This window comes from Kitasatospora sp. MAP12-44 (assembly GCF_029892095.1).
Classification (GTDB): Bacteria; Actinomycetota; Actinomycetes; order Streptomycetales; family Streptomycetaceae; genus Kitasatospora.
Genome location: NZ_JARZAE010000004.1, coordinates 1,895,465 through 1,953,135, shown reverse-complemented (window position 1 = coordinate 1,953,135; position 57,671 = coordinate 1,895,465). Strand labels below are relative to the sequence as shown.

General features: G+C 70.8%; 33 protein-coding genes and 1 pseudogene (2 of these 34 running past the window's edge). 12 read left to right on the top strand and 22 right to left on the bottom strand.

Features of this window, described 5'->3' with window-relative positions; genetic code table 11:
* Positions 1 to 2,336: the 5' portion of a putative Ig domain-containing protein gene (locus P3T34_RS09240; protein ID WP_280665519.1), read on the bottom strand. It extends 730 nt beyond the left edge of the window; the window shows 2,336 of its 3,066 coding nt (coding positions 1-2,336); its start codon is at positions 2,334 to 2,336; its stop codon lies beyond the left edge, outside the window.
* Between the two features lie 246 nt (positions 2,337 to 2,582).
* On the opposite strand from P3T34_RS09240, the gene P3T34_RS09235 reads away from it, so the two are divergent.
* The 3 genes from P3T34_RS09235 to P3T34_RS09225 all read left to right on the top strand — a co-directional run bounded on the left by P3T34_RS09235 (position 2,583) and on the right by P3T34_RS09225 (position 6,409).
* The gene (locus tag P3T34_RS09235; protein ID WP_280665518.1) at positions 2,583 to 3,722 is read left to right on the top strand and encodes a low temperature requirement protein A; all 1,140 of its coding nucleotides are present in this window, start codon (positions 2,583 to 2,585) and stop codon (positions 3,720 to 3,722) included.
* A gap of 14 nt (positions 3,723 to 3,736) precedes the next feature.
* On the top strand, positions 3,737 to 4,918 hold the full coding sequence (locus P3T34_RS09230; RefSeq protein WP_280665517.1) for a hypothetical protein: 1,182 nt from the start codon (positions 3,737 to 3,739) through the stop codon (positions 4,916 to 4,918).
* 129 nt (positions 4,919 to 5,047) lie between these two features.
* Positions 5,048 to 6,409 carry a glycosyl hydrolase family 28-related protein gene (locus P3T34_RS09225; protein ID WP_280665516.1) on the top strand — a complete coding sequence of 454 codons (1,362 nt, stop codon included), beginning with the start codon at positions 5,048 to 5,050 and terminating at the stop codon, positions 6,407 to 6,409.
* Between the two features lie 6 nt (positions 6,410 to 6,415).
* On the opposite strand, the gene P3T34_RS09220 is transcribed toward P3T34_RS09225, so the two are convergent.
* From P3T34_RS09220 to P3T34_RS09205, 4 genes are all read right to left on the bottom strand, one after another.
* Positions 6,416 to 7,219, bottom strand: a complete 804-nt coding sequence (locus P3T34_RS09220; RefSeq protein WP_280665515.1) for an amino acid ABC transporter permease — start codon at positions 7,217 to 7,219, stop codon at positions 6,416 to 6,418.
* On the bottom strand, positions 7,216 to 7,878 hold the full coding sequence (locus tag P3T34_RS09215) for an ABC transporter permease subunit (RefSeq protein ID WP_280671919.1): 663 nt from the start codon (positions 7,876 to 7,878) through the stop codon (positions 7,216 to 7,218). The genes P3T34_RS09220 and P3T34_RS09215 overlap by 4 nt, the downstream gene beginning before the upstream one ends.
* 2 nt (positions 7,879 to 7,880) lie before the next feature.
* A complete protein-coding gene (locus tag P3T34_RS09210) occupies positions 7,881 to 8,813 on the bottom strand; it encodes a glutamate ABC transporter substrate-binding protein (protein WP_280665514.1) in 933 nt (310 codons plus the stop codon).
* 146 nt (positions 8,814 to 8,959) lie between these two features.
* Positions 8,960 to 9,799: a neprosin family prolyl endopeptidase gene (locus P3T34_RS09205; protein ID WP_280665513.1), complete on the bottom strand. Its 840-nt coding sequence runs from the start codon at positions 9,797 to 9,799 to the stop codon at positions 8,960 to 8,962.
* A gap of 129 nt (positions 9,800 to 9,928) precedes the next feature.
* Between P3T34_RS09205 and P3T34_RS09200 the strand changes: the two genes are divergently transcribed.
* Positions 9,929 to 11,287, top strand: a complete 1,359-nt coding sequence (locus tag P3T34_RS09200; RefSeq protein ID WP_280665512.1) for a helix-turn-helix transcriptional regulator — start codon at positions 9,929 to 9,931, stop codon at positions 11,285 to 11,287.
* A 17-nt stretch (positions 11,288 to 11,304) separates the two neighbouring features.
* Here the strand turns inward: P3T34_RS09200 and pip are convergent, their stop codons facing one another.
* From pip to P3T34_RS09175, 5 genes are all read right to left on the bottom strand, one after another.
* Entirely contained in the window at positions 11,305 to 12,285 is a 981-nt protein-coding gene (gene pip, locus P3T34_RS09195) for a prolyl aminopeptidase (protein ID WP_280671917.1), read from the bottom strand.
* A 143-nt stretch (positions 12,286 to 12,428) separates the two neighbouring features.
* Positions 12,429 to 13,130 (bottom strand): hypothetical protein, encoded by a 702-nt coding sequence (locus P3T34_RS09190; RefSeq protein WP_280665511.1) that lies wholly within the window; start codon positions 13,128 to 13,130, stop codon positions 12,429 to 12,431.
* Positions 13,131 to 13,211: 81 nt separating this feature from the next.
* On the bottom strand, positions 13,212 to 13,868 hold the full coding sequence (locus P3T34_RS09185) for a hypothetical protein (RefSeq protein WP_280665510.1): 657 nt from the start codon (positions 13,866 to 13,868) through the stop codon (positions 13,212 to 13,214).
* A 539-nt stretch (positions 13,869 to 14,407) separates the two neighbouring features.
* Positions 14,408 to 16,120, bottom strand: coding sequence for a hypothetical protein (locus P3T34_RS09180; protein ID WP_280665509.1), 1,713 nt, complete (start codon positions 16,118 to 16,120; stop codon positions 14,408 to 14,410).
* Positions 16,117 to 16,857 (bottom strand): ABC transporter ATP-binding protein, encoded by a 741-nt coding sequence (locus tag P3T34_RS09175; RefSeq protein WP_280665508.1) that lies wholly within the window; start codon positions 16,855 to 16,857, stop codon positions 16,117 to 16,119. The genes P3T34_RS09180 and P3T34_RS09175 overlap by 4 nt, the downstream gene beginning before the upstream one ends.
* A 202-nt stretch (positions 16,858 to 17,059) precedes the next feature.
* Here P3T34_RS09175 and P3T34_RS09170 point away from each other — a divergent pair, with 202 nt between their 5' ends.
* The 4 genes from P3T34_RS09170 to P3T34_RS09155 all read left to right on the top strand — a co-directional run bounded on the left by P3T34_RS09170 (position 17,060) and on the right by P3T34_RS09155 (position 24,564).
* Positions 17,060 to 20,077, top strand: a complete 3,018-nt coding sequence (locus P3T34_RS09170; protein ID WP_280665507.1) for a type 2 lanthipeptide synthetase LanM family protein — start codon at positions 17,060 to 17,062, stop codon at positions 20,075 to 20,077.
* A gap of 25 nt (positions 20,078 to 20,102) precedes the next feature.
* On the top strand, positions 20,103 to 20,306 hold the full coding sequence (locus P3T34_RS09165) for a hypothetical protein (protein WP_280665506.1): 204 nt from the start codon (positions 20,103 to 20,105) through the stop codon (positions 20,304 to 20,306).
* Between the two features lie 167 nt (positions 20,307 to 20,473).
* Entirely contained in the window at positions 20,474 to 23,404 is a 2,931-nt protein-coding gene (locus tag P3T34_RS09160) for a LuxR family transcriptional regulator (RefSeq protein ID WP_280665505.1), read from the top strand.
* 155 nt (positions 23,405 to 23,559) lie between these two features.
* On the top strand, positions 23,560 to 24,564 hold the full coding sequence (locus tag P3T34_RS09155) for a LuxR C-terminal-related transcriptional regulator (protein WP_280665504.1): 1,005 nt from the start codon (positions 23,560 to 23,562) through the stop codon (positions 24,562 to 24,564).
* Between the two features lie 15 nt (positions 24,565 to 24,579).
* Here the strand turns inward: P3T34_RS09155 and P3T34_RS39885 are convergent, their stop codons facing one another.
* The 5 genes from P3T34_RS39885 to P3T34_RS09125 all read right to left on the bottom strand — a co-directional run bounded on the left by P3T34_RS39885 (position 24,580) and on the right by P3T34_RS09125 (position 33,211).
* Complete coding sequence (locus P3T34_RS39885; RefSeq protein ID WP_348534644.1) at positions 24,580 to 27,009, bottom strand: aminotransferase class I/II-fold pyridoxal phosphate-dependent enzyme; 2,430 nt, start codon at positions 27,007 to 27,009, stop codon at positions 24,580 to 24,582.
* On the bottom strand, positions 27,006 to 27,923 hold the full coding sequence (locus P3T34_RS09140) for a phytanoyl-CoA dioxygenase family protein (RefSeq protein ID WP_280665503.1): 918 nt from the start codon (positions 27,921 to 27,923) through the stop codon (positions 27,006 to 27,008). The genes P3T34_RS39885 and P3T34_RS09140 overlap by 4 nt, the downstream gene beginning before the upstream one ends.
* Positions 27,924 to 27,974: 51 nt before the next feature.
* Positions 27,975 to 29,048 (bottom strand): 4-hydroxyphenylpyruvate dioxygenase, encoded by a 1,074-nt coding sequence (gene hppD, locus P3T34_RS09135; RefSeq protein WP_280665502.1) that lies wholly within the window; start codon positions 29,046 to 29,048, stop codon positions 27,975 to 27,977.
* A gap of 174 nt (positions 29,049 to 29,222) precedes the next feature.
* Positions 29,223 to 29,927, bottom strand: coding sequence for an aspartyl/asparaginyl beta-hydroxylase domain-containing protein (locus tag P3T34_RS09130; protein ID WP_280665501.1), 705 nt, complete (start codon positions 29,925 to 29,927; stop codon positions 29,223 to 29,225).
* Positions 29,924 to 33,211 carry an amino acid adenylation domain-containing protein gene (locus P3T34_RS09125; RefSeq protein WP_280665500.1) on the bottom strand — a complete coding sequence of 1,096 codons (3,288 nt, stop codon included), beginning with the start codon at positions 33,209 to 33,211 and terminating at the stop codon, positions 29,924 to 29,926. The genes P3T34_RS09130 and P3T34_RS09125 overlap by 4 nt, the downstream gene beginning before the upstream one ends.
* A 281-nt stretch (positions 33,212 to 33,492) precedes the next feature.
* Here P3T34_RS09125 and P3T34_RS09120 point away from each other — a divergent pair, with 281 nt between their 5' ends.
* The 3 genes from P3T34_RS09120 (at position 33,493) to P3T34_RS09110 (ending at position 43,020) form a co-directional block, all read left to right on the top strand.
* Complete coding sequence (locus P3T34_RS09120) at positions 33,493 to 40,551, top strand: non-ribosomal peptide synthetase (RefSeq protein WP_280665499.1); 7,059 nt, start codon at positions 33,493 to 33,495, stop codon at positions 40,549 to 40,551.
* 70 nt (positions 40,552 to 40,621) lie between these two features.
* Positions 40,622 to 40,852, top strand: a complete 231-nt coding sequence (locus tag P3T34_RS09115; protein WP_280665498.1) for an MbtH family protein — start codon at positions 40,622 to 40,624, stop codon at positions 40,850 to 40,852.
* Positions 40,853 to 41,028: 176 nt separating this feature from the next.
* Positions 41,029 to 43,020, top strand: coding sequence for a hypothetical protein (locus tag P3T34_RS09110; protein WP_280665497.1), 1,992 nt, complete (start codon positions 41,029 to 41,031; stop codon positions 43,018 to 43,020).
* 96 nt (positions 43,021 to 43,116) lie between these two features.
* Here P3T34_RS09110 and P3T34_RS09105 read toward each other — a convergent pair whose 3' ends face one another.
* The 4 genes from P3T34_RS09105 to P3T34_RS09090 all read right to left on the bottom strand — a co-directional run bounded on the left by P3T34_RS09105 (position 43,117) and on the right by P3T34_RS09090 (position 48,054).
* The gene (locus P3T34_RS09105) at positions 43,117 to 43,557 is read right to left on the bottom strand and encodes a hypothetical protein (protein ID WP_280665496.1); all 441 of its coding nucleotides are present in this window, start codon (positions 43,555 to 43,557) and stop codon (positions 43,117 to 43,119) included.
* 45 nt (positions 43,558 to 43,602) lie between these two features.
* Positions 43,603 to 44,997 carry a glycosyltransferase family 2 protein gene (locus P3T34_RS09100; RefSeq protein ID WP_280665495.1) on the bottom strand — a complete coding sequence of 465 codons (1,395 nt, stop codon included), beginning with the start codon at positions 44,995 to 44,997 and terminating at the stop codon, positions 43,603 to 43,605.
* A 223-nt stretch (positions 44,998 to 45,220) separates the two neighbouring features.
* Positions 45,221 to 45,994 carry a glycosyl hydrolase gene (locus P3T34_RS09095; RefSeq protein ID WP_280665494.1) on the bottom strand — a complete coding sequence of 258 codons (774 nt, stop codon included), beginning with the start codon at positions 45,992 to 45,994 and terminating at the stop codon, positions 45,221 to 45,223.
* A gap of 377 nt (positions 45,995 to 46,371) precedes the next feature.
* Complete coding sequence (locus P3T34_RS09090) at positions 46,372 to 48,054, bottom strand: alpha-amylase family glycosyl hydrolase (protein ID WP_280671913.1); 1,683 nt, start codon at positions 48,052 to 48,054, stop codon at positions 46,372 to 46,374.
* Positions 48,055 to 48,546: 492 nt separating this feature from the next.
* On the opposite strand from P3T34_RS09090, the gene P3T34_RS09085 reads away from it, so the two are divergent.
* Positions 48,547 to 49,965, top strand: coding sequence for a glycosyl hydrolase family 28-related protein (locus P3T34_RS09085; protein ID WP_280665493.1), 1,419 nt, complete (start codon positions 48,547 to 48,549; stop codon positions 49,963 to 49,965).
* A 653-nt stretch (positions 49,966 to 50,618) separates the two neighbouring features.
* Here the strand turns inward: P3T34_RS09085 and P3T34_RS09080 are convergent.
* The 3 genes and pseudogenes from P3T34_RS09080 to P3T34_RS09070 all read right to left on the bottom strand — a co-directional run.
* Entirely contained in the window at positions 50,619 to 52,145 is a 1,527-nt protein-coding gene (locus tag P3T34_RS09080; protein WP_280672672.1) for a hypothetical protein, read from the bottom strand.
* Between the two features lie 187 nt (positions 52,146 to 52,332).
* Positions 52,333 to 52,877 (bottom strand): annotated as a pseudogene (locus tag P3T34_RS09075) (IS6 family transposase); the annotation flags it as partial.
* Between the two features lie 211 nt (positions 52,878 to 53,088).
* Positions 53,089 to 57,671, bottom strand: the 3' portion of a protein-coding gene (locus tag P3T34_RS09070) for a LamG-like jellyroll fold domain-containing protein (RefSeq protein WP_280665492.1). It continues 937 nt past the right edge of the window; only the last 4,583 of its 5,520 coding nucleotides appear in the window; its start codon lies beyond the right edge, outside the window — the gene reads right to left on this strand; its stop codon occupies positions 53,089 to 53,091.

Below are 57,671 nucleotides of genomic sequence, written 5' to 3'. Positions count from 1 at the left end.
TTCTTCGCCGCGGTCCAGGCGGCCGACTCGGCCAGCACCTGCGACTGGCTGGCGTCGGTCATCTGGGTCAGCGGCGCGGTGTACCAACTGGCGTACTGTGCCTGCATGTTGTTGAGCAGGGTGAGCAGTGTGTAGCCGTAGTCGGAGGTCACCCCATTGGTCGTGGTGGTGGCCGGGCCGATCAGGTTGGTCTGGTGCGCGTAGTTCATCCGCGGGTCGTTGTCCAGCACGTGGCCGAGCATGATCCGCGACTCGTTGGCCAGCACGGTGGCCTCGGTGGCCGGCGTGCTGGTGCAGGTGGTGGACGGCGAGCCGACGCACTTGCCGGTCTCGGCCGGGTACTGGGCGTCGCCGACCGATGAGCCGGTGGCGACGTACGCCGTGTTGTACTCGCTCAGCTCGTCGGGCCAGTCGGCCGCGTTGTAGTAGATGTTGCTGGGGTAGCGCGGCGCGGAGGCCGCGACATTGGTCGCGCCCGAGGCGTTGGTGTACGGGATGGTGTACGACTGCGGCTGGCGTGAGGCGTCGGCGCCGAAGACGTTGATCCCCAGGTCCGAGAAGGCCTGCGGGGTGTTGGGGTTCTCCAGGCCGGAGTGCTCACCGGTCACCACGGAGTGCGAACTGAAGTCGGTCAGCCCGTTGTTGGCGGCGAAGGCGTCGTCCAGGCCGATCTCCTGCTCGATGCTGGAGTCCGGGGTGGCGCTGGTGGCCGGCAGCCAGCCGGCCGCGTTGGCGCAGCCGATCCCGGGGTCGGTCGCGGTCGGGTAGCCGGCGGTGCTGCCGGGGCCGCCGCCCGGGGTGGTCGCCCCGGTGTCGGTGAAGGAGTACGAGGTGGCGGCGCCGGTGGCGTCCTCGGCCACCTGGCCGACCAGGCCGTAGCTGGTGGAGCCGGCGGCCGCGCGGTAGACGTTGTAGCCCCAGAAGCCGGTGCCGCCGGAGTACTGCGACTCCAGCTTGGCGAGGGTGGGGCCGCCGCCGTTGGGCGCGTCCGGCCAGTTGAGCGCGACCGAGCCGCTCGCGCCGACGGTGACCTGCTGCGGGGTCGAGGGCTCGGATTCGCCGTACGCGGTGGCCGCGGTGACCTCGTAGCTGTAGGCGCCGGCGGCCAGCGAACCGGCGGAGCCGGCCGTCGCCGGGTTCACCGGCAGCGGCTGGGCGACCGTGCAGCCCAGGAACATGTGCGACCAGGTGTGGGTGATCCAGTTGAAGGAGGCCTGGTTCTTCAGCAGCTCGTTGACGAACGCCGAGTCGTTCGGGTAGCCGCTGTCCACGGTCTGGCCCGGGTCGGTGAAGGTCTGGCCGTTCACCGTGGTGCTGCCGGTGCAGTTGGCACCGGAGGTGGTGGTGGCGCTCGGCGCGGTGCAGGCCCCGATCGCGTTGAAGGCCAACTCCAGCTTGATGCCGGTCTTCTGCTCCCAGGCGGCGACGTAGTCGACGTCCGCCGCGCTCATCTGCACGTCCGGCGGGCCGTCCGCGGCGTTGCCGCCGACCCCGGCCGGGCAGAGCACGTCATTGGGGTTGGTGGCCCCCGGCGTGCACTGGTACTTGCTGCTCCACTCGTTGTCCGAGATGAAGAGGTCGTCGATGTCCTGGCCGAAGTAGTTGCGGTAGAGCCCGAGATGGGTGCTCTGGGTGACCCAGTTGATCAAGCCTGGCGAGAGCAGCAGCCACGGCAGCATGGTGGAGCTGTAGTCGAAGGTCAGCGACAGCTCGGCGACGCCGGCCTGCGGGTCGGTGGCCGGGTGCTGGTAGACGGCGGCCAGCACGTGGCCCGCCGTGTCCGTCAGCCACGGGGTGACCGGGGCACCGGCGATGACCGTGGCCGGGTAGCCGTAGGAGCCCGTCTCGAACGGCACCGGGCCCTTGAGCTCGGGCAGTTGGGCCAGCGCGTCCGGCGTCAGCTGGGCCGTTCCGGTGACCGCACCGGAGGTCGCGGCGGTGAGCCCCTGCGGGGTCGACGGGTAGACGTACCCGTCCAGCTGGCGGACGTGGAAGCTCGACTCGTAGCCGTCCAGCGCGGTGAGCTGACCGGCCGCCAGCCAGTTCGGCGAGTCGGCGAACACCACGCCGTTGAAGTAGCCGTGCGTGCCGCTGGAGAGGGCGGGCAGCGACACGTTCTCGCTGCCCAGCGCGCCGGTGGTGTTCACCAGCGTGTACGCGACGCCCTCGCTGTCCAGCGCCGCCTGCCAGGCCTCGGTGGTCGGGTCCCCCGAACCGCCACCGATCAGCAGGACCTTCAGATCGAGTTGCTGCGGTGTCGCCGCGACGGCCGGCACCACGGCCTGCGCCGTCGCCAGCAGTGTGGCCGCGGCGACCCCCGCCGCGAACCACTTCATCCTTCGCCTCAACACATGACCCTCCCAGGCAAGTTCTTGACAGTCCGGTGGACTGCGGGGTCAGCATGCAGCATCACGCAGAGTCGGGATGCAAAATGGCAGACACATGGGCAGATCTTCATATAGCGGTCTAATGTGCTCTCGAGGTGCTCTCGGTGCTCTCGCGGTGCTCTCGCGCAGCTCGGGGCAGGTGAACGCGCCTCTGCCTGCCCGCGCGCGGCACCGAACGTCTGCAACACTCTGCCGGTGACCCGATCGAAGAACGTGCCCCAGCCGGCCGAGAATGTACGACCGATGGAGCTCTTCTTCGACCTGGTCTTCGTCTTCGCCATCACCCAGATCGCCTCCGTCCTGGCCGCCCGGCCGACCGCGGAGGGCCTGGCCCGGGCCATGGTGCTGCTGGTCATCACCTGGTGGATGTACGGCGGTTACGCCTGGCTGACCAACGCGCTGGACCTGGAGCGCACCGGGCCCCGGCTGCTCCTGCTGGCCGGGATGGCGGCGTTCTTCGTGATGTCGCTGGCTGTGCCGAGGTCGTTCGAGACCGGCCCGTGGGGGCTGGTGCTCGGGATCGCCTACCTGGCCGTGGTGCTGGTCCACACGGTCGGCTTCCTCAACACCTCCGGCCGCGCCGGCATCGCCCGGATCGGCCCGCTCAACCTGGGCAGCGCGCTGATCGTGGTGGCAGCCGGCGCCGCGCCGGAGCGGTGGAAGCTGGGGGTGCTGGCGCTGGCGTGCGTGCTGCAGGTGCTGACGCCGTTCCTCGGCGGCACCGGGGGCTTCACGGTCGGGGTCGGGCACTTCGTGGAGCGGCACGGTCTTGCCGTGATCATCCTGCTCGGCGAGTCGATCGTGGAGGTCGGCGCGGCCGCCACCCGGCAGCGCGAACTCCCGGTGGTGGTGCTGGGATCGCTGCTGGCGCTGGCCCTCACGGCGGCGATGTGGTGGCTGTACTTCGATCGGGAGGAGCGCGAGAGCGAGCGGCTGCTGGAGCGCGTCGGCCCGGAGCAGCGCCCGCGGGTGGCGCTGTACGCCTTTGGCTACGCCTACTACGTGATGATCCTCGGGATCGCCGTCTCCGCGGTCGGGATGCAGGAGGCGATCAACTCCTTCGACGCCCCGCTGCGCGGGCTGCCGGCCGGGCTGCTGTCGCTGGGCTCGGCGCTCTTCCTGCTGGGCCTGGCCTACTTCCACCGCGTGCTGGCCGGCCGCTGGCCGTGGCCCCGACTGGTGGGTGCGCTCGCGGTCGCCGCCGGGGTGCCGGCCGCGCGCTGGGGTGGCGGGTGGCAGGCGCTGGTCGTCACGACGGGCGTCCTGGTGTGCCTGGTGCTGGTCGAGCAGCGGGACGGGGTGGGTGCGTCACCGCCTATCGTTGATCTTGAGTAGACCGAAGGAGTCCCATGTCTGACGCCGTCTCACCCAGTTCGTCTGCTGCCGCGAGCCGGGAGCGTTGGCGGCTGGTCCGCGCGCACCTCAACCGCAACCGCTTCACGCTCACCCGCCAGGTGCTGGACGCCCTGGCCCCCGAGCGCCTGGCACCCGGGACGCCGATGCTGGCGCGTCCGCACTGGGTCCCCGAGGCGCCCGTGCCGCTGGAGCGGGTGCGGCTGCGCTGGCGCCCGGACGCAGCGCCGGCGGTCATCGACGGCGGCGAGCGCGAGCTGGACGGGACGCGGGCGCTGCGCGAGGACGGCACGCCGTACGTCTACTACGCCGACGCCGTGCGCGAGCTCGCCCCGCCGCGACTGTTCGAGGGCCGCAGCTGCTACCGCCTGCTGGAGGTCGGCACGGACCGCGCCGAGCCGGTGCTGACCTTCGGTCCCGGCCAGTACTTCGACATGATCAACGTGGGCGAGGCCGCCGCCCACGAGTACGCGGCGGCCGCGCTGGCCGGCGGCGGGACGGTCGACGAGCGGGCCACCCCGTTCCGCGCCGCCGTCGCCGACCCGACCGACCTGGCCCGGCGACCGGTGATGGCCGCGACCATCACCCTGACCATCCGCCACGACCGCGCCGCCGGCACCGCCGAGTTCCTGCTGCACTGGCGCGACCCGGCGAAGGTGGCCAGCGGCGGCGGGCTCTGCCAGGTGATCCCGGCGGGGATGTTCCAGTCCTCCTACGACGCGCCGTGGAACGAGGCGCACGACTTCGACCTCTGGCGCGCCATCCTGCGCGAGCTCAGCGAGGAACTGCTGGGCGGCAGCGAGGACTACGGCAGCGACCTCGCGCCGATCGACTACCAGGCCTGGCCGCTGCACCAGGCCCTCGGCGCGGCGCGCGAGCAGGGCACGCTGCGGCTGTACTGGCTGGGCGTGGGCATGGACCCGCTCACCTACGCCGCCGACCTGCTGACCGTCGCGGTCTTCGACGCCGAGCTGTTCGACGAGACCTTCCGGGACCTCACCGCGGCCAACGAGGAGGGCCACCGGATCGGCGCCGGCGCGGACTCGCTCGGCATCCCCTTCACCGCCGAGCAGATCGACCGGCTCACCGACGCGTCGTCGGCGACGGACCGGATGCAGCCGGTCGGCGCCGCCCTGCTCCGACTCGCCTGGCGCCACCGCGAGGCGCTGCTCGCCTGAGCTCACCCCTCCTCTAACTCGCTTGACGATCTTGTGGCGAGGCTGCGACGTTGAGCGCCCGGACGTACGAGAGGAACTCAGAGCATGCAGCTTTCAGGGGCAACGGGAGACAGCACACGACGTCGGGCCTTGTTCGCCGGGGCCATCGCCGGTATGGCGGGCGTCGCGCTCGGCGCGGGCAGCGAGCCCGCCGAGGCGGCCACCGTGACTCCGCCGGACTGGCAGAACGTGAAGGACTTCGGCGCCGTCGGTGACGGCGTGGCAGACGACACCGCGGCGATCCAGGCCGCCATCAAGGCCATACCCGGCGGCGGTGTCGTCTACCTCCCGTCCGGCACCTACCGGATCTCCGCCGCCCTCACCGTCACCAGCGGCCTGACCTTCCGGGGAACGGGCGCGCAGTCCACGTTCGTCGTCCAGTCGTCGACGACGGCGGACGGCTTCGCCGGCACGGACCTGCTGTTCGTGACCTTCGAGAGCCTGAGCATCGACGGACCCGGCTCCACCTCGGGCACCGGCATGGGCGTTCACTTCACCCTGGCAGCCCACGCTGCGACCCAGTACGTCACCATGCGGAACTGCATGGTGAAGAACTGGGGATCGGACGGCATCAACATCGCCATCCCGATGGTGTCCTCCTTCAACGGGGTCATCGCGCAGACCAACGGGGGATACGGCTTCAACATCCACACGAACGCGGACACCGGCCCCGCCGGCACCTCGTGCCAGTTCACCAGCTGCTACGCGAACGCCAACACCGTCGGCGGATTCCGGCTGCACAAACTGACCTACTCCCAGCTGAGCGGCTGCGCCGCCGACAGCAACCCGGTCGGCTACGAGCTCGACTTCCCGTGCGGGATCTCGCTCAACGGCTGCGGCGCCGAGGTCAACGCGACCGGAATCCTGGTCAACGGCGGCTCGGTCGTCTCGCTCAACGCCGTGTACTTCTACGGAAGCACCGGTCCCTGTGTCCAGCTCGTCAACGGGGCTCAGTCAGTCTCGATCACGGGGCTGTCGGACATCGAGCCCACGGCCGGTGCGAACTGCGTCACCACCGACGCGACCTCCTCCGCCTTCCTCAGCGCAGTCGCGAGCACCCGGCCGAACAGCCTTCTGGGCCCCCACCCGATGCTCAGCACCGACGGCCTGTACGCGAAGGGCTACACCTATCTGGGCGGGACGGTGGAGGCGCAGAACCACCTCATCGCCACCAGTGGCAACGTGGCGATCAACACCGCCGGCTTCGGCCTGACCATCAAGGAGGGAGCCGGTGCCAAGATGGGAGTCTCCACCCTCGGCGGCGGCACCGTCACCGTCATCACCGCCGGTGTGACGGCGAACTCCCGGATCATGCTGTCAGGACAGAACGCCAGCGGGACGCCCGGCAATCTGTACGTCAGTTCCCGTACGCCCGGCAGCTCCTTCACCATCACCAGCACGAGTACGACGGACACCCGCGACATCGCGTGGATCCTGGTCGAACCGTCCTGAACATCCCTAGGGGCGCCGTTGGCGCTGCTCCAGCCAGTTCGCGGTGCGCGACAGTGCGCCGTTGATCAGGATGAAGCAGGCCGCGGCGACCAGGTAGCTGGGCAGCACGTTGTGGTAGTACTCGCCCAGCACCTGGGCCTTGTGCAGCAGTTCGAGATAGCTGACGACATAGCCGAGGGTCGAGTCCTTGAGCAGCCGGACGAGTTGGCTGACCAGCGCGGGCAGCAGCTTGCGGACGGCCTGCGGGACGACCACCGCGCGCATCGCCTGCCAGTACGTCATGCCCAGGCTCTGGGCGGCCTCCAACTGCCCGCGCTCCTGGGCGAGTACGCCGGCCCGGAAGATCTCCGCGACCACGGCGGCGTTGCTGAGCGCGACCGGCAGCACCAGCTGCCAGAAGATCGGGAAGGTCAGCCCGGCCCGGGGGAGTGCCAGCAGGAAGATGTACAGCAGCAGCAACAGTGGTACGGCCCGGAAGAGTTCCGCGTAGAGCCGGGCCGGCCCGCGCACCCAGCGGCTGCGGCTCAACCGCGCGAGCGCGACCACGGCCCCCAGCGGGAAGGCGATGGCCGCCGCCACTCCGGTCACCAGCAGTGTCTGGCCGATCCCGGTCAGCAGGAACCGGATGATCGGCCACTGGGCGAAGAGCGCCCACTGGTCGGCCGCCAGCTGTCCGTGGTCGGCGAACTGACGTAGCGTCAGAGCGAGTAGCGCGGCGATCAGCAGCAGCGAGACGCCGGTCGCGATCCGGATCCGGCGCCGGGCGCGCGGTCCGGGGACGTCGAAGAGCAGCCAGCTCTCGTCGCTCATCGCCGCACCGCCACCCGGCGCTCGACCCGTCCGGCGAGCAGGCCGATCGAGAGCGTGATCAGCACATAGACCACCGTGCTGGCGGCGAAGCCGGTCAGCGGGTTGTCGTAGCGCAGGGTGGCGAACTCGGTCTGCCCGGTCAGCTCGGCGACCCCGACGGCCGCCGCCAGCGAGGTGCTCAGGGCCAGTGCGATGAAGACGCTGGCCAGCGGCTGCACCATCGACCGCAGCGCCTGCGGCAGGATCACCTGCCGGATGCACTGGCCCGAGGTCAGCCCGAGCGCCCGGGCTGCCTCGGCCTGCCCGAGCGGTACGGTCCGGATGCCGGCGCGCAGCACCTCGCAGATGAACGCGGCCCAGTACAGCGCCATGGTCGCGGTGACGGTGAGGAAGAGCGAGAAGAGCAGCCCCACGTCGGGCAGGCCGAACACCGAGAGCACCAGCAGCACCAGCAGCGGCACATTGCGGAAGACCGTCACATACGCGGTGCCCAGCGCGCGCAGCGGCGGCACCGGGCTGATCCGGCAGACCGCCAGTAGCACGCCCAGCACCAGCGCGCCGGTGAAGGCCAGCCCGGTCATCGCGAGGGTGAGCAGCAGACCGTGCCCGAGCTGGCCCAGCGTCGCCCGCATCGCACCCGGCATCGCGCTCGTCAGCATCGTCAACTGCCCTGCGCGGAGCCGATCACCGGCGGCGTCGGCGGGTTGCCGGTCAGCGCGGTGCCGATGGTCGCCTGCCACAGTCTGGCCCACGCGCCGTCCGACTCGATGGTCCCCAGCCACTCGTTGACGAAGGCCTTCAGCTCCGGCGAGCTCTGCGGCAGGCCGATGCCGTACGGCTCGGTGGTGAACGGCTGGCCGACCACCTTGACGCTCTTGTCCCGGTACTGGTCGCCCAGCAGCAGCGCCTGGTCCAGCACATAGGCGTCGGCGCGCCCCTGCTCGACCGCCTGCTCGCACTCGGCGTTGGTCTGGAAGAGGATCACGTGGGCCGTCGGCGCGTACTGCTTGATGTCGTTGGCGGCGGTCGAACTCGACTCCGTGCAGACCGACTTGCCGGCCAGGTCGGTCACCTTGGTGATGGTGGTGTTCGACGCGCCGACCAGGATCGCGTCCCCCGAGGAGTAGTAGGGCCCGGCGAAGGCGACCTTCTGGGCGCGGGCCGGGGTGATCGTGTAGGTGGCGAACACCGCGTCGACGGTGCCGTTCTGCAGCAGCGCCTCGCGGGTGTCCGCGGTGACCTGTACCAGGTGCTCGCTCGGCTTGCCGGTGATGTACTTGGCCAGCATCTGGGCGAGCCCGGCGTCGAAGCCGGTGAGCTTGCCGGTGACCGGGTCCTTGAGCGAGAAGAGGGCCGCAGCGTCGGTCCCGCCGACGTTCAGTGAGCCACGGCTCTTGATCTTGGCCATCAGGCTCCCAGCCGGGATCGCCGAGTCGGGCGCGACCGGCGCCGAGGCGATCACCTGGTCGAAGCTCTCGCCCGACGGGGAGCCGTACTCCACCGGAAGCCCGTTTGCGCCGCTGCTGCACCCGGTGAGTGCGGCGGCCAGGGAGAGCAGTAACGCGGCGGTGCCGGTGGTTGTTCTCGTTCCCATGCAGTACCCCTCGATCAGCTGTGCTGCGGCGGTGGGATTCGTGTCCGCACAGCATGACCAACTGTCAACTCGGCTGTCTAGAGGGGGCGTCGGGGTCGAGCAGGTGGGGCTGGCGGGGTCGGCCCCGCTGCCCCACCATGCTGAGGTCAGCAGGGGCCGGTGCCCGCGCCGCCCAGGTGGAAGGAGGTCGGGGTGACGCGGCCCGCGCTGTAGAGGGCCGGGCTGGTGGCGGTCACCGCGAGGTCGGGCTTGTCGGTCGAGCCGTAGAGCCGCAGGCCGTCGATCCAGCCCGAGCGGGCGGAGCTGCCGGGGCGGCCGTCGCCCATGGCCTCGCAGGTGGCGCCGGTGGCGTGGGCCACCTCGCCGAACGCCGTGACGACCTGGGCGCGCTGGTAGTTGCCGCTCCAGAGCGAGCCGGGGAAGTAGCCGACGGGCTGGTCGTTGTAGAAGAGCCACCAGTCGCCGGCCAGGTTGTCGATGGTGAACCGGGCGGCCGTGCCGGGGCGGACGGCCATGCCGGCCTTGACGGTGCGGGAGACCTGGACGAATCCGCAGGCGTTGTAGCAGCTCTCGGCGCCGTTCACCCAGTGGTAGACGAACAGGTGCGGGCGGGTGTCGCCGTTGAGGCCGAGGTCGACCGTCCAGCCGATCTCGACGGTGGACTGCCGGTCGCTGGACTGCAGGGCCAGCTCCTGGAGCGAGTGCGAGTCGAGGTCGCCGGGCTTGATGCCCGGGTCGGACTGGAGCATCCGCACGCTGGCGCCGGAGACGTCCGTGATCTGCCGGCCCGAGACGTAGTCGTAGCACGCGCCGTACCAGCAGACCGGCCCGCCGCCCGAGCTGCTGGTGGTCGCCGCTGCGGCGGCGAGCGCGGGGAGCGGGGCAGGGGCGCGGGTGGCGGCCTGCGCGCCGGGGGCGGTGACGAGCAGGGTGGCGGCGGTCAGCAGGGCGGAGGCGGCACCGAGGATCGTTCGGCGGATGGGCATGGAGGGCTCCGTTCCGAAAGCAGCAAAGCAGTTAAGTCTGCTGTAACTGCGGTTATGTTGCGGGTTAAGCTAGTGGTGCCGACTGCGGCACGCAATACCCTGTGCGGGACGGAGACGAGGAAGGGCACCATGGCAAAACCCGAGGACCGCGCCGAGATCGGCCGGCGTGTGCTGCGCCTGCGCACCGAGCGCGGGCTGACCCAGCGCGCCCTGGCGGAGCCGGCGTACACCGCCGCCTACATCTCCACCCTGGAGTCGGGCAAGGTGAGCCCCTCGGAGACCGCGCTGCGCTACCTCGCCGGTCGCCTGGAGGTCAGTTTCGAGCAGCTCGCCACCGGCCAACCAGCCCACCTGGCCACCGACTTGAGGCTGCGGCTGACAGATGCGCGGCAGCTCCTCGCCGCGGGCACCGCGCGCCAGGCCGAGCAGGAATTCGCCGCGCTGGCCGCCGAGGCCGCCGAACTCGGCCTGCCGGCCGAGCAGTCGGCGGCGCTGGCCGGTCTCGGCGACTGCGCGACGGAGGCCGGCGCGCTGGACCGCGCCATCGAGTACTTCCAGCAGGCCGAGGACCTGCTCGCCGAGGCCGGCGCCCCGCTCCCGCAGCGCGTACCGGCCCTGCGCGGACGCGCCGTCGCCCACCTGCTGGCCGGTGAACTGCGGTACTCCTGCTACCTGTTGGAGACCGCGATCGACCAGCTCAACGCGGCGGGGCTGCACGACCCGAACGCCCTGCTGCTGCTCTACTCCGCGGTGATCGCCCCCTACCTGGACATGGGCGCCCAGGCGCGCGCCGCGCAGGCCGCCGAACTGGCCCTCGCCCTGGCGCCGCAGGTCACCGATCCCGCACTGGTGGCCCGGATGCACCGCGGGGTGGCCCGGACGCTGCTGGCGGCCGGGCGGGCCGCGGAGGCGGACGCCTCACTGGCCCGCGCCCAGGAGCTCTACCAGCAGCTCCAGATCCGCTCCGAGCTCGCCCACTGCCACTGGATGCGCGGCTATCTCCGGGCCCAGGAAGGCGACTTGGCGCAGGCCGAGCAGGAGCTGCGGACCGCGCGCGGCATCCTGGCCGACCGCCGGGCCACCCTGTACACCGTGCAGATCGACGTCGAACTCGCCGACGTCCTGCGGCGCCTGGGCCGGCCCGACGAGGCGGAGCAACTGCTGTCCCAGCTGATCGGCGGCCTCGGCGTCGGGCACGGCGCCGTCCACGCGGGCGGCGCGCGCCGACTGCTCGGGCTGATCGCCGAGGAGCGCGGCGACCTGGAGCGCGCCGAGCAGCAGTACCGCGCCGCCCTCGACCTGCTGGAGCCGGCCGGGGCGGCGGGGGACGTCGCCGACCTGTGCCGGCTGCTGGGCGACCTGCTGCGCCGCACCGGCCGGATCGAGGCCGCGCTGGACGTCTACCGCACGGGGCTTGGCCATCGCGCGACCCCGGGCACGACCACCCTGGGCCCCGCGCCGGCCGGGCCCCCGCTGGGCCGGGTCTGAGACCGGCCCAGTCAGGGTTACCGCCCGCTCTTGCCGAACTGTGCGATCGCCTCCAGGATCGTGGCGCGCATCGTGGGACTGCCCGTGTGGCCGGCGTCCTCGATGATCTTGAGTTCGGCGTCCGGCCAGGCCTTGGACAGCTCCCACGCGCTCGTCAGCGCGCAGCCCAGGTCGAGTCGGCCCTGGATCAGCACGCCCGGGATGCCGGCCAACCGGTGCGCGTCACGCAGCAGTTGGCCGTCCTCCAGCCAGGCGTTGTGGGCGAAGTAGTGCGCGCAGATCCGGACGAAGGCCATCAGCGAGTCGTCGGTCCGGTTGCTGTAGGCACCCGGGCTGCCGAGCCGCTCGTGGGCGATCACGGCGTCCTCCCAAGTGACCCAGTCCCGCGCCGCCTTGAGCCGGACCGCCGCATCCGGTCCGTTCAGCAGCCGGTTGTAGGCGGCCACCAGGCTGCCGCCCCGGTCGGCCGGCGGCAGCCCGTCACGGAAGGCCTCCCAGGCGTCGGGCAGCAGGCGGCGCAGGCCGTGGTAGAGCCAGTCGATCTCCTCGGGCCGGCCCAGCATGATGCCGGTGATGATGATCTCGCTGACCCGCTCGGGGTGGCGCTCGGCGTAGGCGAGGGCCAGGGTCGAGCCCCAGGAGACGCCGTAGAGCAGCCAGCGCTCGATGCCCAGGTGCTCGCGCAGCCGCTCCATGTCGGCGATGAGGTGGTCGGTGGTGTTGTGTTCGAGGCTGACGGCCGGGTCGCAGGCGGGCGGCAGGCTCTCACCGCAGCCGCGCTGATCGAAGTGGACGACCTGGTAGACGTCCGTGTCGAAGAGATTGCTCCAGCCGCGGCGTCCGCCGCTGCCGGGGCCGCCGTGCAGGCACAGCGCGGGCTTGCCATCGGGGTTGCCGCTCGCCTGCCAGTAGATCCGGTTGCCGTCGCCGACCTCCAGGAGGCCGCGCGCGTACGGTTCGATCGGCGGGGAGGGCGGTGTCTGCTGGGCCACGGTGATCTCCTCCAGAGGGGCGTGAGGGAACAACCGGGCAAGGCTAGTTGACAGTTGGGGTGGTGTCTGCCGAATTACCGGCGGCCGGGAGCGGCTCGGGCCCGCGTCGCGGGGTGCGACGCGGGCCCGGGTGCTACGGGACTACGGGTTTACCACCAGCCGTGGAACCAGCTGCCGTTGCGGTGGTTGTAGGCGTAGGAGGAGGACGACGCGGGCTTGCCGGGCGTCTTCGTGGTGGTGGTCGTGCCGCCGGCGGCGGGCGCCGGGGTGGCGGTGGTGGGCGCCGGCGCGGTGGTGCCGGCGGTCGCGCCGGTGCCGGTGATGTTGTTGTAGCGGTAGGGGGTGTAGTAGCTGGTGGGCCAGCCGTCCAGGGAGCTCGCGTTGAGGCTGCCCTGGTACTCGTTGGTGAGCTCGCTCGGGTTGTTCTCGGCGTAGAAGTTGAACGTGCCGGCCGACTGGTCGATCCAGTTGCCGAACAGGATCACGTGGTCGGCGGTGTAGTCGAGCGCGTCACCCGGGGCCAGCGCGGAGCTGGAGATCTGGGTGGAGACGTCCGGCAGGGTCTGGGTCACCAGGCTGTCGTTGAGGTGCCAGGCCATCGAGACGTAGCCGGAGCAGTCCTCGCGGTAGCTGCCGTTGGCGTCGGTGTAGTTGGCGCCCTGGTTGTAGGGCACGCCCTCGGTGACCCAGCTCTGGGCCCGCTGGATGACCTCGTCGCGCGAGATGCTGCCCCCGACGGAGGAGGTACCGGTCGTGGCGGCGAAGGCGGGCGTGGCGATCATGACCGAGGCGACACCGACCCCGAGGAGTCCGGTGAGGCAGCGGCGCAGGGCGGGTCCGTAGCTGGACATGGGAGATCTCCAAACACGTACTGGTGGCGGGGGATTCGGTCGGGGGAGGTGGTGCGGGGGGAGATGGTGCGGGGGTTGGAGCTAGCCGAGCTGACCGGCGACGGCGGTGAGCACGTCCTGGTCCGCTCGGGTGTCATAGGGGGCGGCCTGCGTCCCGGCCCACTCGTCGAAGTGGACGATGGCCAGGGAGGCGCCCTGCTGCACGGCGTACAGGTGGTTGGTCTGCGGGCCGGCGGCGGAGATGCCCTCGACGCCGGTCCACTTGCGGGACCAGGCGGTGCCCTGCGCGGTGGTCGCGGTCGCGGCGACGGTGGCGTCGTCGGCGAGGTGCGACTTGGCCTGCAGAGCGCGGGACTGGCTCTGGCAGGCGCCCATCCTGGCCAGCAGGTCCTGGTAGGCGGCCTTCGCGGCGGGGGCGTCGTGGAAGGTGAAGACGTCCTGCTCGGCCGGTGTGCGGTAGACGCTGATGTAGGCCTGCTGCTGCCAGCTGGTGGCACCGGCCACCGACGCGCACTCGTTGAGCTGGATCCCGCCGGCCACGGCCTGGGTGCGGGCCGGGGCGAGCAGCTTCCAGCCCTCGACGGCGCTGTCGGGCAGCTGCGCGACGGAGAGCCGGGCCGGTGTGGCGTCGATCGACGCCACGGGGGCCGGCGGCGGCGTCGCGGCGGCTGCGGTGTGGCTGCTGCTGCTGCCGCCGCAGGCGGTGGCGGTGACCAGGGCGGTCAGCACACCGAGCACGGCGACTGCAGCGGTACGGACGGGTCGAGCGGGTCGGACAGGTCGGACGGTGCTGCTGAATGGGCGCGTGGAACCAGACATAGGGCGTCTTCCTAGCGGTGGCCGCCGCGCCGTGGGACAGGGCGCGGCGGAACCAGCCATGGGGGTGCCGGGCAGGGGCATTCAGGGGCGGCGGCCGGCAGGCAGCGCGGCCACCGCTGGGCTCACGTCGAACGGGTCGTGGCCTTCGGTTCGGCGCTCCTCTGGCTGAGGCTCGGCGCCGGATGCCCCGGATTCTTGCCCGATGGTTCGTGCGCTGTCAATAAATCGCGACGATCATGTTTACGACGGCCCTACGCCCAATTTGTCCGAATATGAAGCTCTTGTCCGTTTGCATCTGTCGATCGGACAGAATCCCAACTCAGCTTCCCCGAGGCTTAGTTGACGGCCTCCCGGGCTCCGTTGAGGTGTGACGGTCCGATTACCCGCCAGGTGAGGGACTTTCGGCCCGCCGGGGGTTTCGGGGTGTGACGCCCGCCACGAACGGGCAGCTGTCGGCCTTACCCGGCCGTGCCCGGCCGCGCGCGACCGGTGAGCTTGGCAGCCCGGCCCCACGCCCAGCGCAGCAGCGCGCTCGCCATCAGCAGGCTCAGCACGCCGGCCTTGCCGGTGGCCGCCACCGCGTCGCCGCGCAGCGCCTGCGAGAACGGCAGGGTCAGCACCAGCACGGCGGTCGCCGGTCCAGCCGCGTACCAGGCGGCGAACAGGAACGGCCCCGTGCCGCCGCCGGTCCCCTGCCCGGGGGAGATCAGCAGGTCCTGGCGCATCACGCCGCGGCAGGCGTTCACCAGCCCGGCCCCGACCAGCGCCGGCACCACCGCGGGCGCCAGCCAGACGGCAGTCCCGCCGCCGCACAGCGCCGCCACCGCCGCGCCGCACAGGCCCAGCAGGACACCGACCAGCGTCGGCACGATCGCGTGCCGCAGCATCAGCGCGGGGAACGGGTACGGCGACCAGGAGGCCCGCCGGACGTCGTCCGTCTCGATCCGGGCCGGCTCCAGCAGCTGGGCCACCGCGAGGTAGCCGAAGGCCAGCGCGCCGGCCGTGGCCAGCAGGGTCGGCAAGCCGCTCGCACCGTGGACCAGCACGGCGCACAGCTCGGCCGGCACCATGAGCACCACCGCGCGTCCCAGCCGCCCGGGGGAGCGGAGCAGCGCGAGGGTGTCCCGCCACGGCACCACCAGCCAGGCCCGGCGCGGCGCGGGCAGCCGGATCCGCAGTCGGCGGGTGCTGCCCGCCGCGCCGTTCACAGCCAGCCGCGCGGTACGCAGCTCGACCGTCCGCAGCGCCGCCAGCACCCCGGCCGCGGTCCGGGCCCGCTCCCGCAGGCGGGTCAGCGACACCGTCGCGGCGGCCCGGTCGGCGAGCAGCAGGCAGACCGCCGTGGGCACCACCAGCAGCGCCGCGGCCACCCAGCCGCCCGGCACGGCGGCCCGGGTCGGGGCCAGCGCGGCGATCCCGGCCCAGCCCCACGGGCCCGACCACAGCTCGACCCGCTCCAGCCAGCGGACCGGGTGCCCGGCCGCCGCCCAGCCGCTCTGCGCCGCGAGCAGCACGACCAGCAGCACCGCGTACGGGCTGAGCCGGCGCACCCAGGCCGCCGCGCGGTCGCTGCGCTCCACCAGCAGCGCCGCGCAGGTGGCCAGCAGCGGCAGGCAGACCCCGCCGAGCAGGCACCAGCCGAGCGCGACGGGCAGCGCGACCCGCACCATCAGCCCCAGCGCGACCATGCCGGCGCACGCCGTCAGCAGCCCGGGGAACACGGCCAGCGCGCAGGACAGCCAGAACCACGGCCGCAGCACCGGACGGGGGCGGACCGGGTGGGCGAGCAGCCAGTCGGCCGCCGCCCGGGGCGGCACCACCGGTCCGCGCCACAGCGCGTCGCGGACGGCGAGCAGCGCGGTGGCGATCCCGGCGGCCGCGATGCCGCTGGGCATCGCGGCGAGCAGGGCTCCGCTGTGGCCGGTGTAGTCCGCGCCCATCGAGGCCTGCAGGAAGAGGCCGAAGCTCGGGATCGCTCCCCAGATGACCAGGATGAGCAGCGTGCAGTAGAGCGCGAAGCCGACCTGCTTGGCCCGGTTGCGCCGGTGCGGCGCGCGCAGGGCGCGCAGCAGGGCCAGCGCCTCGTCGGTCCAGTCGTCGTCGGCGCTCCACTCCTCGGGCTCTACGTCCAGTTCCAGCTCCGCGACCTCGTCCGTACCGGCGCCGCTCACCGCGCGCCCGCCGCGGCGCCGCCGGCGACCTGCGCGCCCAGCACCTTCTGCGGCGCGCCCTGGGTGAGGATCCGCCCGTCCTCCAGGACCACCACCCGGTCGGCCACCTCCAGCGCCAGATCCGTGTGGTGGGTGACCAGCAGCACCGCCACGCCGTCCGCGAGCTCGGCCTTCAGCAGGTCGGCGAGCCGACGCCGCGCCTCGGGGTCCAGCCGCTGCTCGGGCTCGTCCAGCAGCAGCAGGTCGCGCGGCCGCACCAGCGCGCAGGCCAGCAGCAGCGCCTGCATCTGCCCGGACGACAGCGCCGACGGCAGCGCGTCGGCCCGCTCGGTGAGCAGCCGGTCGGCCAGCACCTGCTCCACCCACTCCTGCGCCCCGGCCACCCCGTGCGCGACCGCGACCAGCAGCAGGTGCTCGCGCACCGTGAGGTCGGGGTAGCAGGCGACGGTGTCGCCGACCACCGCGACCCGGGCCCGGATCCGCGGATCGTTCTCGTCCATGGCCAGCCCGTCGAAGCGGACCGTCCCCGCGGTCGGCAGATCCCGCCCGGCCGCGACCCGCAGCAGCGTCGACTTGCCCGACCCGTTGTGCCCGAGCAGCGCGACGCACTCGCCCGCGGCCAGCTTGAGGTCGACCGGGTGCAGCACCTCCCGATCGCCGTAGGAGCGGCTCACCCCGGTCAGTTGCAGCAGAGCCTTTCGCGCGGCGGCGCGCGGTTCGGCGGGGTTCTTGGCCATGTGAGCGGTACCTCTCGACGAATAGTCCCCCACAGTACCCACCGACTCCTCACGGCCCGAGGTCCCCTCGTTCACGAGGTCCGCCCGCGGTCGCCCGCCGTCGGGCGCAGTCGGCCGCGGCCGGTCTGTCAGTCCGGTCTGCCACGATCGTTCAAGCGTCGGCTCTTGTGCAGGCGCTTCGTCAACTGACAGGCTCGGGTCCATGATCGGTAGGCAAGCGAGAGCCGTTCCTACGGCGCGCTCGTGGTGGGAGCGGGGCACCGCCGGCGCCGAACTGCCGTGCACCGGGCAGCCGGAGTGGGCCGAGTTCGCCGAATCGGCGGTGGCCGCCGTGACCGCGCTGCGGGTGCCGGGCGGTGAGCTGCCGGGCACGACCGGCTTCGCGGCCGTGCTGACGCCCTTCGCCGAGCTGACCCGGGATCGGTTCCTGGCCGACCTGCCCCAGCCGGCGGCCGACCTGCCGGCGGCCGACCTGCCGGTGGCCGACCTCGACGGCATCCGGGCGGACTTCGTCGGGCAGCTCGCGGGCACCCTGGCCCGGCAGGCCGCGCGCACCCTGGTGCTGGAGCTCAACGTCGCCAGGGTGCAGGGCCGGCTCGACGGCGGTACACCGGCGGAGCGGTTCCGGAGCTTTCTCGCGCTGGTCGGCTCCCGGCAGGGGCTGTCCGCGCTGTTCGGCGAGTACCCGGTGCTCGCCCGGCTGCTGGCGCAGACCTGCCGCTTCGCGGGCGCGGCCCTGGCGGAGCTGCTCGAGCGCTTCGCCGCCGACCGCGCCGAGATCGTCGCCGCCCTGCTGTCCGGCACCGACCCCGGGCCGCTGGTCGCGGTGGAGCGCACCACCGGTGACGGGCACCAGCGCGGGCGAGCCGTCGGGGTGCTGCGCTTCGCCGACGGAGCCCGGGTGGTCTACAAGCCGCGATCGCCGCGCGCGCACGGGCGCTTCAACGAGATGGTCGGCTGGTTCAACGCGCAGCCCGGCACGCCGGGCCTGCGGGCGCTGGCGCTGATCGAGCGGGACGGGTACGGCTGGGTGGAGTTCGCCGCCGCCCGTCCCTGCGCGGCGGAGCGGGAGTTGGAGCTCTTCTACCTCCGGCAGGGGGCGTGGCTTGCCCTGCTGTACGCGCTGGACGCCACCGACCTGCACTTCGAGAACCTGATCGCGTGCGGCGACGAGCCCGTCCTGGTCGACGTCGAGACGCTCTTCCACCCGGTCGCCCCGGCCGGGCCGGAGGAGGACCCGGCGGCGCGTGCGCTGGGGTCCTCGGTGAACCGCAGCTGCCTGCTGCCGCACCTGCTCGTCGGCGACGATTCGGCGGTCGATCTCTCCGGCCTCGGCGGCGAGGCGGGGCACCGCTCGCCGGTCGAGGGGGTGGCCTGGGCGAACAGCGGCACGGACGAGATGAGACTGGTCCGCCGGGCCGGAGAGCTCGCCGGCGCCGCGAACCGGCCCCGGCTGGGCGCGGTCGCCGCCGACCCGGCGGGATTCACCGGGCAGCTGGTCGCGGGCTTTCGCGCCGGGTACCGCGCGATCGAGGCGGGCCGGGGTGAACTCACCGGCCCGCACGGCCTGTTGCAGCAGTTCGCGGACGCGCAGGTGCGCGTGGTGGCCCGTGACACGCACGCCTACGCGACCCTGCTGGACGAGTCGACGCACCCCGACGTCCTGCGCGAGGCGGCCGAACGCGACGCGCTGCTCCGGCTGTTGGAGACGGACGCGTTCGACGCGGTGCGCTGGACCGGGCTGCTGGACGAGGAGATCGCCGAACTCTGGGACGGCGACGTGCCCTTGTTCACCACCCGGCCTGGCTCAGTGGACCTCTGGAGCGGCACGGGCCGCCGGATACCCGGGGTGCTCGACCGGACGGGACTCGACCGGGCGGCGGAGAAGATCCGGGCGATGGGTCCGCGCGACCTGGACGACCAGGAGTGGATCATCCGAGCGGCCATGGCCACCAGGTCCACCCGCCCCGGCCACGCCGTCGGCAGGGTCGGCACGGTCGCCGGGGTCGGCCGCCGGGCTGCGGCGCCGGTAGCGGCCCCGGCCCCGGACCGCTTGGTCGCCGCCGCCCGCACCATCGCTGATCAGCTGCTGGACCGCGCGTACCGGAACGGCACGCGGACGAACTGGCTCGGGCTTGAACTCCTCGCGGACCGGTACTGGCGGGTCCGGCCGGCCGGCGCCGACCTGGGCGCCGGCTTCACGGGAGTGGCGCTCTTCCTCGCGCAGTTGGCCGACCTCACCGGCGAGGCGGGCTACGCGCAGGCTGCCCGCAGCGCACTGCGACCCGTACCGCGCCTGCTGGAGGAGCTGGCGGACCGCCGCGAGGAACTCGGCGTCGTCGGGTCCGGCGCCTTCGCGGGCCTGGGCGGCATTGCCTACGCCCTCACCCAGGTGTCCACCCTGCTGGACGACGCCGAGATCGGCAGCTGGATCGCCGCGGCGGTGGACCTCACCACCGCGGCCGCCCGCGTCGAGGAGGCGTCAGGGGTCTTCGACGGCACGGCGGGCGGCCTCGCGACCCTGCTCGCTGTGCACCAGGCCACCGGCTCCGCCGCCGCCTGGACGGGCGCGCGGCTGTGCGCGGCCCGGCTCGCCGAGCGCCCGCTGCCCGCCGCACCCGGCTTCGGCACCGGCTCGGCGGGCGTCGGCTGGGCGCTGCTGCGCTTCGCGGCGCAGGGCGGCGGCGCCGCGTACGAGCGCGCGGGGCTGGCGGCCCTGGGCGCGGCGGCGGGGCACCCGGCGCCCGACCGCCCGGCGCCCGACCGGTACTCGTGGTGCGCCGGCCTGCCGGGCATCGCGCTGGCGGTCGCCGACAGCGGGACGCTGCTGTCGCAGCCCGTCCGGCCCGCGCTGGCGCAGTGCGTGGAGCACGCGGTCGGCACGCTCGCGTCCAGCGGCCCGCTGCCCGACCACAGCCTCTGCCACGGTGAACTCGGCGCCCTCGAACTCCTGTTGACCGCCACACCGCAGACCACACCGCAGACCGCACCGCAGACCGCCCCGAGCGAGGGCACGGGCCGCGCGGGCGCGCTGCTCGCCGCGCTCGACCGGCGCGGGCCGCTCTGCGGCACCCCCGGCGAGCTGACCGCTCCCGGCCTGCTGACCGGGCTCGCCGGCATCGGGCACGGGCTGCTGCGACTCGCCCACCCCGACCGGACGGCCTCGGCACTGCTGCTGCGGCCGTCGACCATCTCGCGGCTGCCGGCCCCGGCGCCGTGACCTCGGAGAGAAGGAGACCAACACCATGGACAGCATCGACATGGTCAGCCAGTGGAAGCAGTCCGGCACCGGGCGGCCCGGCTCCGCCGGCCACCCCGCCGGCGAGATCCGGCTGCGCGCGGCTGGCGGGCTCGCCCGCCGCTCCGTCCTGCTCGCCGTGTACGACGTCGAGTCGATCACCTACGAAACGGTCAGCGGCCCGGCCGTGTTCGGCGAGGACGGCCGCTGACCGGCCCGCGCTGACCGGCCCGCGCTGACCCGCGCGCCGGCCGCAAGCCGGTCCGCCCGCGCACGGGCGGACCGGCTTGCGCATCCTCCCGACCGGGAACTCCCGGTCGGGGGGATGCGCCGAGGTTCCCTCTACCGAATCTTCATACCGCTAAGTAGCCTGCGATCATGCGTACCTCTTCGCCGCACACCATCGGCCGGGACGCCGAGCTCACCCTGCTCCTCAGCACCCTGACGGAGCTTCGGGCGAGGACGGGCCGCGCCGTGTTCCTGCTGGGAGACGCCGGGATCGGCAAGTCCCGACTGCTCGGGGACTGCTCCGACCGGGCCGCCGAGCTGGGTGTGCCGGTCCTGCGCGGCCGGGGCAGCCCGACCAGTGCGGGAACGCCGTTCCGCCCGCTGGTCGAGGCGCTCTCCTCGCGCTTCCGGGACGCCGGCCCGCCCCAGGACGCGGAGCTCGAACCGTACCGACCGGTGCTGGCCCGAGTGGTCCCGGAATGGCGGCACACCGCCGGCCCCGGCTACCCGGAGAGCGTGGTCGAGCTCGCCGAGGCGTTGCTGCGCCTGCTCGCCGTCCTCGGACGGGAGTCGGGGGTGGTGCTGGCCCTGGAGGACCTGCACGACGCGGACACCGAGACGATCGCCGTCGTCGAGTACCTGGTCGACAACGTCGCGGGACTGCCGGTGCTGCTGCTCGCCACGCTGCGCCCCGAGCCCGGCGCCGCCCTCGACCTGGTGCGGGCAGCCGAACGCCGCCGGGCCGCCGCCGTCCTCGCGCTGCGCGCACTGGACGCCCCCGACGTCAGCGCCATCGCCGCGGGCTGCCTCGGCGTCCCCGTCCCCGAGGTGCCGTCGGCGGTGCTCGACCGGCTGGCGGCCGGCGCCGACGGAAACCCGTACGTGATCGAGGAGTTGCTCGGCGAGATGGTCGGCTCCGGGGCGCTGTTCCTGGAACGCGGCGGCTGGCGGGTGACCCGCGACCTCTCGGAGACCGTCCCGCAGAGCCTCGTGCAGTGCTACGGCCACCGGGTCGGCCTGCTGGACCCCGCGCTGCGGGAGTTCCTGCTGCTCGCGGCGACCCTGGGCGCCCGGTTCTCCATCGCCATGCTGCAGTTGATCACCGGCTGCGAGGACCGCGCCCTCTTCGCCCAGCTGCGCTCCGGCGCCGCGGCGGGCCTGATCGTCCCGGACCGCGCCACCGCCGACCAGTACGCGTTCCGGCACGCGCTCACCGCCGAGGCGCTGCTCGCGAGCGTCTCGCGGGCGGAGCGCGCGGCCATCGCGCGGCAGGCCGCCCGCGCGGTGCAGCAGGCCGATCCTGAACTGTCCGGCGACCGCTGCCAGTTGGTCGCCGGGCTGCTGCTGGCGGCGGGCGATCCGGCCGGTGCGGCGCTGCTGTACGCCGAGGCGGGGCGCCGGGCGCTGGCCGCCGGCGCGTCCGGATCGGCGGTGCTGCTGCTGGAGCGCGGCCATGAACTGGTCGCCGAGGCGGGCCGGGCGGACGTCACGGAGTCGCTGCTCTACGCCCTCGCCGAGGCCGGTCAGCTCGACCGCGCCTTCGCGCTGGCGCGGACCCTGCCGCCCGGCGGGGAGGTCTCGCTCGACCCGGAGCGCCGGATCGCGCTGCACACCCGGCTCGCCTGGGTCGCCGTGATCGCGGAGCGCGGCGCGGACACCGTCGCGCAGGTGAGCGCCGCCCGGGCGCTGCTCGGCGACGCGGCCCAGCCGGAGCGGACCGCCGCGCTCGCCGTCGTCGAGGGGCACCTGGCTCTGCTCCCGGGCCAGGGCGGGCCGGTGGTCGAAGCCGAGATCCTGCGGGTCGCGGAGGTGGCGGAGCACGCGAAGCTGCCGGTGGTCGCCTGCCAGGCCTGGCAGTTGCTCGCACTGCTGGCCCGGGCGCGCGGCTTCGACGACGCGGACGCGTGCCTGGAGCGGATGCTCGCCGTCGCCGAGCAGCACGACCTCTCGGTCTGGCGGGTCGAGGCCCTGCTGCGGCTGGGTGGCAACGCCTTCCTGCGCACCGGCGACGCCCGCCGGCTCGGACAGGCCCAGGAGGCCGCCCGCGGGCTCGGCGCGATCATCCTGACCCAGCGCGTGGAGGCGCTGCTGGCGATGCACGCGGTGCAGACGGGGGACCGGCACACGGCCCGCGCGATCATCGACCGCTGCCTCGACGCCAGCGCCCGGATGCGCAATCTCGCGACCTACCGCTACCTGCTGGTGACCTCGGCGACGCTCGCGGCGCACCGCGGCAACCGCCGGGAGATGGAGCAGGAGCTGCTGACCTTCCAGCAGTCCGACGGCAGTGAGTCCTTCCTGACCCCGGTGGTGTTCGGCCTCTGCCGCACGCTCTGCGCGCTGCTGGAGGAGGACCGCGCCCAGGCGATGGCCGAGCTCGCCGCCGTCGCGGACTGGGAGCGCCGGCATCCGAACATCTTCTATCTGTCCGGGAGTTACGGGCTGCGCCCACTGCTCGACGTGCTGGCCGGCAGCACCGACCGGGCCGGTTACCAGGCGGTGGCCGCCGCCCCGGCGGCGGAGCTGGCCTGGAACCGGCAGTTCCTGCGGCTCGCCGACGCGGTGCTGCTGGGCCGCGAGGGCCGCGCCGAGGAGGCCATGGCGGCCGTCGAGCAGACCCGGCAGAGTGGGGGGCTCTTCCCGACGGCCCATCATCTCGGCCTGCGCCTGGTCGCCGAGGCGGCGCTCGCCGACGGTTGGGGCGACCCGGTGAGCTGGCTGCGCACCGCCTCGGAGTACTTCCACGACCTCGACGTCCCGCCCGTGGTGAGCGCCTGCCGGTCGCTGCTGCGGCAGAGCGGCGCGACGGTCGCGCAGCGCCGCCGCGGGCGCGAGCAGGTGCCGGCCCGGCTGCGCGCGCAGGGCCTGACCGCGCGGGAGTTCGAGATCCTCGCGCTGCTCGTCGACCGGCCGGGCAACCAGTGCCTGGCCCAGCGGCTGTCCATCTCGCCGCGCACGGTGGAGAAGCACATCGCCAACCTGCTCGGCAAGACGGGCTGCGCCGACCGGGCCGCGCTCTGCGAGTTGGCGGTCGAGTCCACGCAGGTCGAGTCCACGCGGCAGGGCGTCGCCGAATCGTAGGGGGTCGTAGGGGCTCGTACGTGCTGCCGGTCGGAAACGTACGGGGGCTGCCCCGATGTGCGCGCGGCGGATCACCGGCAGGATCAAGGGGCAAACGGAACAGCGGTCCATGACCTGTCCGCAGGACAGGTGGGGATGAAGGAGCCGACCCCGGCATGCTTGATGTTTTGGGACTGGGCGCCACCGAAGAGCGCGTCTATCGAACACTACTGGCCAACCCCGAGTCCGACGTATCCGAGATCTGCCGCCTGCTCGGGTGCGAGGAGGCGGGCCTACGGGCGATCATCCAGAAGCTCGCCTCGCTGTCGCTCATCCGTCCGATGGAGGACCGCCGACCCAGCGTGCGGGTGGTCAGCCCGGACATCGGCCTGCCGCAGCTGCTGGCCAGGCGGCAGGGCGAGTTGGCGGTGGAGCACCAGCGGATCGAGGAGGCCTACGGCGCCGTCTCCCAGCTGATCGCCGAACACGCCGACACCCGACCGGGAAGTGCCGAGGCGGGCGTCGAGCGCGTCGAGGGCCTGGAGGCGATCCGGGACCGGCTGTTCGAGATCACCCTGGCGGTCCGCGGCGAGGTGGCCGTCTTCGCCGCCGACGCGCGGCAGGCGAAGGCCGACCCGTCCGCCGCCGACCGGCACGACCAGCGCCTGCTGGAGCGCGGCGTCCGGCTGCGCGCCGTCTACCTGGACAGCGTCCGCAACCACCCCGCCTCGCTCGCCCACGCGCGCCGGCTCGGCGAGCAGGGCGGCCAGATCCGCAGCGCGCCGACGCTGCCGCTGCAGATGACCATGTTCGACCAGGACGTGGCCGTCATTCCCGCCGATCCGGACGAGCCGGGGCACTCGGTGCTGGTCATCCGCAGCCGGGGCATGCTGGCCGCGCTGCACGCGCTCTTCGAGTACAGCTGGGCCACGGCGACGCCACTGGCCCGGCAGGACCGCCGTACCGACGACGAACTGACCACGCAGGACCGCGAGTTGATCCGGCTGCTGGCCCTGGGGCTGACCGACGACGCGATCGCGGCGCGGATGGACGTCTCGGTGCGCACCATCAACCGGCTGAACTCCGGCCTGATGCAGCGGATGGGGGTGCGCAGCCGGTTCCAGGCCGGCGTCAAGGCCGTCGAACACGGATGGATCAAGGGCTTCGACGCCACGGCCTGACACCCCGAGCAGCTGTCAGCCCAGCTCCGACCGGATGAACCGCACCAGCCGGGCGACCCCCTCCGTCAGCCGTTCCGGCGCGAGGTAACTCACCGACAGGCGCAGCGCCTTCTCGCCGCCCCCGGAGGGGTGGAAGTAGGACATCGGCGTCCAGACGACGCCGAACCGCTGCGCCGACCGGGCCAGCGCGTCGGCGTCGGCTCGGAAGGGGACCCGGACGGTGAGGAAGAACCCCCCGCTCGGCTCGTTCCAGCTGACCCCGTGCGTGTCGTGCCGGTCGGCCGGAAAGCTCTCCGCCAGGGCCTGGACGGTCAGTTGCATGGCGTTCGCGTAGAAGTCCGTGGCGGCCGGGTTGAAGGAGGAGAGCAGACCGCCGGCGCTCATCAGCGCGCCGGCCACGGCCGCCTGGCTGAGTGAGGAGGTGTTGACGGTGACCATGCTCTTGATCTTCGCGATCTCATCGGCGAGCAGCGACCGCTCCCCGTTGGAGCCCTCCACCGGCTGGTCGGCCACCGCGAAGCCGACCCGGGCCCCGGGGAAGACGGTCTTGGAGAAGGAACCCAGGTGGATCACCCGGTGCTCCCGGTCCAGGGCCTTCAGGCTCGGCAGCCGCTCCCCGGGGCTGACCAGGCGGTAGGGGCTGTCCTCGAGCAGCAGGATCCCGTGCCGGCCGGCCAGTTCGAGCAGCTCGGCGCGCGCCGCCAGGGACATCGTGTTCCCCGACGGATTGGAGTGGTCGGGCACCACGTACAGCGCCCTCGGCCGGCGGCCGTCCGCGAGCGCGCGGCGCACGGCGTCCTCGACCGCCGTGCCGGAGAATCCCTGGTCGCCCTCCTCGATCGCCAGCACGTCGATGTCCAGCAGGCTGGCCGCTCCGGTGAGCCCGACGTAGCAGGGGCTCGACACCAGCAGGACGTCCTCCGGGCGCGCGAACAGCGCGCGCAGCACGAGGAACATCGCCTCCTGGCAGCCGACCGTCACCACCAGCGACTCGGCGGGGACGTCGATGCCCTCGTCCTCGCGCAGCCACTGCGCGATGACCTCGCGGATCTGCCCCGCGGCGGGGCCGTACTGGTAGATCGAACGGACCACCTGGGCCTTCGACATCCCCTGCTCGGCGAGCCCGTGGACGTAGCGCCGCACATAGTCGAAGACCTGCTCCAGGTCGTAGAACTCCTCGTACGGCCGGCCGGGCGCGAAGGAGATCGCGTCCGGGTAGCGGTCGGTGATCTCGTTGAGGAAGTTCATCGTGTCGAGGACCGGATCGGACAGGCTCTGGTGCAGGTCCCTCTTGCGCAACGCCAGTGCGCCGGACGGCCGTTCGAGCCGGGGGGCGGCGGCGGGCGCCGGCGCGGCGGACCGCCCGGTCGAGGCCACCAGGGCCGGACCGGCATCGGCGAGAGTGGCCGTCCCGGTCATCAGCATCGCCTCGACCAGCTCCTCGGCGACGATCCCCAGCACCTCGGCGACCCCCTCGCCGCCGCCGACCGCCAGGCCGTGCAGCACCGGGCGCCCCAGCAGGACGGCGTCGGCTCCCAGCGCGACGGCGGCCAGCACATCGCTGCCGCGCCGGATCCCGCCGTCGACCAGCAGCGGGCACCGCCCGGCCGTCGCGGCGGCGATCTCCGGCAGCACCTCGAAGCTGGCGGGAGCGCGGTCCAGCTGCCGCCCGCCGTGGTTGGAGACGATGATGCCGCTCGCACCCTCGGCGAGTGCGCGCTCGGCGTCGGCGGGCGCGAGGATCCCCTTGACCAGCACGGGCAGCGTGGAGACCGAGCGCAGCCAGGAGACCACCGACCAGTCCAGCGCGGAGTCGAACGCCAGCCGGCTGTGGTCGCTGGGCGAGGCGAAGTCCGAGGACGGCAGGTTCGCCGGGACGACGCCGGCCGGTAGCCGGAAGCCGTTGCGCAGGTCGCGCAGCCGGCGGCCCAGGCGGGGTGCGTCGACGGTCAGCACCAGTGCCTCGAAGCCTGCCGCCTCGGCCTGCTCGATCAGATGACGGGTCGTCCGCCGGTCGCGGAAGCAGTACAACTGCAACCAGAGCGGCCCCGACGCCGCGGCGGCGAGCTCGTCGAACCGCTTCCCGGCGAAGGTGCTCACCACCACGGGGGTGCCGGACACCCCCGCGCCGCGAACCGTGGCGAGCTCGCCGTCGGGGGTGACCATCGTGTGGTACGCCAGCGGGGCGACCGCGATGGGCGTTGGCCAGTGGCGACCGAAGATGTCGATCGAGAGGACCGGCTCTCCCACCCCAGCCAGGACCCGGGGACGCAGCACGACGTCGGCGAAGGCCTGCCGGTTCGCCAGCACGGTGCGCTCGTCGCCGGCACCGCCCTCGATGAAGTCCCAGACCTGGCGGTCCAGTACCTGCTGCGCCCGGTACGCGTACTCCTCCAGGGTGAGGCCGCAGGTATCTTCCCTGTTCTGGCCAACGCGGTAGCTCATCGGGTCCTACCGCTCCACAGGACGGGGCAGAACTCGGGGTCCGCGTAGTCGGGCAGTCCCTGCGCGGTCCTGCGCACCAGGTAGTCGTGGTTGTAGGTGGCGAGTCCGCCGTCGGCGAGCGGGAACTCCCGGTACTGGTTGGCGCCGTCCTGCAGATGGATGGAGACCGCGCGGCGCGGCTTGGCGGCGCGGTTGGGCCCACTGGCGTGGTACGTCCGGCAGTGGTGGAAGCTCATGTGGCCCTTCGGGATGTCGACCACCACCTTGCGCATCTCGGCGCCGTTGTAGCGCGCGTTGCGCTCGACGATGGTCTCCAGGTCGTCCTTGCTCCGCTCGGCGAAACCGATCGCGGTGATGTTGTCCTTGTCCTCCTCCTCCCAGGTGTGGCTGCCGTCGATCATGCAGATGGTGCCGAGCTCCTCGTCGCAGTCGTGGAACGGGATGAAGGCGGTGAGCATCCGCTCGGAGGTGGAGGAGGCCCAGTAGTCCTTGTCGTAGTGCCACGGCACGATGTTGCTCGGCTCGGTGCTCACCGGGGGCTTGTAGATCAGGGTGGACTGGAACATCCGCATCTCGTCGACCTGGGCCAGCATCGCCGCGACGGCTCCGAGCAGCGGCTTGGTCAGGATCGCGCCGATCGCGTCGACCTCGTAATGGATGTAGTCGTTGTGGCGCAGCTTCGCCCCCTGCTCGGGAGTCCAGTAGGCCAGGCGCGGCGGGCGGACCGGGATCTCGCGGTCCTTCTGGCCGGCGTAGAACTTCTCGCTGGCCTCCTCCAGCTGCGTGACCTCGTCGTCGCTGAGCAGCTTCTTGGAGAGGTACCAGCCGTGCTCCGCGTAGAACCGGATATCGGCCTCGCTCGGGAGGAGCTCACGCTCTTCGTCCGTCAGCGCGAACGGGTCGGACTGTGCCATGCTGAATTCCTCGATCCTGAATCTTGCCGATAGTGGGAGTGAACTGCGGGATCAATGCACCGAAGTGTCCTCGGAATCGCGCTGGACGGCCTCGTAGAGTGCCTTGATGTTCCCGCTGCCGAAAGTCTTGGCGCCGTGGCGGTCGATGACCTCGGAGAAATAGGTCCGCTTTTCGTGGGTGGACTGGGTGAATATCTGGAACACATCGCCCCAGTGGTCGCGGTCGACCAGGATATTGAGCTCCCGCAGCAGTTCCACCTCGTGGTCCATGTCCCCGAGCCGGGCCGCCAGACCGTCGTAGTAGCTGCCGGGGGTCTGCAGGAACTGGACGCCCCGCCCGGCGAGGGTGCGCACCGCGGTCGCGATGTCGTCGGTGAGGAAGGCGACATGTTGGACCCCGGCGCCGCCGTGCGACTCGAGGAAGCGGTCGATCTGCCCGGGATCGTGCGAGACGTCCGGCTCGATCAGGGTGAAGGTCACCTGGCCGGAGCTGCTCTGCACGACCTTTGAGTCCATCGCCTGGCGGCCGACCTGCACGTACTCCTCGAAGATCTGCCGGAACCCGAAGACGTGCCGGTAGAACTCGGTGGTGGTGGCCAGCGTGCCGGCCGGGAGGCAGACGGCCAGGTGGTCGATGACGTCGAGGACCTCCGCGCTCGGCTCCGCGTCCTGGGCCAGCACCGTGATCAGGCCGGGGAGCAGGTCGTCCTCGGCGCCGCTGCGCTGGACGAGCCGGTGGACGACGTCGCCGAAGCCGCCCACCTCGGCGATCGTCGCCGTCGCGGTGGCGGAGACGAGGTCCACCGGCTCGCTGACCGCCCGCGCCCCGCGGCTCACCGCCTCGGCGTACGCCGCCCGGACGTCCGGCACCGCGAAGGCGATCACGGCGACGCCGTCGCCGTGCCGCGCGACGTAGTCGTGCGCCGGGTGCTCGGGCCGCAGTGCGGCCGTGACGACGATCCTGATCCGCCCGTGGTGCAGCAGGAAGGACTGCCGGTCGGCGCTGCCGGTCCCCGGTCCGGCTTCGCCGCACAGGCGGAATCCGAAAGCCTTGCACAGCTCGGTCGACGCCTCTTCGGCGTCGGCTGCGTAGAATTCGATATGGTCGATGGTACTGACGTCCATGAGCAGCTCCCGTGACTGATCGACGGCACGAAAATCGATTTCCCCGGATTTTCTGTGCGGTCACCAGAATCCGTCATCCACCGACCGGCTGTCACCGCTGCGAGCTGTCGGGACCACGCCACGGCGGACGGTCGCCAAGCGCCGGCCGGCCTATTCGCCAGATGCCGGCCCGGCCTATTCGCCGAGCATGGCCCGGATCTCGGAAATAAGCACCGTGAGAGCCTCGCGTTCGGCGAGGGTCGTCTCCGGATGCCAGAGATCGACGAGCAGGCAGATACGCGGGCGGTCCCCGTGGTTGGCCGCCTCGTGCTCGAAGGAGTAGTCGAAGAGCAGGCACTCGCCCTCGATCCAGGACCGGGTCTCGCCGGCCACCGTGATCGAGCAGTGCTCGGGGATGTCGATCGCCAGGTGGAGGCCGATGCTGAAGTTCCACAGGTCGCAGTGCGGCTTGATCACCGCGCCGGGCAGCAGGGTCGAGAAGCGGCTTTCCAGCAGCGGGCAGAGCACGCCGGAGTCCACCGCGCTCTGCTTCACCACCTCGAAGGCGGTGGGGGCCAGCCGCGCGGACGGTGCCACCAGCGCGCCGCCGCGGAACAGGTACAGCTCCTCCCGGTGCGCGGACCGCAGGCGCGTGAGCTCACGTTTGATGGCCGGCTGGTGCTCTTCCAAGGCCTTGACGACGGGCAGCAGTTCGGGATGTCCGTACGGGTCGTGCCAGGGCTGCTGGGAGATGCCGGGCAGAATCCACCGGGCACCGTCCTGGAGCGGGTGGCGGCCCCGCTTGGACGTCTGCGCCAGCATCTGCTCCACTCGATCCAACGAGCCGGGGGAGTAGGTCCTGGTGATCCGGGCGAATTCACGCTCGAAGTCCGGTGTCATCGACTGCCTTCTGTGGGGCTGCTTTCGGTGGGACTGCTTTCGGTGGGACGACGCCGCTGGAGAGCCGGCCGGGCCGGCTTGGCCGACTCGAGCTTCAGCGCGAGGAGTGCGGGGGTGGCCGCGTCGAACAGGGTGCGGACCGTCAACTCCGCGCCGAGCAGGCTGCGGACGCGGCTGACCAGCTTCATGCCCAGCAGCGAGTGGCCGCCCAGGGCGAAGAAGCTGTCGTCGGGTCCGACCCTGTCGATGCCCAGCAGCTCGGCGAAGAGGGCGCAGAGGATCTCCTCGCGGGCCGTGCGCGGGGCGCGGCCGGGGGCCTCGGTGCTGCGTGAGGGCGTCGGCAGTGCGCGGCGGTCCAGCTTGCCGTTGATCGTCAGCGGCAGGGCGTCCAGCAGCACGAACGCCGACGGGACCATGTACTGCGGCAGCCGTCCGGCCAGGTACGACCGCACCTCCGCGAGCTGCGGCGCCGCACCGCCGGGCCGCGCCACCAGATAGGCCGCCAGGCTCGTCCCGCCCGGCCCGTCCTCCCAGGCGACCACGGCGGCCTGGGCCAGCCGAGGGTGGGCGGCCAGCGCGGTCTCGATCTCCCCCAGCTCGATCCGGAAGCCGCGGATCTTCACCTGGTCGTCGACCCGCCCGACGAACTCCAGCAGTCCGGCCCGGTTCCAGCGGGCCAGGTCGCCGGTGCGGTACATCCTCTGCCCGGTCGCGGTCGCCGTGTCAGCTCCGGCGTCGACCGCGGTGTCGACTTCGGGGAACGGGCAGGCCACGAACCGCTCGGCCGTCATGCCGGGCCGGTTCAGGTATCCGCGGGCCAGACCGGCGCCGGCCAGATAGACCTCGCCCACCACACCGGGCGCCACCGGTTGCAGCAGCTCGTCCAGGACGAAGGCGCGGGTGTTGCGGTTGGGCCGACCCAGTGCGGGCCGCGGACTCCCGGCCACCGGGCAGCCCAGCACGTCGACGGTGCACTCGGTGGGCCCGTAGTAGTTGTAGCCCGTGATCCGGGGCGAGGCCGCCAGCGCGTTCCACAACTGCTCACTCGGCGCGTCCCCGCCGATGACCAACACGGCGGGCGGGCCCGGACGTTCGGCCGTGAGCCCGCAGGACAGCAGCTGCTCGGCATAGGACGAGGTGATGTCCAGCAGATCGATCTCGTGCTCGGCGAGGTAGCGCACCAGGGCTTCGGGGTCGGTGCGGGTGTCGTCATCGACCAGGTGCAGCCGGTGCCCGACGAGCACCGCCATCATCGTGGTCCACGAGGTGTCGAAGGCGATGGTGGCCGTGAGCGCCGCCCGTACGGGCCGGGTGGCGTCCGGCCGCGCGGGGCGGTCGAAGAGCACCGCCGCGTGGTCGGCGACCCAGTTGGCGAGCGCGGAGTGCGGAACCACCACGCCCTTCGGCCGGCCCGTCGACCCGGAGGTGTAGATCACGTAGGCCGGATGCTGTGGCAGCAGCGGTGCCACCCGGTCGGCGTCGGTCAGGTCCCGCGCCGACGCGGCGGCCCACTCGGCAGCGAAGCGGCCGTCGTCCAGGCACACCAGCAGGTGGCCACCGGGCAGTTGACCGGCGGCGGCGGCGGTCGTCGTCAGCACGATGTCCGCCCCGGCGTCACCCAGGATGAACCGCAGGCGCGGCGCGGCCTGGTTCAGCTCCAGCGGCAGGTAGGCCGCCCCGGTCTTGAGGACGGCGAGCAGGGCCACGACCAGATCGCCGGTCCGTGGCAGCGCCAGGCCCACCACTCGCTCGGGGCCGCAGCCGTGGGCGATCAGCAGGCGGGCCAACTGGTTGGCCCGGGCGTTCAGTTGGGCGTACGTCAGGGTGCCGTCGGCGGCGACCAGGGCCACCTCGTCCGACGCCGCGTGCGCTTGGAACAGGTCGACCACCGTGCCCGGGGCGACCTGCGCCCGGGTGTCGTTGTAGTCGACGAGGGTCCGCCGCCGCTCCTCGGGTGCCAGCAGGTCGACCGTCCCGATCGGCTCCTGCGGAGCCCGTGTGGCACCGGCTAGCACCGCGATCAGCCGGGTGACCAGCTGGGTCGCGGAGTCGCGGTCGAACAGGCCGCAGTTGTAGCCGACCCGGCCCTCGACGCCGCGCGGCAGCCCGTCCTGGTCGTAGCGCTCGTGCAGGTCGAAGTCCAGATCGAAGCGGGTCGCGTGGTCGGTCGGGCGGTCGGTCGCCAGCTCGGTCACGGTGAGCCCCGGCAGGTCCAACCGGACGTCGTCGTCGCGCCGGAGTCCCAGCTGGACCTGGCACAGCGGGTGGCGGCCGGCGGCGCGGGGTGGGTCGAGCGCCGCCACGACCTGCTCGAACGGTGCGTCCTGGTGGGCGTACGCCAGCAGGCCAGCCTCCGCGGTGCGCCGCAGCAGCTCGGCGAAGCCGGGGTTTCCGGAGGTGTCGGTGCGCAGCACCACGGTGTTGGCGAAGAGGCCGACGAGCTCCTCCAGCTCCTCATCCGTCCGCCCGGCGACCGAGGTGCCGATCGGGATGTCGGTGCCGGCGCCGAGCCGGGTGAGCAGGGCAGCGAGCGCGGCCTGGACCACCGTGAAGACCGTCGTTTCGGCGGCCACGGCCACCTCGACCATCCGGGCGTGCAGCTCAGCGGTCAGGTGGACGTCGATCGCCTCTGCGGCGAAGGACGGCGACGTCGGTCGCCGCCGGTCGCCCGGGTACTCCAGCTCGGCCGGCAGACCCGCCAACTCCTGGCGCCAGAAGGCCAGCTGCTCACTCAGTGCTTCCGCATCCTCCTTCTCCTCCGCGTGATGCAGGAGCGGGAGAGCGGCCCAGTCGGGTGCGACCCCGGACTGCCGGGCAGTGTAGGCCGTCGCCAGATCCCGGCAGAGCGGCGCGGTGGACCAGGCGTCGGCGGCGCTGTGATGCAGGGCTATCACCAACACCTGGTCGTCCGGCCCGAGTTCGAGCAGCGTGACGCGGATCGGGAGCTCGGTCGACGGATCGAACGGATACCGCCCGGCCTCCTTGACCGCCTCGTCCAGCGTTGTCCCGGGCACGACCGTGCGGCGCTCCAAGGCGGGGGCGACCGTGGAACCGTCCAACGCGGAACCGTCCAACACCACCTGCTCCATGCCGCCTTGGACCTCGCGCACGACCGTGCGAAGGCTCTCATGGCGTTGGACGACGTCCTTGACGGCCCGTTCCAGGGCGTGCGGATCCAGCGGGCCGAGGAGACGGAAGGCAACCGAAGTGGTGAAGGCCGCGGGTGGGCCCTCGAATTCGCCGGGTAGCCACACTCGACGCCGCGCAAAGGACTGAGGAGTCATCTGGTGTCTTCCTTAGGGCTCACTGTTTTTCGAGCACCAGACTCGGTCATCCCAGCCCCGGCTGTCATCGCTCTGAGCTGTCGGAACCCCGCCAAGGCGGAGGGCCGACAACGCGCAGCCGTGACAGGGAGCCGCCGGATGGCCGAGCCTGAAGCCGGCGCCAAAAGGCGGTGTGCGTCCAACTCGCCGTCAGTGCCCCGTGCCCCCCTCGACACTCCCGACACTCCCGCTCGGCCCGGCCCGGCCGTGGCGGCGCAAAGGCTCCAAGGAAAGGCCGATCAATGATTCCGTTGTCGTTCGCGCAGCGTCGGTTGTGGTTCCTGGGTGAGTTCGAGGGGCCGAGTTCGACGTACAACGTTCCGTCGGTGTTCCGGTTGGAGGGTGCGTTGGATGTGCCGGCTCTGGAGTCGGCGCTGAATGATGTGGTGGGGCGGCATGAGAGTCTGCGGACGGTGTTCGCAGTGGTGGACGGTGAGCCGGTGCAGGTGGTGTGGGACTTGGGGGATGTCCCGGGGGTGGCTTTTGAGCGTCGGGTCTGCGCGGTGGGGGCTGTGGGTGAGGCGTTGGCGGTGGCGGGTCGGTATGTGTTCGATCTGGCGGGGGAGTTGCCGATTCGGGTCACCCTCCTCGAATTGGGTCCGGCTGACCATGTGTTGGTGTTGATGGTGCATCACATTGCGACCGATGGTTGGTCGATGGGGCCTTTCTGTCGTGATCTGGCGACGGCTTATGCGGCGCGGTTGGCGGGTGGGGTGCCGGTGTGGTCGGAGTTGTCGGTGCAGTATGCCGACTACGCTTTGTGGCAGCGGGAGTTGCTGGGTGAGGCGGGGGATCCGGGGAGTGTTGCTGGTGAGCAGCTCGCTTTCTGGCGTGGGGTGTTGGCGGGTCTGCCGGCGGAGTTGGAGTATCCGGTGGATCGCCGTCGGCCGGTGGTGTCGTCGTTCGGTGGCGAGTCGCTGGAGTTCCGGGTGGGCGCCGAAGTGCAGGCGGGGATAGCGGAGTTGGCGCGAACCTGCGGTGCGACGCTGTTCATGGTGGTGCAGGCGGCGTTGGCGACGGTGCTGACGCGGTTCGGCGCGGGGTGCGACATCCCGATCGGGACGGCGACGGCGGGCCGCACGGATGACGCTCTGGAGGAGCTGGTCGGCTTCTTCGTCAACACGCTGGTGCTGCGCACGGACACCTCGGGTGATCCGTCGTTCCTTGACCTGTTGGGGCGGGTGCGGGATGCGGATCTGGCGGCGTTCTCGCATCAGGAGGTGCCGTTCGAGTGGGTGGTCGAGGCGGTCAACCCGCAACGCGCAAGCAACCGGCATCCGCTGTTCCAGGTGATGCTGCTGCTGGAGGGCGCGGAGGAGTCGTTGCAGCTCCCCGGGTTGCGGGTCACCACTGAGCCGGCGAGCCAGCAGGCGGCCAGGTTCGATCTGGCGTTCACGGTCGTCGACGACGGGACGGGGAGCGGTCTGACCGGTCGGGTGGGCTATGCCGTGGACCTCTTCGACGAGGTGACGGTGCGGGAGTTCGCCGATGCGCTGGTGCGGGTGCTTGCGGCGGCGACGGCGGATCCGCACGTGCCGGTGACGCGCATCGACGTACTGTCGCCCGTTCAGCGCCACCAGGTGCTGACGGAGTGGAGCGGGGCGAGCGTCGAGGTCCCCGGCTCGTCGGTCCCGGCGGCGTTCGCCGAGGTGGCCGCGCGGTCGCCGCAGGCCGTCGCCGTGGTCTGCGAGGGAGTTGAGTTGACGTATGCGCAGTTGGACGAGCGCTCCAGCCAACTCGCCCATCACCTACTGGGGTTGGGGGTGCGGCCCGAAGACCGGGTAGCGGTCGTGATGGGACGTTCCGCGGACGTCGTGGTCGCCCTGCTGGGGGTGCTGAAGGCGGGAGCCTGCTATCTGCCGCTGCCCGGGGACGCTCCTGCGGAGCGGGTCCGCCAGGTGCTGGATGAGGCGTCGGTCTCGGTGGCGCTGGCCGACGCCGGGACGGCCGATCGGATGCCTGCGGGCTGCCGAGTGGTGACCTTCGACGCGGACGGCACTGTGACCGGTGCGGCCGAACTGCCGAGCTGGACGCCTCAAGTGGAGTGCCTGGCCGACCAGTTGGCCTACGTGATGTTCACCTCCGGTTCGACGGGAGTGCCCAAGGGCGTCGCGGTCACCCACCAGGACATCCTCGCGCTCGCGGCCGACCAGGCCTTTGCCGGGGATGCCCATCTGCGGGTGCTGCTGCTGGCGTCGGTGGCCTTCGATCCGTCGACCTATGCGCTCTGGGTGCCGTTGCTGCGGGGCGGCTGCTCGGTCCTGGCAGGCGAGCAAGACCTCGACGTGGCAGGTGTGCGCCGACTGCTGGTCGGCGAGCGGATCACCGGGCTGGACATCACCGCAGGGCTCTTCCGGGTCGTGGCGGAGGAGGACCCGGGGTGCTTCGCAGGCGTCCAGGAGGTGTTCACCGGTGGCGACGTGATCGCCCCGGAGGCGGTGCGACGAGTACTGGACCACTGCCCCGGCACCGTGGTCCGCTCGTCCTACGGCCCGACCGAGACCACCTTCTGCATCACCCAGGCGCCCTGGCGGGTGAGCGAATCGGTTCCGGCGCCGATCCCGATCGGCCGGCCGTTGGACAATGTGCGGATCTTCGTCCTGGACGGGCTGCTGCAGCCGGTTCCGGTCGGGGTCACCGGCGAGCTCTACATCGCGGGTGCCGGCCTGGCCCGTGGCTATCTCAACCGGCCGGGCCTGACGGCGGAGCGCTTTGTGGCCTGCCCGTTCGGGGCCCCGGGCGAGAGGATGTACCGCGCCGGAGACCTCGCCCGCTGGAACCGGGAAGGGCAGCTGGAGTTTGTCGGGCGGGCGGACGAGCAGGTCAAGATCCGCGGGTTCCGCATCGAACTCGGCGAGATCGAGTCGGTGCTGTCGGGCTACGCGGGGTTGGCGCACTGCGCGGTCATCGCCCGTGAGGACCGCCCGGGGGACAAGCGGTTGGCCGCCTACGTGGTCGCCGAGAGCGGCATCGACGTGCCGACGGCGGCGCAGCTGCGGGCCTACCTGGGTCAACGCCTGCCCGCCTACATGGTCCCGTCGGCGTTCGTGGCACTGGACGCCCTGCCGATCACCACGAACGGCAAGCTCGACCGCCGTGCCCTGCCCGCACCCGAACTCGGCTCCGAGACACCTGGCCGCGCCCCGCGCACGGCCCGCGAGGAGATCCTCTGCGCTCTCTTCGCCGACGTCCTGGGCGTGCCGACGGTCGGACCCGACGACGGCTTCTTCGACCTCGGCGGCCACTCCCTGCTCGCCATGCGCCTGGTCGGCCGGATCCGCACCGCACTCGGCCTGGAACTCCCGGTCCGGGTCCTCTTCGCGGCCCCCACCCCCGCCGAACTCGACCACCACCTCCAGGACGCCGGGGATGCCCGTCCGCCGCTGGTCGCCGCCGAACGCCCGCTGTCGTTGCCGTTGTCGTTCGCGCAGCGTCGGTTGTGGTTCCTGGGTGAGTTCGAGGGGCCGAGTTCGACGTACAACGTTCCGTCGGTGTTCCGGTTGGAGGGTGCGTTGGATGTGCTGGCTCTGGAGTCGGCGCTGAATGATGTGGTGGGGCGGCATGAGAGTCTGCGGACGGTGTTCGCAGTGGTTGATGGTGAGCCGGTGCAGGTGGTGTGGGGTTTGGGGGATGTCCCGGGGGTGGCTTTTGAGCGTCGGGTCTGCGCGGTGGGGGGTGTGGGTGAGGCGTTGGCGGTGGCGGGTCGGTATGTGTTCGATCTGGCACGGGAGTTGCCGATTCGGGTCACCCTCCTCGAATTGGGCCCGGCCGATCATCTATTGGTGTTGATGGTGCATCATATTGCGACCGATGGTTGGTCGATGGGGCCGTTCTGTCGTGATCTGGCGGCGGCTTATGCGGCGCGGTTGGCGGATGGGGTGCCGGTGTGGTCGGAGTTGTCGGTGCAGTATGCCGACTACGCGTTGTGGCAGCGGGAGTTGCTGGGTGAGGCGGGGGATCCGGGGAGTGTTGCCGGTGAGCAGCTCGCTTTCTGGCGTGGGGTGTTGGCGGGTCTGCCGGCGGAGTTGGAGTATCCGGTGGATCGCCGTCGGCCGGTGGTGTCGTCGTTCGGTGGTGAGTCGCTGGAGTTCCGGGTGGGCGCCGAAGTGCAGGCGGGGATGGCGGAGTTGGCGCGGACCTGCGGAGCGACGCTGTTCATGGTGGTGCAGGCGGCATTGGCGACAGTACTGACGCGCTTCGGCGCCGGTTGCGATATCCCGATCGGGACGGCGACCGCGGGCCGCACGGATGACGCTCTGGAGGACCTGGTCGGCTTCTTCGTCAACACGCTGGTGCTGCGCACGGACACCTCGGGTGATCCGTCGTTCCTGGAGTTGTTGGAGCGGGTGCGGGATGCGGATCTGGCGGCGTTCTCCCATCAGGAGGTGCCGTTCGAGTGGGTGGTCGAGGCGGTCAACCCGCAACGCGCAAGCAACCGGCACCCGCTGTTCCAGGTGATGCTGTCGATGGACAGCGGCCTTGAGCAGCCGCTGCGCCTTCCCGGACTACAGGTCACCGCCGAGACCTCGCAGCTGGAGTCGGCCAAGTTCGATCTCGCGGTCAGCATGGTCGAGGACAATGAGGGGAGTGGCCTGACCGGGCAGATCGAGTTCTCGCTCGATCTGTTCGACGAGGTGACGGTACGGGAGTTCGCCGATGCGCTGGTGCGGGTGCTTGCGGCGGCGACGGCGGATCCGCACGTGCCGGTGACGCGCATCGACGTACTGTCGCCCGTTCAGCGCCACCAGGTGCTGACGGAGTGGAGCGGGGCGAGCGTCGAGGTCTCCGGCGCGTCCATCCCGGCGGCGTTCGCCGAGGTGGCCGCGCGGTCGCCGCAGGCCTTGGCCGTGGTCTGCGGTGGTGTCGAACTCAGCTACGCGCAGTTGGACGAGCGCTCCAGTCAACTCGCCCATCATCTACTGGCGTTGGGGGTGCAGCCCGAAGACCGGGTAGCGGTTGTGATGGGACGTTCCGCGGACATGGTGGTCGCGCTGCTGGGGATTTTGAAGGCGGGGGCCTGCTATCTGCCGCTGCACGGGGACGCTCCTGCGGAGCGGGTCCGCCAGGTGCTGGATGAGGCGTCGGTGTCGGTGGCGGTGACCGATGCGGAGATGGTCGGCCGAGTGCCGGCAGGGTGCCAGGTGGTGACCTTCGACGCGGACGGCACCGTGACCGGTGCGGCCGAACTGCCGCGCTGGGCGCCGCAAGTGGAGTTCCTGGGCGACCAGTTGGCCTACGTGATGTTCACCTCCGGCTCCACCGGCCGGCCCAAGGGCGTAGCGGTGACGCATCGCGACGTGGTGGAGCTGACCAGGGACGGCATCTTCGCCGGGGATGCCCAGCAGCGGGTGCTGCTGCTGGCGCCGGTGGCCTTCGATGCGTCGACCTATGCGCTCTGGGTGCCGTTGCTGCGGGGCGGCTGCTCGGTCCTGGCAGGCGAGCAGGATCTGGATGTGGCGGGTATTCGCCGGCTGCTGGTGGGCGAGCGGATCACCGCGATGGAGATCACTTCGGGGCTGTTCCGGCTGGTGGCGGAGGAGGACCCGGGGTGCTTCGCAGGCGTCCAGGAGGTGTTCACCGGTGGGGATGTGGTCGCTCCGGAGGCGGTGCGGCGGGTGTTGGAGCACTGCCCGGGGACGTTGGTGCGAGCGGCCTACGGCCCGACCGAGACGACCTACTGCGTGACCACGGCGCCCTGGCGGGTGAGCGAATCGGTTCCGGCGCCGATCCCGATCGGCCGGCCGCTGGACAATGTGCGGATCTTCGTCCTGGACGGGCTGCTGCAGCCGGTTCCGGTCGGGGTCACCGGCGAGCTCTACATCGCGGGCTCGGGCCTGGCCCGTGGCTATCTCAACCGTCCGGACTTGACGGCGGAGCGCTTTGTGGCCTGCCCGTTCGGAGCCTCGGGCGAGAGGATGTACCGCGCCGGGGACCTCGCACGTTGGAACCGGGAAGGGCAGCTGGAGTTCGTCGGCCGTGCGGACGAGCAGGTCAAGATCCGCGGGTTCCGCATCGAACTCGGCGAGATCGAGTCGGTGCTGTCGGGCTACGCGGGGTTGGCGCACTGCGCGGTCATCGCCCGTGAGGACCGCCCGGGGGACAAGCGGTTGGCCGCCTACGTGGTCGGCGAGAGCGGCGTCGACGTGCCGACGGCGGCGCAGCTGCGGGCCTACCTGGGCCAACGCCTGCCCGCCTACATGGTCCCGTCCGCGTTCGTGGCACTGGACACCCTGCCGATCACCACGAACGGCAAGCTGGACCGCCGCGCCCTGCCCGCACCCGAACTCGGCTCCGAGACTCCCGGCCGCGCCCCGCGCACGGCCCGCGAGGAGATCCTCTGCGCCCTCTTCGCCGACGTCCTGGGCGTGCCGACGGTCGGACCCGACGACGGCTTCTTCGACCTCGGCGGCCACTCCCTGCTCGCCATGCTCCTGGTCGGCCGGATCCGCACCGCACTCGGCCTGGAACTCCCGGTCCGGGTCCTCTTCGCGGCCCCCACCCCCGCCGAACTCGACCACCACCTCCAGAACACCGGAGACCAACAGGCCGCGCTGGACGTCCTGTTGCCCCTGCGCAGGGGGACCGGCGACCCGCTCTTCTGCGTCCACCCGGCCATCGGCCTCTCCTGGGCCTACGCCGGACTGCTCGCCACTCTGGATCGCGAACGACCGGTCTACGGACTGCAGGCCCGCGCCTACAGCGAGCCGGACAGCGCCCCGTCGTCCATCGAGGAGATGGTCGACGACTACCTCGCGGTCATCCGCTCGGTTCGACCGCACGGACCCTACGCCCTCCTCGGTTGGTCGTTCGGCGGCCTGGTGGCCCACGCCCTCGCGGTGCGGCTGCGCAGCGAGGGCGAGGAGGTGTCGATGCTCGCCATGCTGGACACCTACCCGACCGTCGACGCCGAGCCGGCGCACGCGTCCGACACCGAGCGCACCGAGCGCGACGTACTGGAGGAGATCATCGAGTCCATCGGGCACGATCCGCGGTCGGCGAGGAGCCCGCTCGCCGGACTCGGAGGCGCTGGTGGCGAGGGCCTCGCCGCACTGATCCGCGTCTTCGAGGGCATCGGGGACCTGAAGCCCGAGGACCCCGGCGTGTTCGACGGCGACCTGCTGTTCTTCGCCGCCACCGCCGACAAGGCGGACCGCCAGGACCACCCGGAGCTGTGGGAACCGCACATCACCGGCCGCCTCGACGTCGTGCCGATCGACTGCCGACACGGCGAGCTGGCCGACCCCGAGCACCTGGCCCGGATCGGCCGGATCCTCACAGCCCGGCTGTCCACCCGCCCCTAGGGCATCACCCACACCATCAATCACCACACCTGACCACACCTGACCTTCCATCAGCAAAGGGGCAAGCACCATGGCCAACCCGTTCGACGACCCGCAGGCAACCTTCGTCGTCCTGGTCAACGACGAGGGGCAGCACTCGCTCTGGCCGGTCGCCACGGCCGTCCCGGAGGGCTGGACGGTCGCCCACCAGGCCGACACCCGCGAGCGCTGCGTGGAGTACGTCAACGCGACCTGGACGGACCTGCGGCCACGAAGCCTCGTCCTCGCCATGAAGGCCGCAGCCGCGGACTCGACGGCGTGACACCGCATCACGGCGCCGAGCCCACGCCCCCGCCTTCCGGACACCCGATGGACACCCGATGCCTTTGAGTCAATGCCGATTTGGCTGCCCGAAGTCTGGACGTGACAAGCCGTCAGCCTGAATCATGATCCACCGCATCCGGCCCACCGGGCCGTCTTACACCAACGGGGATCCGCATGACACGCCCGACGCCGCATCGTCGCACCGCCGCCCTCGCCCTCGCAGCCGCCACCGGCCTGCTGGCCCCGGTTCTCACCGCGACCGCCGCCCACGCCACCGGCACGTACGACAACGGCACCATCGCCGACAAGGCGCTCAGCTACTACCGCCTCGACGCCCTGGGCAACCCGGCCGGACCCGGCACCGCTGCCTGCACCGCCGCCGGCCGGACCGGTGGTGCGAAGTCCCGCGACTTCGCCGACTGCGTCCTCTCCCTCGGCAGCGGCGGCACCCAGTACCCCGCACCCACCGGCGGCGAGTACCAGCAGAGCCTGCTCGCAGCCGGCGCGACGGCGGTCACCGCCGCCACCGCCATCAAGGGGGACCTGATCCAGCAGGGCACCACCGGCACCGACACCCTCGACACCGCGATCATCGTCGCCGACAACCCCGGCGGCTCCTTCCAGGTCGTCGACACCGACCCCGCGACCGGCCTGGTCCGCTACCGCACCTGGACCCCGCCCGCCAGCAACGTCGGCTACTACCGCTTCGGTACCGCCCCCCAACTCGGCTTTGTCTTCGGCGGTCTGAGCCAGAACCAGACTGTCAGCGGACCGGTCGACCTCGTCGCCCGCGCCTCGCAGTACGGCCTGGTCGCTACGCTCCACTACGTGATCACCAGCCCCACGGGCGCCTCGGTCGACCTGTCCTCCAGCTACGAGCCCGACCACTTCCACGTCAGACTCGACACGACGACCTTGCGCGACGGCTCCTACACGCTCGCCCTCTCCGCGCTCGGGACCGACGGTGCCACCCACAGCTACCAGGGCGTCGACTTCACCGTGCAGAACGGCGTGCACGCGGCCCCGACCAGCGCGGGCGTGACCATCAACAACCACAACGGCGCGGTGGTGGTCTACGGGCTCGGCAAGGACGGCCAGATCTGGGAGGACTACCAGCAGGCGCCCGGCGCGGGCAACTGGTCGGGGTGGGAGCTGAACCTGGGCGCGCCGATGACCGGCACCACCTTCGTCAGCTCGCCGAGCGCCTTCGTGGACAAATTCGGCGCCAGTGTGGTGGTCGCGATCGACACCAACGGGGACGTCCAGGAGAACTACCAGACCTCGCCCGGCGCCACCACCTGGACCGGCTGGCACCACTACAACAGCTCGCCGCTGCCGACCGGGGTCACCTTCACCGGTACCGCGATCGCCACCACCGACGTCAACGGCGTGAACGTCTGCTACGTCACCGGTTCCGACGGGCAGGTGTACGAGAACTGGCTGAACCGCAGCACCGGCCTATGGAGCGGCTGGGAACTCGGCCTCGGCACCCCGCTCGCCGGTACCCACTTGGTCAGTTCGCCCAGCGTCTACGTCAACAGCACCGGCCGCCTGGTCGTCACCGCCATCGACAGCAACGGCGACCTCCAGGAGTCCCACCAGGTCAACCCCGGCGCCGGCCCCTGGACCGGCTGGGCCCACTACAACAACTCCCCGCTCCCCACCGGCGTCACCTTCAAGGGCAGCCCCGCCTCGTACCACGACGTCAACGGAGTCGACGTCAGCTACCTGACCGGTTCCGACGGGCAGGTGTACGAGAACTGGCTGAACCGCACCACCGGCCAATGGAGCGGCTGGGAACTCGGCCTCGGCACCCCGCTCGCCGGTACCCGCCTGGTCAGTTCGCCCAGCGTCTACGTCAACAGCACCGGCCGCCTGGTCGTCACCGCCATCGACAGCAACGGCGACCTCCAGGAATCCCACCAGGTCAACCCCGGCGCCGGCCCCTGGACCGGCTGGGCGCACTACAACAACTCCCCGCTCCCCACCGGCGTCACCTTCCTCGGCAACCCGAGTTCCACCAAGGACGCCAACGGGGTGGACATCAGCTACCTGCTCGGCACCGACGGCCAGGTGTACGAGAACTGGCTGAACCGCAGCACCGGCCAATGGAGCGGCTGGGAACTCGGCCTGCGGTCCCCCGCGGTCCCGCTCGAGGCCGTCTGACCCGAGGGCCCTCGGCACGCAGGTACGGCGCTGCCGCCCGGGCACCCGTCCCGGGCGGCAGCGCCGCAGCCAGTGCCCTCCGCCTACCGGCCCCGTTCACGACGGTGGCAAGGTGATCGCCCCCGCCGCATCCGCGTATCCATCGTGCTCCGGTTCGTGAGGGGCGGGGCTGAGGTGAGTTTGGAGCCGCGCGTGGCGGAACTGGTAGACGGCTCCGACCTGGCGTAGCACTCCGCGCTGGTAGGCGTCGTCGAGGAAGGCGATCGTCGCCCACGGAAGCCGTCCGGTCAGGGGCAGCCAGATCCGTGTGAAGAGCACCCACTGGCCCCAGGTGGTCAGCGCGAGGGCGTAGCAGACGGTGCCGGCGAGGCCGCCGCCGACACCGATCAGCAGCCCGGGGAGCAGGTGCCAGCTGAGTGGGCCCAGATAGCCCTGGCAGACGTCCGCGATCAGTCGGCCGCCGAAGGTGATCGCGAGGGTGAGCAGCGGCATGAAGAGCAGGGCCTGGCGCAGCACGGTGCTGCGATTGATGGCCATGGCGCTGGAACAGAACCACTCCGCTTCACATCTCCTGACAGCGCGTCATTGGTGCCAGGGTGGAATTTCACCGTGCATCTGCTCGCCGCTGGGCAGGGAGAGGAGGAGGCCGAGGGGGTGAAGGCGGCTGAGGCGGACAACGGCCGCGGCAACGCCGCACAGGACGAAGAGCGCGATCAGGGTCCAGGCGATCCCGAGTGCGATACAGGCGAATGCCAGGCCCACGACGGAGGCGAGCAGGAGGGTGAAGCCCACCGCAGTGGTGATCGCCTCGCGCAGGCGACGGCCGCGGCTGTGCGTGCGTTCCCAGGTGGCGCCTGTGCCGGTCAGTATGTCGATGAGTGCCTTGGTATAGATCACGTTGAGGAACTGGTCGAAGAGGACCTCCGGCACGATCGCGGCGGCCAGGAGCAGGGCCTTCCATCCGCCGCGTTTGGCGGCCCAGATACGTTCGAAGGCGGCGACGGAGGTGATCGCGAGCCAGAACCACGGCCACCCGGGGAAGCCCTTGCTGACGGTGTAGTACAGCAGGACGGTGAGGAAGAAGGGGACGAAGGCCACGCTGAGGTAGGTGAGCAGTTGCCGGCATACATAGGGCAGCGTGACCCGGGTGACGCCGTAGGCCTTGAGGTTGTCCAGGGCGCCGCGCTGCCAGCGCAGCCGCTGGTAGTACAACCGGGACCAGGTGGGCATGAGTTCGGTGCCCACGATGCAGGCGCACGGTGATACGCACCGGTAGCCCAGGTGTTTGAGGGCGAGGGTCAGTTCGTTGTCCTCGGTCAGCGACTCCACGTCGTAGACGTCCCGCCCTCGGGGGAGGGAGCCGTGGGAGCGGGCCTCGTGGACCTGGCGCAGGGCGTGCACCGGGTAGAGGGAGGCGGTGCCGGTCAGGACGTCGGCGCGGCCGTGGCGGCGGTGGAGTTCACGCGCGTAGCGCACGTACTCGTTGTTCTGCAGATGGCAGACCAGACCGCGCAGGGGGTAGCCGAAGAAGATGGCGCCCACACCGCCGATGGGCGCTTGGTCCGTTTCCTGGTGGCGCAGGCGTCGGCCTGCCTCGGCGATGAACTGGGGTGACAGAGATGTGTCGGAGTCCATGACCATGACGGCGTCGTCGTCGGACAGCAACGGCAGCAGCCGGGCCAGGACCTGGTTGAGGGCGCCTGCCTTGTCCTGCGTGTTGCCGACCGTCTCGACGGCCTCGGCGCCGTGGGCGGCGCTGATTTCAGCCGTGAGGTCGGTGCAGCGGTCGGCGACCACGATGACCTCGTCCGGGGGCCTGGTCTGGGCCGCGAGCGACTCCAGGGTCTCGCCGATGAGCGCTTCCTCGTTGTGCGCGGGCACCAGCACGACGATCCGGCCGGGTCCTGCGTGCCGCAGGTCGGAAATGTGGCCGGGCTTGGTCCGGCCCTCCCGGGTCAGGTTCCTGGGTCTGCGCACGAACGCGGGCCCCCGTGCCTCTTTGCGTGTCTGTCTCCGCGTCGGTCCGAACATGCCCACCAGCGACTCCTCAGCATTCCGCAGCACCCAGGCGGTCAGGCCGAAGCCGGGGAGGTGCACCTAGTGGATTGTCACGCCGGTGCTGCGGCGGTCGTAGGGGCTATTGCCCCGAACGGAGCATCATGTTCACCGCTGGGGGCTGCCGCGGATCTGTACTCCCGCCTCACGCGGAGGTGTAGAGCGGGGATGCGATGCCTGCCCGAAAGGCGCTCAAGGCTGCGGGAGAGGACCAGACCCGCCAGTCGGTCTCCTTGTCGGCGTTGAACCACACCAGTGCGCTGATCCGGTTGTCGCCGTCGATGGCGGCGAACATGGCTGTGATCCAGGAGGCCTTGTCGCCGCCCAGCTCCGTGCAGCCGACCTCCGTGAGCCAGAGCGGCTTCGGGGTGAGGGTGCGGATGGTGGCGATGGTGGGGTTGAAGACCTCGGTGAAGCTCTGCCAGGTGCTTCCGCTGCGGGAGGTGCCCCAGTTGTAGCCGTCGACGCCCACCAGGTCCACGTACTCGTCGCCCGGGTAGAGCTCGGACAGGGGAGTCGAGTCGGCGTACTGGTTGATCGGCGTCCACAGCCACTTCACGTTGGTTGCGCCGACTGTGGTGAAGATGGCGCGGATGTGTTTCCACGTCGCCACGTACTGCGCGGTGGTGTTCCCGTTGACTCCCGGATCCCATGGGTTCCAGTTCCCGTTCATCTCCGCGCCCCACCGCAGGTAGACGGTGGTGCCGAAGGCCCTCGCGGCGGTCGCCCACTGTGTGATGTAGGTGTCGAAGTTCCCGGCGAGGATGTTCGACAGTGCGTAGGCGGGCTGGTTCGCGTCGCCGGTCCAGTCCCAGGACTCCCACGTGATGAGCGGCGTCTGGTCGCGCGAGCGGACGTAGGCGGCGTCGGAGGCGGGGAACGGTTGCCGTCCCTCCCACTGGACGTACCACTGCACCACGCTTGGCCGGCGCCTGACGGCAGCGTCGTAGCGGTCCAACTGGTCGTGCCATCCGGCAGGATCCCCGGAGGGGTCGGGGATATAGGCCCCACTGGTGACTCTGCGGACCGTGAAAGAAGTCTCCCCACGCGAGGCAGATCCGAGATCGGTGCCAGTGGAGACCAAGGCCAGCAGCATCACCCACGTCCACCAGGCCCTCATCCACGACTTCCTCTGGAATCGGGCGGGCACGGAGGGGGATTGACCAGTAGCCGACCAGATGACTCCCCCGACTGGCCGCGCTCCGAACCGTGGACGATTCACCGATTCAGACATCTGCTGCCAACCTCGTTCTTCGGTGGTCGAGTTCCATGCTCCCCGGACGCGGTCCAGGGATGTCATCGGGCCAGCCAGACGGCCGCGTCGCCGGGCAGCAGCCCGTCCTGCAGGCGAACACTGCTCAGCAACACCTCCCGGTGGTCCGCCAGGCGAACCGCCTGTGGGCCGAAGTTGACGATGCATTGGAAGCCGGAGGGGCGTGTGAACGACAGCAGGTCGGGCACGGCCGTACGGTCCCAGACCAACGCCCCGTCGCCCAGGGCCGGGTGGATCCGGCGGATGTGCAGGGCCCTGCGGTAGAGCTCGAGCATCGACCGCTCGTCGCCGCGCTGTGACTGGGCGGTGAGATGCTTCCAGTGCGGCGGCTGTGGCAGCCATGGAAGTGCGCCGGCGCCTTCGGGGCTGAAGCCGAACGGCGGGGCGTCGCCGGACCAGGGCATCGGCAGGCGGGAGCCGTCGCGGCCGCGGTCGGTGCGCCCCGACCGCTCCCAGGTGGGGTCCTGCAGGGTCTCGTCGGGCAGGTCCTCGACCTCCCACAGACCCAGTTCCTCGCCCTGGTACAGGTAGACGGAGCCCGGAAGTGCCAGCATGAGCAGGGCGGCCGCCCGTGCACGCCGCGTGCCCAGGGCCAGGTCGACCGGGCCGGGCGGAGAGTGGTTGGCGAGGGTGTGGACCGGGCCGTCGGGCTGCGGCCTCCCGAAGCGGGTGAGGTGCCGCACGACATCGTGGTTGGAGAGCGCCCAGGTCGCTGGGGCACCTACGGCGCCCATCGCGGTCAGGGAGCTGTCGATCGCGAGGCGCAGGTGTGCCGCCCGCCACGGGGCTGTCAGATAGTCGAAGTTGAAGGCGGTGTGCAGTTCATCGGCCCGGACGTAGCGGGCCAGGCGCTCGGAGGCGCGTGCACACGCCTCGGCGACGAACACGCGAGGCTCGGGGTAGGAGTCGGCCACCGCGCGCCAGCCGCGGAAGATCTCGTGGACCCCTTCGCGATCCCAGTGGGGATGATCGGGATGGGCCGCCGACGCGACGAGTTCCATGTCCAGGGGACCCAGGTCGGGTAGACCCGGGGCCTTGACCATGGCGTGCGCAACGTCGATGCGGATCCCGTCGACGCCCAGATCGAACCAGAACCGCAGGATCGACTCGAATTCACGGCGGACCAGACGACTGTCCCAGTTGAGGTCGGGTTGCTCGGGAGCGAACAGATGGAGATACCACGGGCCGGCCCCGCCGTCGGGTTCGACGATGCGGGTCCACGCGGAACCACCGAAGACGCTGCGCCAGTTGTTGGGCGGGGTGTCACCCCCCGGGCCGCTGCCCGGCCTGAAGATGTAGCGGTCACGCTCGACGCAGTCCGGGCCGCCCGCCAGCGCCTCGCGGAACCACGGGTGATGGGAGGAGGTGTGGTTCGGCACGATGTCGATCAGGATCCGCAGGCCCAGAGCGTGGATCTCCTCGATCAACTCCCGGGCATCGGTCAGGGTGCCGAAGACGGGATCGATGGCCCGGTAGTCGGCGACGTCGTAGCCTCCGTCGACCATCGGCGAGGGGAACCACGGGTTGACCCACAGAGCGTCCACCCCCAGATCGACCAGGTGGTACAGGCGTTGGTGAAGCCCGGCGAGGTCCCCGACGCCGTCACCGTCTCCATCGGCGAAACTGCGCAGGTAGACCTGGTAGCAGACCGCGTCACGCCACCAGTCGAGGGCCTGGGGAGACGATCGGTCCCCGGAAACGCCCAGGACCCGCCCGGGCGAGCGCTCGCCTCGTCGATCTGCTCTCACCGGCCCAGGATGCCCCGCACATGACGGCCCGTAGCGCTGGCACGCCGGGGAGACGTGCGAGGGGAGCCGTCTCGGTGGGCGCGGTCGCCCGGCGTGGCGCTGGATGCCTGTCGTGGCGTCATGACCGAGAAGCCGACAGTGCCACCACGAACCATCGGCGCGATGGAATACCGAGTCCCTTTACGAAGAGTGCTTCATCCGTTACGCTAAGTAGGTGCAGTGAAATCGCATTCCGGCGTGGCACGGCGACGAACGTGCCCTCACCCGTTACCTGGCCGGCCCGTACCGGATTCCATGACCGAGTACAGCTCTGACGCGGCCAGGCTCCCATCACGGACTCAGCTTGAATCGCTCTGAGCGACCGTTGGGGCTGGCCACCGGACCCTGGTGAAGTACCAGCCCCAGCTGCAGCACCCTCCACCGACAGTGCGAGCTTGGACGGAGATCATCATGGCCACCAGTTACTGGTTCAACGTCCTGGACTATGGCGCGACCGGCAATGGCGTCACGGACGACACCACCGCGATTCAAACCGCGATCAACGCGGTGCCCTCCTCCGGCGGAACGGTCGTTTTCCCCGCGGGTACCTACAAGATCTCCTCAGTGCTGGTGGCCCGCTCCAACCTCGTTCTTGAGGGGGTCAGTGACGGCTCGTCGGTGATCGCACAGAGCAGCACCACCGCCAACGGGCTGACCGGCTCGGACATCACCCGGTTGACCGTCCAGGATCTCACCATCCAAGGGCCGGGCAGCGGCAGCGGCAAGGGGATCGTGCTCACCCGATCGGCCAACCCCGCGACCGTCTCGCTGGCGTTCGCGCGGATGACCGTGAAGTTCTTCGGCGACACCGGAATCGACCTCTCCAACCCGATCGTGTCCACGTTCGAGGGCGTGACCTCGGCCAACAACGGCAACCACGGCTGGAGCATCCACGGTGTCTCCGGAGGTGCTGCAGGGACGAGTTGCTCATTCGCGTCCTGCTACGCCGACACCAACACCAACGCCGGCTTCCATGTCGACACCATGGCCTACTGCTCCTTCGTCGGCTGCGCCGCCGACTACTGCGGCATCGGCTACGAGGTGACCGGCATCGGCAGTCAGGGCATCAGCTTCACCGGATGCGGCGCCGAATCCGCGGTCAACCGCGGCACCGGATACAACGGCTACGGCTGGAAGATCAACGCCGCGATCGGGGTGGGCCTGTACAACTCCTTCACCTACAACAGCCCGAGCATCAGCATCTGGGTCACCGGTGCCGCACGAGCGGTCAGCATCCTCGGTTTCGCCGAGAACACGCCCGCCGGCTCGGCGGTCAACTCGGTCACGGTCGACGCCGGCTGTTCGGCCACCCTCGGCGACTGCAGCAACGTGGCGCCCCTGTCGCTGGCGGGCTACACCAACATCATCAACGACACCGCCGGCGGCACGGTGGCCAGCGGTTTCGTCTACGGCTCGAACTCCGCCTACTACGAAGGCAACGTCTCCACCACCGCCGCACCGACGTCGGCCGAACACCTGACGAGAAAGGACTACGTCGACGCGAAGGTCAACCCCGCCCCCGTCACCCTCACCGACGCGGCCACCATCGCCACCAACGCCGCACTGGGAAACCTCTTCCGCGTCACCCTCAAAGGCAACAGAACGCTGGGCACCCCCACCAACCCCACGGACGGCCAACGCATCACCTGGGAGCTCATCCAGGACGGCACCGGAAGCCGCGCCCTCATCCTCAGTTCCGCATTCGGCCTGGGGACCACCATCTCCTCGACCACACTCACCACAACGCCGAACAAGCGGGACTTCCTCACCGCGGTCTACAACGCCACTGCCGTCAAGTGGTACGTGATCAACTTCGTCAAGGGCTACTGAACCGCGCTGCGGGTTCTTCAGAGACCGCCCGCTCCGCCCAGTTGACCCGCGACGACATCGCAGCCCTCGCCCGAGCCAATAGTGCGACCTGGTCGCCGTCCTCGCCGACCGAGCCGCGCTCTACCAACAGCTCGGACTGGTCCTTACCTACAATCCGGGAAAGCAAAAAGTGCTGGTTGAGATGGATCTCAACCAGCACTTCTCCGGAACCCGTAGGCTCACGGTCTGTGTCCGAGGGGGGACTTGAACGATTCGCCAACCTGGAGTGGGCCTCTGCGGTGCTGGAACTGGAAGGACCGTGACCGGCGGGGCTGGCGCGTTCGGTGAGGGCTGGGCGGCCAGGACAGCGGCGCGATGGCCGCGAAGTCGGCCAGGCCGCCTGCCGGCACTGGGCCTAGCCGTAGGCAGCGATCTGGTTAAAGGCGGGAGTGCCGACAGCGCCGTTCAATATCTCGCATGGGCAGGCCCTCGCCCGCCCCGGTCAGGTCGAGGGCCAGGTCACGCGGGCGAAACTAGTCAAAAGGCAAGGATTCGGGCGGGCCGGCCTGGACTTCCTCCGCGGGCGGATACTCCTGACGGACCTGACCCGCACGATCACAAGATCAGCGACAGAGTCGAATTTTGTGATCCCGACACGTCGACCGTGGACGGGGTCAGGGCCTCGCGGGGGTGTCCAGGTCGTTGGCGTCCTTGCTGATTCCCGGCGGGCAGCAGAAGGCGGCGGCAGCCGTCAGCACGATAGCGAGGCCGCCCGCGAAGATGCCGTAGACCAGGTGCTTGGTGTCCTCGATCGCCTCGCCGTAGACCGCAGAGGTGAACTGGGCCACCACCACACCGATCATGCAGACCATCACTGTGACGAAGGCGGTGCGGCGCTGGTTGTCCCGGATCCTGCGGTACCAGAAGAAGCCGAACACGCCGAGCGCCAGCAGGCCGGGGACGAGGGCCCGCCCGGTCGCGCGGGCGAAGTCGCTGTAGAGCGCCAGCCGGGACTCCAGCGTGCCGGCCGGGTGGCCGGTCTTTGCCGGGTAGGAGCCCAAGTAGTTCGGGTGGGCGGCGGCGAAGTTGTCCATGCCGCCGAGGGTGATGCTGGCGGCGACGCCGGGGTGCTCGACCAGGTAGGTGGCGATGTTGCCGTAGGTCATCTTGTCCGCGATCTCGGGGAACTGCGGGTCCTTCTCCGGCGCGTGGGCGGCCCACCAGTCGTAGCCCTCGTACTGGACGAAGTGCTGCGGGAGGCCCAGATCCTTGGCGGTCTGCGACGGGTCGGAGCTGTGGGCGAGGACGCCGTCGAAGATCATCTCGGTGCGGTTGATCGGCTCGAATGCTTTCATCTGGGTCTGCATGGTGAAGACCCCCGAGACGGAGATCAGCAGCACGGCGACGGCTGGCAGCAGCCTGGGGGCGACCCGGCTGCGCAGTCGGGAGAGCGGCAGGCCGGAGAGCGGCACCCGGACCACCAGCAGCAGTGCGGCGAACGGGACGACCAGGGTTACCGCCTGGGTCTTGGAGGTGATGGCCAGCACCGCCCCCGCCGTGAACAGCAGCAGGCCGCCCTGTTTGGCCCTGGTACTGCCGCCGAAGTGCATCGCCCCGGCGGTCACGAAAAGGATCCCGACCAGCCCGGCCAGCTCGCTGTACGGAGATATCGAGTAGCCGGCAAAGGCGGTGTCGCCCACCACGACGAACAGTGCCGCGCAGATCAGCAACCGCACGATCACGCGCCCGCGGAGCGCCGCCGCGAAGATCGTGAAGACGAAGGCGACGACGACGCAGAAGAGTAGTCCGAGCGCCCGCAGGTCGAACGCCCCGGGGTAGCCCCAGAGGTGGCTCAGCGGCTTGGCCAGGTGCATCAGCAGTTGCTCACTGCTGGTGTAGGTGTTGGTCGCGGTGCAGGCGCCGTGCGGCCCGTAGTCGTACCGGGGGTTCAGGAACTTGAACCAGCGCATGGAGTCATTGGGGACGTGGACGGCCAGGTTCAGGCCGCACATCCGGCTCGGCCCGTCCCCGTTGTCGGCCATGCCGACCGGTCCGGGTATGAACAGCCGCACCAGCATGAGCACACCGGCCGCGATGCCGACGATCGGCGCGAGGACCCAGGGCCTGGCGAGAACGTCGAAGGGACGCTTTCGTTCGACAGCTGCCTGGCTTGTCCGATGTGCGGTGGTTGATCTGCTCACCTGGGCACCTTAGTGCACAGAATCTTATCCAGGGCACATGTCTGATTCGGGTGCTGTCACGTTGGTCGGGGTGTGGGCGCTGGGGTGTGGACGCCAGGGGGGGCAGATTGTGGTGGGGCTGAGTGGTGGCGCCGACTCGGGCTGTGGCGGGCAGGTCGGCGGTGCCGACGATTTCGCCGCCGATGATTTGTCTCCAGATCGTTAAGCGGATGGTCATTTCGATGCGGCGTTCGGTGTTGGTGAGAAGGTGACGGCGGGGCCGGAGGCGGGGTGAGATGCCGCTGAACGCGGACGGGAACCGCTGCGCTCCGTCGGCGCTGCGGAAGCCTTTCATGGCGCGTTCGCGCGCTCTGGTCGGATGGTGGGAATTTCTCGGCCCGGTTGTTCGGATCCTTGTGCGAGCGGTGCTCCACTGAGGGCGTCACCTGCCGTTGGGCGGCGCCGTAGGAGCGGAGCTTGTCGGTCACGATCTTGCGCGGCACGGTGCGGGTCTTCTGCAGCAGTTTTCTGAAGAACTGGCCGGCCGCGTCGCTGTCCCGTCGGCTCTGCATGAGGATGTCGAGCGCCTTACCGTCGGCATCGACCGCGCGCCACAGGTAAATCCGCTCGCCGTTGATCTTCACGACGAACTAACTAGTCGAGGCGCCACTTGTCCCCCGGCCTCGGGTGCTGGTGGTGCGGGGTATTGGCGCAGGCATGTCCGAATTTCAGGCACCACCAGCGCACGGTCTCGACCGTACGGGATGACTGTTCGGGTGGCGGCGAGTTCGGCGGGACACCGGGGGGCGGGTCCGGCCTGTCGTCCCCGCACCCGCCGCCAAGGCATGCGCCGAGCGGTCGGTTTTGGCCTGTCCGGGCGGCTGCCTGTGTTGTCGGCCGAACGGTAGCCCGAGGGGGCCTGCAGCGTGGCTGCAGGCCCCCTAGGTTGGTTGGTGTGGAGTGGTCAGGAGTTGCTGTAGAGGGTGGTGACCTGGGCGGCGCTCAGGGCGGTGGGGTAGGTGCGGACGTCGCTGACGCTGCCGTTGACCTGGTCGTAGAGGGCGGTGGAGCCGGCGAGGCTGTTGGCTCCGATGTCGAGGGGTCCGCCGGTGTTGTACTGGGGGGTGGTGTTGGTGGCGGTGGCCTTGGCAACGCCGTTGACGTAGAGCGTCATGGTGTGGCTGCCGACGTCGTAGACGCCGGTCAGGTGAGTCCAGGTGCCGGCGGTGGCGGGCGACATGGCGGTCGGGAAGGCGCTGGACGCGTCGTCGGTCGTGGTCGTCTGGAAGATCCAGCCGCCCATGGCGTTGCTGTAACCGAGGTAGAAGGCCTGGTGGTTGACGGTTCCCTGGCCCAGGGCGATCTGGGATCCGGACAGGGCGTTGATCTTCAGCCAACAGGAGACGGTGTAGCTGGTGCTGCTGTTGACGGCGGGCGCGGTGGCGCGGACGACGGAGTCGGTCCCGTTGAAGACAGCCGCACCGTTCGCGGTGCCGTCGTGGTTGGCGGCCCAGGTGACGCTGCTGCTGGGGGCGGCGGGGTTGGTACCCGCAGTGTCGGCTCCGGCAGTGGCACTGGTGAGCTGCCACTGGTCGGCGCTGAGCAAGGAGGAGTTGCTGTAGAGGGTGGTGACCTGGGCGGCGCTCAGGGCGGTGGGGTAGGTGCGGACGTCGCTGACGCTGCCGTTGACCTGGTCGTAGAGGGCGGTGGAGCCGGCGAGGCTGTTGGCTCCGATGTCGAGGGGTCCGCCGGTGTTGTACTGGGGGGTGGTGTTGGTGGCGGTGGCCTTGGCAACGCCGTTGACGTAGAGCGTCATGGTGTGGCTGCCGACGTCGTAGACGCCGGTCAGGTGAGTCCAGGTGCCGGCGGTGGCGGGCGACATGGCGGTCGGGAAGGCGCTGGACGCGTCGTCGGTCGTGGTCGTCTGGAAGATCCAGCCGCCCATGGCGTTGCTGTAACCGAGGTAGAAGGCCTGGTGGTTGACGGTTCCCTGGCCCAGGGCGATCTGGGATCCGGACAGGGCGTTGATCTTCAGCCAACAGGAGACGGTGTAGCTGGTGCTGCTGTTGACGGCGGGCGCGGTGGCGCGGACGACGGAGTCGGTCCCGTTGAAGACAGCCGCACCGTTCGCGGTGCCGTCGTGGTTGGCGGCCCAGGTGACGCTGCTGCTGGGGGCGGCGGGGTTGGTACCCGCAGTGTCGGCCCCGGCAGTGGCACTGGTGAGCTGCCACTGGTCGGCGCCGAGGAAGGAGGTGTTACTGACCCAGGCCGGGGCGCCGTTCGCGGTGTAGAGGACCAGGTTGCCGTCGGGCTGCAGCAGCAGCGACGCACCCGTGTCGCCGTTGGTGCCGGTGGCCCACAGGGCGTTGGTCTGGTTGGCGGCATCGGTGGCGGTCGGGTAGGCGACCAGGTTGCCGTCGCTCTGCATGGTCATCACCGCGCCCGGGTTGCTTGCGGTGCCGACCTGGTAGAGCGGGCTGCCGGCGACGGTGACCGTCAGCTGGCCCTGGTTGAAGGACATGGTGTTGGCGTTGCTGCTCCAGCTGGATCCGCTGGGGTAGGTGGTGCTGTCGGAGGGAAAGAGCACAGCACCGGGGGTTCCGGAGGCGCCGGCGACCTGGTTCGGGGTCAGGGCCTGGCTCCAGGTCTGCAGTTGGGAGACCGCTCCGTTGAAGTAGGAGTAGGGCGCGTTGTTGTAGAGGTAGTCGCCCACGACCAGGTTGCCACGGAACAGCGTGGAGGCGACGGGGGTGTGCGGGCCGCTGGCGGCGTCAACGCCGTTGACGTACAGGGCCATGAGCTTGTTCGCGGCACTGTAGGTGACGGTCAGGTGCGTCCAGACACCCGTGGTGACGCTGGAACCGTGCACGCAGTCGTAGACCCAGCCGGTGGTGTCGGTGGGAGCCAGGCAGAAGAACCACTGCTTGGTGTTGGCGTCCGGGAAGACGATCAGCCCCGAAGAGTGGGCCCCGCTCTGCGAGACGGTCACCCCGCCCAGGATGTTGGGCCGGGCCCAGATCGAGAGACTGAAATCGCCGCTGAGGTTCAGGGCAGGCGCCGAGGTGGTCAGCGCCTGGCTGGTGGTGGCGACACCAGTGTTCATGCTGATGTCGGGACTGAACACGTCGCCGGTGCCCCAAGAGGGGGCGCCGGTGCCGACTGCGGACAACGGCAGGGGAGTGCTGCCGGCCTGGTCGGTGGCCGTGTTGGCGCCCACCGCGCCGCTGGTCTGGTCGTCCAGGTCCCAGGCGTGAGCAAGTGGGGCCAGGGTGTCGGTGGGCGCGGTGCCCTGGAAGGCACTGTCGCCAGCGGCCATCAGGTTGGCGGTCACCTTGCCCGAGGCGTCGGTGGCCCACAGGTCCGGGGTGCCGTCACCGTTGATGTCGGCCGCCTGCAGGGTGAGCGCGGCGTTGGTGTTCCAACCGGCCGCGACCTTGGTCTGGGTGTAGCCCAGGGCGCCGGTGGTGGCGTTGTAGGCCAGGCCGGTCCACAGGTAGAGGTCGCCGGTGGACTTGTTCCACAGGTACATCGCCGTGCCCGGGGTGGGGCTGGTGGTGGGGAGCTGGGTGGTGGCGATGGTCCAGCTGTTCCAGTCGGCCCCACCGGCGGGAGTGGGCAGGGGGGCGCCCGTGCTGGTGTTGATGACGGGGATGGTGTTGCCGATGCCGCCCTGGGTGCCGTAGGTGCCGATCGGCGAGCTGCCGGGGTAGAGGTTCAGGCTGTAGCCGGAGGTGGCGTCGCCGGAGATGCCGATCAGGTCGGGGTAGGGGTTGTTGTCGCCGGTGGTGTTTCCGGCATTGGCGAGCTGGACAGGGCTGTCGTTGTTGCTGTCGAACAGGGCCCCGGATTGGATGATCGTGGCGCTGGTGGAGTTCAGGGCCGAGCCGTCGCCGTTTCCGGGGATGATCTCGCCCACTCCGGCGTGGGGGCCGGCGGGGTAGTAGACCAGGACGTCCTGCAGGTTGTCGTTGGTGAACCGGCCGCTGAAAGCGATCGCGCCGGCGTAGTCGGCGGGCGAGCCGGTGCCGGTGCCGCCCGTGGTGTTGATTCCACTGCCGTGGAGGCCGATGTCGGTGGCGGAAGAGTTGATATGGCCGTTGCCGGGGTGGCCGGGGCCGGCCTGTCCCGAGTTGAGCCACAGTCCGGCGGGCAGCTGGTGCTGGCCGCCCACGGTGAGCAGGTCCGCGATGCCGCTGCCGGTGAGGTCACTGTCGGCGGCGGGCGTGGCGGGGGCGGCGGAGGTGAAGACCGTACTTGCCGTGTCGCCGTAGTTGGCGCCGGCCGAGAGGCTGGTGACTGTCAGCGTGTTCGTGATGCGGCCGGGCGTGATCGTGACCGATCCGCTGCTGGCGGCCAGGGCGTGCGGGGCGCCGCCGTTGAGCTGGTAGACGTAGCTGGACGGGGTGACACCACCTGGAGCGGGGCTGATGGTGAAGGCGCACTTCTCAGCGATGGCGCCCACGGTCGGCGGGTTGCTGCTGCCGGCCACAGGGGCGGTGACGGGGCAGTTGGCGCTGTTGCTGGGCAGGGTGATCACCGGAGCGCCGGGCCGGGTGGGGTCGAAGGTGAAGGAGCACAGGTTGGACCAGCCACTGGTGAAGTGGAAGTCGTTGCCCATGGCCTGCCAGTCGACTTGGAGGGCCTTGCTGTTGGCGGCCGCTTCAAGGGTTGCCTTGGGGATCTTCAGCGCGAGGGTGCTGCCCGAGGGGGCGGTCAGCACGGTGGAGTCGCTGCTGGCGATGGTGGCTCCGGTGGCGTGGTTCACCGCGGAGAATGCGACACCCACGGTGCCGCCGTCCTGGTCGCTTTCCCTGGCGTACAGGGTCACGTCGCCGTCTCCCACCGTGCTGCCGGTGCAGGAGGTGGTCGGCGAGGTGCTCAGGGTGTCGGGCGTGTTGGGGGCGTGGTCGTAGGTGGTGTCGTAGGTGACGGTGTTCGCGAACTGCTTCCAGCCGTACTGGTCCGACTCGTCCGCGGCCTTGAGGCCCAGGGTGAGCGTAGACCAGTGGTACCGCGCGGCGTTGGCCATCGCGCTGGACATGTCGAAGCCGACGCCCGCGGTGGGACAGGAGGAGTTGTAGCCGTGGGCGACGGTCTGGGTGGCGCCGACCTGGTTGCTCAGGGTGGGCGGGTTGTCCCAGGTGGTGCCGGAGGAGATGTAGCTGGACTGCCACAACTGCACGCCGGTGGCGTTGCACGAGGGCGACCAGTCCTCGGTGAAGTTCAGGCTGGAGGACAGGATGGTGGAGTCGTAGATCTGCGACGGTATCGACAGCTGCACGAAGGACCGTGAGACGAACGTGGGTGACTGCCAGTTCTGGTCGCCGACCTGCAGCTGGCCGGACGTCTTCCAGTAACTGGTGCCGTGGAAGTTCGAGTTGATATTGGTCCAGGAGTCCAGCGGGGTGGCTGCCGAGGGTGCGATGAAGGTGGGGTCGATGTAGACCGGGTACACCGTGCCGGGGCCGGTGAGCAGGGATGCCGTCGGGGTGAGCGAGATCGTCTGAGCGGACACGCTGGTGGCGATCGGTGCGGTGTGCGCGCCCA

What these genes read in the sequence shown, in the direction of transcription:
- P3T34_RS39885 (WP_348534644.1), bottom strand. Translation starts at nt 27,009, where the DNA reads ATGAGCTACCGCGTTGGCCAGAACAGGGAAGATACCTGCGGCCTCACC.
- hppD (WP_280665502.1), bottom strand. Translation starts at nt 29,048, where the DNA reads ATGGACGTCAGTACCATCGACCATATCGAATTCTACGCAGCCGACGCC.
- P3T34_RS09155 (WP_280665504.1), top strand. Translation starts at nt 23,560, where the DNA reads ATGCTTGATGTTTTGGGACTGGGCGCCACCGAAGAGCGCGTCTATCGA.
- P3T34_RS09110 (WP_280665497.1), top strand. Translation starts at nt 41,029, where the DNA reads ATGACACGCCCGACGCCGCATCGTCGCACCGCCGCCCTCGCCCTCGCA.
- P3T34_RS09130 (WP_280665501.1), bottom strand. Translation starts at nt 29,927, where the DNA reads ATGACACCGGACTTCGAGCGTGAATTCGCCCGGATCACCAGGACCTAC.
- P3T34_RS09125 (WP_280665500.1), bottom strand. Translation starts at nt 33,211, where the DNA reads ATGACTCCTCAGTCCTTTGCGCGGCGTCGAGTGTGGCTACCCGGCGAA.
- P3T34_RS09190 (WP_280665511.1), bottom strand. Translation starts at nt 13,130, where the DNA reads ATGTCCAGCTACGGACCCGCCCTGCGCCGCTGCCTCACCGGACTCCTC.
- P3T34_RS09205 (WP_280665513.1), bottom strand. Translation starts at nt 9,799, where the DNA reads ATGCCCATCCGCCGAACGATCCTCGGTGCCGCCTCCGCCCTGCTGACC.
- P3T34_RS09085 (WP_280665493.1), top strand. Translation starts at nt 48,547, where the DNA reads ATGGCCACCAGTTACTGGTTCAACGTCCTGGACTATGGCGCGACCGGC.
- P3T34_RS09105 (WP_280665496.1), bottom strand. Translation starts at nt 43,557, where the DNA reads ATGGCCATCAATCGCAGCACCGTGCTGCGCCAGGCCCTGCTCTTCATG.
- P3T34_RS09160 (WP_280665505.1), top strand. Translation starts at nt 20,474, where the DNA reads ATGCGTACCTCTTCGCCGCACACCATCGGCCGGGACGCCGAGCTCACC.
- P3T34_RS09170 (WP_280665507.1), top strand. Translation starts at nt 17,060, where the DNA reads ATGATCGGTAGGCAAGCGAGAGCCGTTCCTACGGCGCGCTCGTGGTGG.
- P3T34_RS09120 (WP_280665499.1), top strand. Translation starts at nt 33,493, where the DNA reads ATGATTCCGTTGTCGTTCGCGCAGCGTCGGTTGTGGTTCCTGGGTGAG.
- P3T34_RS09215 (WP_280671919.1), bottom strand. Translation starts at nt 7,878, where the DNA reads ATGCTGACGAGCGCGATGCCGGGTGCGATGCGGGCGACGCTGGGCCAG.
- P3T34_RS09175 (WP_280665508.1), bottom strand. Translation starts at nt 16,857, where the DNA reads ATGGCCAAGAACCCCGCCGAACCGCGCGCCGCCGCGCGAAAGGCTCTG.
- P3T34_RS09140 (WP_280665503.1), bottom strand. Translation starts at nt 27,923, where the DNA reads ATGGCACAGTCCGACCCGTTCGCGCTGACGGACGAAGAGCGTGAGCTC.
- P3T34_RS09200 (WP_280665512.1), top strand. Translation starts at nt 9,929, where the DNA reads ATGGCAAAACCCGAGGACCGCGCCGAGATCGGCCGGCGTGTGCTGCGC.
- P3T34_RS09165 (WP_280665506.1), top strand. Translation starts at nt 20,103, where the DNA reads ATGGACAGCATCGACATGGTCAGCCAGTGGAAGCAGTCCGGCACCGGG.
- P3T34_RS09115 (WP_280665498.1), top strand. Translation starts at nt 40,622, where the DNA reads ATGGCCAACCCGTTCGACGACCCGCAGGCAACCTTCGTCGTCCTGGTC.
- P3T34_RS09210 (WP_280665514.1), bottom strand. Translation starts at nt 8,813, where the DNA reads ATGGGAACGAGAACAACCACCGGCACCGCCGCGTTACTGCTCTCCCTG.
- P3T34_RS09220 (WP_280665515.1), bottom strand. Translation starts at nt 7,219, where the DNA reads ATGAGCGACGAGAGCTGGCTGCTCTTCGACGTCCCCGGACCGCGCGCC.
- P3T34_RS09230 (WP_280665517.1), top strand. Translation starts at nt 3,737, where the DNA reads ATGTCTGACGCCGTCTCACCCAGTTCGTCTGCTGCCGCGAGCCGGGAG.